46 protein-coding genes (1 of these 46 running past the window's edge) are annotated in these 57,671 nt (G+C 72.0%); 29 read left to right on the top strand and 17 right to left on the bottom strand.

The genetic code is table 11. From position 1 onward, the window contains the following. The 4 genes from ACFO0B_RS16835 to ACFO0B_RS16850 all read right to left on the bottom strand — a co-directional run. Positions 1–1,055, bottom strand: a 1,055-nt coding sequence (locus ACFO0B_RS16835; RefSeq protein WP_378613409.1) for an inositol-3-phosphate synthase, incomplete at its 3' end; no start/stop codon positions are given. Next, a complete protein-coding gene (locus ACFO0B_RS16840) occupies positions 1,048–1,605 on the bottom strand; it encodes a PadR family transcriptional regulator (protein ID WP_378613410.1) in 558 nt (185 codons plus the stop codon). The genes ACFO0B_RS16840 and ACFO0B_RS16835, both read right to left, overlap by 8 nt. Positions 1,606–1,719: 114 nt before the next feature. Then, a complete protein-coding gene (locus ACFO0B_RS16845; RefSeq protein WP_378613411.1) occupies positions 1,720–2,511 on the bottom strand; it encodes a DUF1707 SHOCT-like domain-containing protein in 792 nt (263 codons plus the stop codon). A gap of 14 nt (positions 2,512–2,525) precedes the next feature. Then, entirely contained in the window at positions 2,526–3,611 is a 1,086-nt protein-coding gene (locus ACFO0B_RS16850; RefSeq protein ID WP_378613832.1) for a DUF1707 SHOCT-like domain-containing protein, read from the bottom strand. A gap of 138 nt (positions 3,612–3,749) precedes the next feature. Here ACFO0B_RS16850 and ACFO0B_RS16855 point away from each other — a divergent pair, with 138 nt between their 5' ends. The 3 genes from ACFO0B_RS16855 (at position 3,750) to ACFO0B_RS16865 (ending at position 8,946) form a co-directional block, all read left to right on the top strand. Next, positions 3,750–4,193, top strand: a complete 444-nt coding sequence (locus ACFO0B_RS16855) for a DUF5318 domain-containing protein (protein ID WP_378613412.1) — start codon at positions 3,750–3,752, stop codon at positions 4,191–4,193. Positions 4,194–5,062: 869 nt separating this feature from the next. After that, positions 5,063–7,177, top strand: coding sequence for a transglycosylase domain-containing protein (locus tag ACFO0B_RS16860; protein ID WP_378613833.1), 2,115 nt, complete (start codon positions 5,063–5,065; stop codon positions 7,175–7,177). Between the two features lie 11 nt (positions 7,178–7,188). Then, on the top strand, positions 7,189–8,946 hold the full coding sequence (locus ACFO0B_RS16865) for a glycosyltransferase family 87 protein (protein WP_378613413.1): 1,758 nt from the start codon (positions 7,189–7,191) through the stop codon (positions 8,944–8,946). A 29-nt stretch (positions 8,947–8,975) separates the two neighbouring features. Here the strand turns inward: ACFO0B_RS16865 and ACFO0B_RS16870 are convergent, their stop codons facing one another. Both ACFO0B_RS16870 and ACFO0B_RS16875 read right to left on the bottom strand, forming a co-directional pair. Then, a complete protein-coding gene (locus ACFO0B_RS16870) occupies positions 8,976–10,538 on the bottom strand; it encodes a TerD family protein (protein WP_378613414.1) in 1,563 nt (520 codons plus the stop codon). 14 nt (positions 10,539–10,552) lie between these two features. Beyond that, the gene (locus tag ACFO0B_RS16875; protein WP_378613415.1) at positions 10,553–11,980 is read right to left on the bottom strand and encodes a TerD family protein; all 1,428 of its coding nucleotides are present in this window, start codon (positions 11,978–11,980) and stop codon (positions 10,553–10,555) included. Between the two features lie 219 nt (positions 11,981–12,199). Here ACFO0B_RS16875 and ACFO0B_RS16880 point away from each other — a divergent pair, with 219 nt between their 5' ends. The 4 genes from ACFO0B_RS16880 (at position 12,200) to ACFO0B_RS16895 (ending at position 15,461) form a co-directional block, all read left to right on the top strand. Further along, a complete protein-coding gene (locus ACFO0B_RS16880; protein WP_378613416.1) occupies positions 12,200–12,823 on the top strand; it encodes an AIM24 family protein in 624 nt (207 codons plus the stop codon). An 11-nt stretch (positions 12,824–12,834) separates the two neighbouring features. Continuing rightward, positions 12,835–13,548, top strand: a complete 714-nt coding sequence (locus ACFO0B_RS16885) for an AIM24 family protein (RefSeq protein WP_378613417.1) — start codon at positions 12,835–12,837, stop codon at positions 13,546–13,548. Positions 13,549–13,551: 3 nt separating this feature from the next. Next, positions 13,552–14,316, top strand: a complete 765-nt coding sequence (locus tag ACFO0B_RS16890; RefSeq protein WP_378613418.1) for an AIM24 family protein — start codon at positions 13,552–13,554, stop codon at positions 14,314–14,316. A 95-nt stretch (positions 14,317–14,411) separates the two neighbouring features. Then, entirely contained in the window at positions 14,412–15,461 is a 1,050-nt protein-coding gene (locus ACFO0B_RS16895; RefSeq protein WP_378613419.1) for an alpha/beta hydrolase, read from the top strand. A gap of 33 nt (positions 15,462–15,494) precedes the next feature. On the opposite strand, the gene ACFO0B_RS16900 is transcribed toward ACFO0B_RS16895, so the two are convergent. Genes ACFO0B_RS16900 through ACFO0B_RS16915 form a run of 4 tightly spaced genes read right to left on the bottom strand, consistent with a single transcriptional unit; the run spans position 15,495 to position 21,124 of the window. After that, positions 15,495–16,301, bottom strand: coding sequence for an HAD family hydrolase (locus ACFO0B_RS16900; RefSeq protein WP_449289796.1), 807 nt, complete (start codon positions 16,299–16,301; stop codon positions 15,495–15,497). Between the two features lie 44 nt (positions 16,302–16,345). After that, entirely contained in the window at positions 16,346–18,688 is a 2,343-nt protein-coding gene (locus ACFO0B_RS16905) for a phosphoribosyltransferase (protein WP_378613421.1), read from the bottom strand. Continuing rightward, positions 18,685–19,896: an HpcH/HpaI aldolase/citrate lyase family protein gene (locus ACFO0B_RS16910; RefSeq protein WP_378613422.1), complete on the bottom strand. Its 1,212-nt coding sequence runs from the start codon at positions 19,894–19,896 to the stop codon at positions 18,685–18,687. The genes ACFO0B_RS16905 and ACFO0B_RS16910 overlap by 4 nt, the downstream gene beginning before the upstream one ends. 13 nt (positions 19,897–19,909) lie before the next feature. Then, positions 19,910–21,124 carry a hypothetical protein gene (locus ACFO0B_RS16915; RefSeq protein ID WP_378613423.1) on the bottom strand — a complete coding sequence of 405 codons (1,215 nt, stop codon included), beginning with the start codon at positions 21,122–21,124 and terminating at the stop codon, positions 19,910–19,912. Between the two features lie 132 nt (positions 21,125–21,256). On the opposite strand from ACFO0B_RS16915, the gene ACFO0B_RS16920 reads away from it, so the two are divergent. From ACFO0B_RS16920 to ACFO0B_RS16930, 3 genes are all read left to right on the top strand, one after another. Next, positions 21,257–21,832 carry a TerD family protein gene (locus tag ACFO0B_RS16920; RefSeq protein WP_378613424.1) on the top strand — a complete coding sequence of 192 codons (576 nt, stop codon included), beginning with the start codon at positions 21,257–21,259 and terminating at the stop codon, positions 21,830–21,832. Between the two features lie 134 nt (positions 21,833–21,966). Further along, the gene (locus tag ACFO0B_RS16925) at positions 21,967–23,130 is read left to right on the top strand and encodes a DUF475 domain-containing protein (protein WP_378613425.1); all 1,164 of its coding nucleotides are present in this window, start codon (positions 21,967–21,969) and stop codon (positions 23,128–23,130) included. Positions 23,131–23,254: 124 nt separating this feature from the next. Beyond that, a complete protein-coding gene (locus ACFO0B_RS16930; RefSeq protein WP_378613426.1) occupies positions 23,255–23,884 on the top strand; it encodes a TerD family protein in 630 nt (209 codons plus the stop codon). On the opposite strand, the gene ACFO0B_RS16935 is transcribed toward ACFO0B_RS16930, so the two are convergent. After that, the gene (locus ACFO0B_RS16935; RefSeq protein WP_378613427.1) at positions 23,814–25,172 is read right to left on the bottom strand and encodes a glycosyltransferase 87 family protein; all 1,359 of its coding nucleotides are present in this window, start codon (positions 25,170–25,172) and stop codon (positions 23,814–23,816) included. The two genes, ACFO0B_RS16930 and ACFO0B_RS16935, sit on opposite strands and share 71 nt — an antisense overlap. 192 nt (positions 25,173–25,364) lie before the next feature. Then, positions 25,365–26,189, bottom strand: coding sequence for an LLM class flavin-dependent oxidoreductase (locus ACFO0B_RS16940; protein WP_378613428.1), 825 nt, complete (start codon positions 26,187–26,189; stop codon positions 25,365–25,367). Between the two features lie 35 nt (positions 26,190–26,224). Here ACFO0B_RS16940 and ACFO0B_RS16945 point away from each other — a divergent pair, with 35 nt between their 5' ends. The 13 genes from ACFO0B_RS16945 to ACFO0B_RS17005 all read left to right on the top strand — a co-directional run bounded on the left by ACFO0B_RS16945 (position 26,225) and on the right by ACFO0B_RS17005 (position 38,228). Then, entirely contained in the window at positions 26,225–27,208 is a 984-nt protein-coding gene (locus ACFO0B_RS16945) for an AraC family transcriptional regulator (protein WP_378613429.1), read from the top strand. Between the two features lie 81 nt (positions 27,209–27,289). Further along, complete coding sequence (gene rpsF, locus ACFO0B_RS16950) at positions 27,290–27,580, top strand: 30S ribosomal protein S6 (protein ID WP_233015281.1); 291 nt, start codon at positions 27,290–27,292, stop codon at positions 27,578–27,580. 99 nt (positions 27,581–27,679) lie between these two features. Beyond that, complete coding sequence (locus ACFO0B_RS16955) at positions 27,680–28,252, top strand: single-stranded DNA-binding protein (RefSeq protein WP_378613430.1); 573 nt, start codon at positions 27,680–27,682, stop codon at positions 28,250–28,252. Between the two features lie 55 nt (positions 28,253–28,307). Then, complete coding sequence (gene rpsR / locus ACFO0B_RS16960) at positions 28,308–28,559, top strand: 30S ribosomal protein S18 (protein ID WP_067648985.1); 252 nt, start codon at positions 28,308–28,310, stop codon at positions 28,557–28,559. A 16-nt stretch (positions 28,560–28,575) separates the two neighbouring features. Further along, entirely contained in the window at positions 28,576–29,031 is a 456-nt protein-coding gene (gene rplI / locus ACFO0B_RS16965; RefSeq protein ID WP_378613431.1) for a 50S ribosomal protein L9, read from the top strand. A gap of 710 nt (positions 29,032–29,741) precedes the next feature. After that, a complete protein-coding gene (dnaB, locus tag ACFO0B_RS16970) occupies positions 29,742–31,124 on the top strand; it encodes a replicative DNA helicase (RefSeq protein ID WP_378613432.1) in 1,383 nt (460 codons plus the stop codon). 113 nt (positions 31,125–31,237) lie between these two features. Next, the gene (locus ACFO0B_RS16975; RefSeq protein ID WP_378613433.1) at positions 31,238–31,645 is read left to right on the top strand and encodes a YciI family protein; all 408 of its coding nucleotides are present in this window, start codon (positions 31,238–31,240) and stop codon (positions 31,643–31,645) included. Beyond that, the gene (locus tag ACFO0B_RS16980; protein ID WP_378613434.1) at positions 31,645–32,781 is read left to right on the top strand and encodes an RNA polymerase sigma factor; all 1,137 of its coding nucleotides are present in this window, start codon (positions 31,645–31,647) and stop codon (positions 32,779–32,781) included. The genes ACFO0B_RS16975 and ACFO0B_RS16980 overlap by 1 nt, the downstream gene beginning before the upstream one ends. Before the next feature lie 91 nt (positions 32,782–32,872). Further along, complete coding sequence (locus ACFO0B_RS16985; protein ID WP_378613435.1) at positions 32,873–33,760, top strand: DUF1295 domain-containing protein; 888 nt, start codon at positions 32,873–32,875, stop codon at positions 33,758–33,760. A 2-nt stretch (positions 33,761–33,762) separates the two neighbouring features. Next, a complete protein-coding gene (locus ACFO0B_RS16990; RefSeq protein WP_378613436.1) occupies positions 33,763–34,896 on the top strand; it encodes an FAD-dependent oxidoreductase in 1,134 nt (377 codons plus the stop codon). Positions 34,897–34,911: 15 nt separating this feature from the next. Then, positions 34,912–35,544, top strand: a complete 633-nt coding sequence (locus ACFO0B_RS16995; protein ID WP_378613437.1) for a class I SAM-dependent DNA methyltransferase — start codon at positions 34,912–34,914, stop codon at positions 35,542–35,544. An 88-nt stretch (positions 35,545–35,632) separates the two neighbouring features. Beyond that, positions 35,633–36,979, top strand: a complete 1,347-nt coding sequence (locus ACFO0B_RS17000) for a WS/DGAT/MGAT family O-acyltransferase (RefSeq protein ID WP_378613438.1) — start codon at positions 35,633–35,635, stop codon at positions 36,977–36,979. A gap of 130 nt (positions 36,980–37,109) precedes the next feature. Continuing rightward, a complete protein-coding gene (locus ACFO0B_RS17005; RefSeq protein ID WP_378613439.1) occupies positions 37,110–38,228 on the top strand; it encodes a nitronate monooxygenase in 1,119 nt (372 codons plus the stop codon). A gap of 44 nt (positions 38,229–38,272) precedes the next feature. Here the strand turns inward: ACFO0B_RS17005 and ACFO0B_RS17010 are convergent, their stop codons facing one another. Beyond that, positions 38,273–39,046 (bottom strand): GntR family transcriptional regulator, encoded by a 774-nt coding sequence (locus ACFO0B_RS17010; RefSeq protein WP_378613440.1) that lies wholly within the window; start codon positions 39,044–39,046, stop codon positions 38,273–38,275. Positions 39,047–39,157: 111 nt separating this feature from the next. Here ACFO0B_RS17010 and ACFO0B_RS17015 point away from each other — a divergent pair, with 111 nt between their 5' ends. Together ACFO0B_RS17015 and ACFO0B_RS17020 are read left to right on the top strand one after the other, a co-directional pair. Beyond that, on the top strand, positions 39,158–40,717 hold the full coding sequence (locus ACFO0B_RS17015) for an ABC1 kinase family protein (protein WP_378613441.1): 1,560 nt from the start codon (positions 39,158–39,160) through the stop codon (positions 40,715–40,717). A 177-nt stretch (positions 40,718–40,894) separates the two neighbouring features. Continuing rightward, positions 40,895–43,267 (top strand): lysylphosphatidylglycerol synthase domain-containing protein, encoded by a 2,373-nt coding sequence (locus ACFO0B_RS17020; protein ID WP_378613442.1) that lies wholly within the window; start codon positions 40,895–40,897, stop codon positions 43,265–43,267. Here the strand turns inward: ACFO0B_RS17020 and ACFO0B_RS17025 are convergent. From ACFO0B_RS17025 to fadD5, 3 genes are all read right to left on the bottom strand, one after another. Next, the gene (locus ACFO0B_RS17025) at positions 43,264–44,865 is read right to left on the bottom strand and encodes a serine/threonine-protein kinase (RefSeq protein WP_378613443.1); all 1,602 of its coding nucleotides are present in this window, start codon (positions 44,863–44,865) and stop codon (positions 43,264–43,266) included. The genes ACFO0B_RS17020 and ACFO0B_RS17025 overlap by 4 nt on opposite strands. Next, on the bottom strand, positions 44,862–47,288 hold the full coding sequence (locus ACFO0B_RS17030) for a serine/threonine-protein kinase (protein ID WP_378613444.1): 2,427 nt from the start codon (positions 47,286–47,288) through the stop codon (positions 44,862–44,864). Before ACFO0B_RS17030 ends, ACFO0B_RS17025 begins: the two co-directional genes overlap by 4 nt. 116 nt (positions 47,289–47,404) lie before the next feature. Next, entirely contained in the window at positions 47,405–48,976 is a 1,572-nt protein-coding gene (fadD5, locus tag ACFO0B_RS17035) for a fatty-acid--CoA ligase FadD5 (RefSeq protein WP_378613445.1), read from the bottom strand. 334 nt (positions 48,977–49,310) lie between these two features. Between fadD5 and ACFO0B_RS17040 the strand changes: the two genes are divergently transcribed. Then, positions 49,311–50,285: an NAD(P)H-dependent flavin oxidoreductase gene (locus tag ACFO0B_RS17040; protein WP_378613446.1), complete on the top strand. Its 975-nt coding sequence runs from the start codon at positions 49,311–49,313 to the stop codon at positions 50,283–50,285. Between the two features lie 128 nt (positions 50,286–50,413). Here the strand turns inward: ACFO0B_RS17040 and ACFO0B_RS17045 are convergent, their stop codons facing one another. Next, complete coding sequence (locus ACFO0B_RS17045; RefSeq protein WP_378613447.1) at positions 50,414–51,373, bottom strand: MBL fold metallo-hydrolase; 960 nt, start codon at positions 51,371–51,373, stop codon at positions 50,414–50,416. Positions 51,374–51,652: 279 nt separating this feature from the next. Between ACFO0B_RS17045 and ACFO0B_RS17050 the strand changes: the two genes are divergently transcribed. The 3 genes in view from ACFO0B_RS17050 to ACFO0B_RS17060 are tightly spaced (each overlapping or abutting the next) and all read left to right on the top strand, a layout consistent with a single transcriptional unit that may run on beyond the window. Beyond that, positions 51,653–51,913 carry an acyl carrier protein gene (locus ACFO0B_RS17050; protein WP_378613448.1) on the top strand — a complete coding sequence of 87 codons (261 nt, stop codon included), beginning with the start codon at positions 51,653–51,655 and terminating at the stop codon, positions 51,911–51,913. Next, positions 51,910–57,132, top strand: coding sequence for a type I polyketide synthase (locus ACFO0B_RS17055; RefSeq protein ID WP_378613449.1), 5,223 nt, complete (start codon positions 51,910–51,912; stop codon positions 57,130–57,132). The genes ACFO0B_RS17050 and ACFO0B_RS17055 overlap by 4 nt, the downstream gene beginning before the upstream one ends. Further along, on the top strand, positions 57,129–57,671 hold the beginning of the coding sequence (locus tag ACFO0B_RS17060) for a fatty acyl-AMP ligase (protein WP_378613450.1). 1,047 nt of this gene lie beyond the right edge of the window; the window shows 543 of its 1,590 coding nt (coding positions 1–543); its start codon is at positions 57,129–57,131; its stop codon lies off the right edge, out of view. The genes ACFO0B_RS17055 and ACFO0B_RS17060 overlap by 4 nt, the downstream gene beginning before the upstream one ends.

Raw genomic sequence — 57,671 nt, forward strand, 5'->3', positions numbered from 1 at the left:
TCGTCCGCGAGCTGCTTCGGGGGCGACTTCATGAGGTAGGCGCTGGCCGGGATGACCGGGCCGCCGATGCCGCGGTCCTTCGCGATCTTGGCGGCGCGGACGGCGTCGATGATGATGCCCGCCGAGTTCGGGGAGTCCCAGACCTCGAGCTTGTACTCGAGGTTCAGCGGGACGTCGCCGAAGGCGCGACCCTCCAGGCGGACGTAGGCCCACTTGCGGTCGTCGAGCCAGCCGACGTGGTCGGACGGGCCGATGTGCACGTCGTTGGCGCCGAGCTCCTTCTTCAGGTTGCTGGTGACGGCCTGGGTCTTGGAGATCTTCTTCGACTCCAGCCGCTCCCGCTCCAGCATGTTCTTGAAGTCCATGTTGCCGCCGACGTTCAGCTGCATGGTGCGGTCGAGCTGCACGCCGCGATCCTCGAAGAGCTTCGCCATGACCCGGTGCGTGATGGTGGCGCCGACCTGGCTCTTGATGTCGTCACCGACGATCGGGACGCCGGCGTCGACGAACTTCTGCGCCCACACCGGGTCGGAGGCGATGAACACCGGCAGCGCGTTGACGAAGGCGACGCCCGCGTCGATCGCGCACTGCGCGTAGAACTTGTCCGCCTCCTCCGAACCCACCGGCAGGTAGGAGACGAGCACGTCGGCCTTCGAGTCCTTCAGCACCTTGACGACGTCCACCGGCTCGCTCTCGGAGAGCTCGATGGTCTCGGCGTAGTACTTGCCGATGCCGTCCAGGGTCGGGCCGCGCTGCACCGTGATGTCGGTGGGCGGCACGTCGGAGATCTTGATGGTGTTGTTCTCGCTGGCGAAGATCGCCTCGGCCAGGTCGAACCCGACCTTCTTCGCATCCACGTCGAACGCGGCGACGAACTTGACGTCGCGCACGTGGTAGGGACCGAACCTGACGTGCATCAGCCCGGGCACGGTCGAGTTCTCGTCCGCGTCCTGGTAGTACCGCACGCCCTGGACCAGCGACGAGGCGCAGTTGCCCACCCCTACGATGGCGACGCGTACTTCGGTGGCGTTGTCAGCCTTGTCGATGTCACTCATGGCCGATATTTCCCTCTTTCTGTGGTGCCGCCTTCGTCGATTGCTCTGCGGCAATCAACTCGTTGAGCCAGCGCACTTCGCGCTCGCTCGATTCCAGTCCGAGCTGATGGAGCTGCCGGGTGTAGCGATCGAGCGAGCCACTCGCCTTCTTGATGGCCTCCCGGAGTCCTTCTCGGCGCTCCTCGACCTGGCGTCGCCTGCCCTCCAGAATCCGCATCCGCGCCGCGGCGGGGGTGCGGCTGAAGAAGGCGAGGTGCACGCCGAAGCCGTCATCGGTGTAGTTCTGCGGCCCCGTGTCGGCGAGCAGTTCGGTGAACCGTTCCCGCCCGTCCGGAGTCAGGTGGTAGACGCGCCGCGCCCGCCGCATCGTCGCGCCGGTGACGCTCTCCTCCGCGATCAACCCGTCCGTCTGCATACGGCGCAGGGTCGGGTACAGCGACCCGTAGGAGAACGCGCGGAACGGCCCGAGCAGGCCGGTCAGCCGCTTGCGCAGCTCGTAGCCGTGCATGGGTGCGTCCAGGAGCAGCCCGAGGATTGCCAGCTCGAGCATCGGACCTCACCCCCTGACTTGTCGACAGATCTAACCGATGGATGCGACTTCCCACTATATCGGGCCGATATAACATCGCATGCATGAGCCTGGCGATAACGGTGTCTCCGCAGTTCAGGAGGGTTTATTGATCGTCAGCGGTTCGCCGCCGAGCGTGGTCTCCAGGTAGCCGACGCGGTTGTCCGCGGCGCGCACGTAGATGCGGGCGATCGGGGCGGCCTCGCTGCGCGCCCCGGCCTCGCGCTCCACGATGATGTGGCTGATCGTGCCGTCGGGCAGGCCGACCGTTCGCGGCGCACCCAGGAGCAGCCCGGCGAGCCGCGGCACGTCCAGCTCCGCGAGGTCGAGGGTCGGCTCGTCCGGTTTGCGGCCGTTGCCGGCGGTGTACCGGTCGAAGCCGCCGTCGTAGTGGTAGTCGGCGGTGCTCTGCGGGTTGCCCGGCAGCGCCCGGTCCACCAGCACGTACTCCGGGTAGAAGGTGACCTCGTCGGCGACGGTCTCGCCGAACTCGGCGCGGTACTCGGCGAGGAAGTAGCCGATGCCCGGCCCGCTGGTGAGGAGCGGCACCTGCTCCGCCGGGCCGCCCGGCCCGCCGCAGCTGCTCAGCAACCCCGCCAGCAGACCGAGCGCGGCCGCACCGGCGAGCACCGCGACCGGCGCCTGCCAGCGGCGCGGGGTGCGCCGGTCGACCCGGACGATCGGGGCGTCCACCAGGTTCGCTGGGATCTGCAGATCGGCGACCAGCGCGTCCAGCTGGTCGAAGGATTTCGCGCGCATGGCCGTCGCGGTCCGTGCGGCGTGCTCGGCGGCGCTGAGCTGGCCGTCGGCCAGCGCGGCGTCCAGCACCGAGCAGGCATCCACCCGGTCGCGGTCCCGCGCCCGTACGCCCTCGGTTCGCTGCGCCATCCGCTCGCTCCTGTTCAATTCTTGAAGGGCCAGACGTTGGCGACCCGCCCCGCCGGATCGAGCAGCAACCGGCCGGACTCGGAGAACTCGTTGCTCACCGAGAGATCGACCGCGGCCACGCCGTGCGGCAGGCCGTACCTGGCGTAGGAGTCGGTGTTGACCGGCCCGACGCTCAGGTGCGAGACCGCGCCGTCGCGCACGTTGGCGGCGCCGGGGGCGGCGGCCAGCGCGGCGCCGATGCCCTTCAGGTCCAGGTCGCCGAGATCGACAACGGGGGTCTCCACCTTGCGCGTGGTGACATCCCGGTCCTGCTCGAAGCCGCCGCGATAGGTGTAGTGCACCAGGCGATTCGGCTGCCCGGGGAGGGCGCGCGCGATGCTCGCGTGCTCGGGGAACAGGTCGATCTCGTCGGCCCGCAGGTCACCGAACTTCTCCCGGTACCGGCGCAGGAACTCGGTCAGCCCCTCCTCGGTGACGAGCGAAGGCGTCGCGATCACGACGGGCTCGACCGCGCCGAGTTCGGCGACCCCGGGGTGCGAGACCGGCGGCGGCGCGGCCTCGTCGCGGTGCGTCACCAGGAACCCGCCGGTGGCGGCGGCCAGCGCGAGCACGGTCACCAGCGCGATCCGCAACCTGCCCCGGTAGCTCGGCGGCTGCCGGGGCGCCGGGCCGGTGCCGGTGACCCGCTGCAGGTCGGCGACGAGTTCGGCGAGGTCGTCCAGCGAGCGGGCCGCGGCGAGCAGCTCGATCCGCTCGGCGTGCTCGGCATCGGCGAGCTGGCCCTCGCCGTGCGCGGTGTCGAGCACGGCGCGGGTGCGCTCGCGGTCGTCGTTGCGCGCGCGGGTGTGGCCGGGGTAATAGCCGGCGCCGCCCTGCAGCGGGCGCCACCCGGTGCTCGCCCGCACCCCATCGGTGGCCGCCCTGACCCTGGCCGCGGGCAGCTGCAGATCGTCGACCAGCGCGCGCAGCTCACCGATGGTTTTCGCGGCGGCGACCTGCGCGGTGCGATCGTGGTACTCGTCGCCGCCGAGCTGCCCCTCCGCGTAGGCGGCATCCAGGAGCCCGGATGCGTTCACGCGATCGAGGTCACGCGCTCGCATGCGGCCGGATGCGGCGGTTGACACAGCAGAATCCTAGAATGCCGCCGCCGGAAACGCGCCTGTTGGCGGTGGATTGCCGCCAGGGGCACCCCGCCCGCGCCGGGGCGGGGGCTTCCCCGCCCCGCTACTCTGGGTGGCGTGCGAATCCAGCGGCAGGTGGTCGACTACGCCCTCCGGCGTAAGTCGCTGCTCGCCGACGTCTACGCGGGGCGGGTCGCCGTCGCCGAGGTCTGCGACGCCAATCCTTACCTGCTGCGGGCCGCGAAGTTCCACGGCCGGGGGAGCGAGGTCACCTGCCCCATCTGCCGGAAAGAGCAGCTGACGCTCGTATCCTGGGTCTACGGTGACGGGCTCGGGCAGACCGCGGGGTCGGCCAGAACGCCGGAGGAGCTGGCCAGGCTGGCCGACACCAAGGAGGAGTTCTCGGTGCACGTGGTCGAGGTCTGCCGCTCGTGCCACTGGAACCACCTGGTGCAGTCGTACGTCCTCGGCACCGACCCGGCGCCGCGGCGCGGCCGCTCCGGCACGGGCGGGAACCGTGCGAACCGGCCCGGCTCCGGCCGGCGCAGCGCGGCCGAATGAGCCGCGCACCGGCTCTGCCGCGCAGGCAGCGGAGGAGCCGTGACACCGCCGAGCGGTGAACCCGACGCCATGAGCGTGCACAGAGACGAGCAACGGAGATTTTGTCAGTGAATTCGCCCTACGAGCGTTCCCCCTACGGCGAAGAACCGCACGGCGGCCGTACGCAGCGCGGTGCACAGCAAGATTTCCAGTCCAGGCCGCAGCCGCAGCGCCCCGGCGGCCCGCCGCCCGGCACCGGTCGCCCGATGCCGCAGGACGGCAGGCCGATGCCGCCGCGCCAGGGCGCGCCCGGCCAGCGCCCGCCGCAGCGGCAGGGTCCGCCGCCCGGCCGCCCGGCCGGGCCGTACCAGGGCGGCCCACCGCCGAACGGACGCCCCGTCCCCGGCGGCCCACCGCCGAACGGACGCCCCGTCCCCGGCGGCCCACCGCCGAACGGACGGCCCGCCCCCGGTGGCCCGAGACCTCCCGCACAGAACCAGGGGCGCCCGCCGCGCCGCGACGGCATACCGTCCGGGCCGATCCCCGGCCCGGGCGAGCCGGCCAACCGCACCCAGCGCATCGCGCGCCCCGGTGAGCCCGCGCAGCGCGCGGGCAGCGCCGAGCGCACCCGCCCCGGCGCGAGCGACGCCGTCCGGCGGCCGGTGACCGGCGAGGCCGCGCGGCGCGCGGCCCCCGCGGGCACCGGCGGCCGCGCCGCGGTCCGCCGCGACGGCACCGCCACCGGCGAGCGCAGCAGGCAGGGCGGCCCGCCCGGCCCGCCGAACCGGCGCGACGGCGGCGGCAGGGGCGGCGGCCGCGGTGACGGGCAGCGGAAGCGGAAGTTCCCGTGGAAGATCCTGCGCCGCACCCTCTACGTGCTGATCGCGCTGATGATCGTGGTGCCGAGCGCGGTGTTCCTGGTCGCCTACAGCACGGTCTCGGTGCCGAAGCCGGGTGACCTGGAGACCAACCAGGTGGCCACCATCTTCGGCTCGGACGGCACCACCGTGCTCAGCAAGGTGATCCCGCCGGAGGGCAACCGCACCGAGGTCGGCATCGACCAGATCCCGCCGCACGTGCGCAACGCGGTGATCGCGGCCGAGGACCGGGACTACTACTCCAACCCGGGCTTCTCGCTCTCCGGCTTCGCCCGCGCCGCCAGGGACAACCTGCTCGGCAAGGAGAGCGCGGGCGGTGGCTCGACCATCACCCAGCAGTACGTGAAGAACGCCATGGTCGGTGACGAGCGGTCGCTCACCCGCAAGATGCGCGAGCTGGTGATCTCGGCCAAGATGGCGCGCCAGTGGAGCAAGGAGCAGATCCTCGCCGCCTACCTGAACACCATCTACTTCGGCCGCGGCGCCTACGGCATCGACGCCGCCGCCAAGGCGTACTTCGGCAAGCCGGTGCAGGAGCTGACGGTCTCCGAGGGCGCGGTGCTCGCCGCCACCATCCAGCTGCCGTCCGCGCTCGACCCGGAGAAGAATCCCGAGGGCGCCAAGACCCGCTGGGGCTACGTGCTCGACGGCATGGCCGCGGGCGGCAACCTGCCGGCGGCCGAGCGTCAGTCCATGCAGTACCCGCCGGTGATTCCGCTGGCCTCGCTGCAGGACAACGACCTGGACCAGGGCCCGGAGGGGCTGATCAAGACCCAGGTGCTGCGCGAGCTCTCCGCCGCTGGCATCAGCGAGCAGCAGCTCAACACCGACGGCCTGCAGATCACCACCACCATCGACCCGCAGATGCAGGAGGCGGCGGTGAACGCCGCGCGCACCAAGATGGAGGGTGAGCCGGAGCAGCTGCGCACGGCGGTCGTCTCGATCGACCCGCGCTCCGGCGCGGTCCGCGCCTACTACGGCGGCGAGGACGGCCAGGGCTACGACTTCGCCAACGCCGGGCTGCAGGTCGGCTCGTCGTTCAAGCCGATCGGCCTCGCCGCGAACCTGGAGCAGGGCATTCCGCTCTCGCAGATGTACGACAGCTCGCCGGTGACGGTGAACGGCATCAAGATCACGAACGTCGAGGGCGAGCAGTGCGGCACCTGCACCATCGCCGAGGCGCTCAAGCGCTCGCTGAACACCAGCTTCTACCGGATGCAGCTGGACATGCAGAACGGCCCGCAGAAGATCGCCGACATGGGGCACAAGCTCGGCATCCCGGAGTCGCTGCCCGGCGTCGGCAAGACGCTGACCGAGCCGGACGGCACCGGCCCGAACAACGGCATCGTGCTCGGCCAGTACCAGGCACGGGTGCTTGACATGGCGTCGGTGTACGCGACCTTCGCCGCCTCCGGGATGTACCATGCGCCGCACTTCGTCTCCCGGGTGGTCGCCGCCGACGGCACCACGCTGCTCGACCGCGGCGACGTCCCCGGTGAGCAGCGGGTCTCGGCGGCGGTGGCGGACAATGTCACCGCGGCGATGAAGCCGATCGCCGGCTACTCACGCAACCACGGCCTGGCCGGCGGCAGGGAGTCCGCGGCCAAGACCGGTACCGCCCAGCTCGGCGACACCGGCGAGAACAAGGACACCTGGATGGTCGGGTACACCCCGTCGCTCGCCACCGCGGTCTGGGTGGGCAGCACCGACAACTCGGCGCTGCGCAACTACGGCGGCGCCATGATCTACGGCTCCAGCCTGCCGTCGGACATCTGGAAGCTGACCATGGACGGCGCGCTCAAGGGCACGTCGAACGAGACCTTCCCGAAGCCGGCGCCGATCAAGGGCCAGGCGGGCGTGCCCGAGTGGACCGCCCCCTACACCCCGCCGTCCAGCACCGAGGCGGAGCCGCTGCCGCCGGTGGTGATCACCCCGTCGCAGGTGGAGATCCTGCCCGGCATCACCATCCCGGTGCCCGGCATCGCGCCGCAGACCCAGCAGCAGCGGCCGCAGCAGCAGACCCAGCCGGACGCCGGGCCGCTGCCCGGCCAGCCGACGGCGACCGGCGCCCCCGGTGCCGGCGGCAACGAGGACTCGGAGGGCGGCAGGCCGAACGGCTCCCGGTAGCCTCGGATTTCGTGACCGAGCAGCAGGTGGCCGACGATCGAGCGGCCGGCGGTAGTGTGCCGGCCGCCGATTCGCCCGGCACCGGCCCGGACGCGGTGTACCACTCGGGGGCCGGCTACATCTCCCCCGCGCCGCTCGCGCCGGATCTGCGGTCGGCGGACGGGCGGGACAAGCCGAGCCGGAACGATTCGCTCGCCGCGCAGCTCAGCACCGCGGTCGGCGGCCCGGTCGGCGATCACGCGCTGATCGGCCGGGCCAGGTACTGGACGCCGCTGCGCGTGCTGCTCGCCTTCGCGGTGCTCTTCCTCGCGCTCGGCTGGTCCACGAAGGCGGCCTGCATCCAGCAGACCTCGGACGGCAACGGCCAGCTCTCGCTGGACTGGAACAACGGCCGCCAGTACGTGGCCATGTGCTACTCCGACACCGTGCCGCTGTACGGCGCGGAGCGGCTGAACGAGGGCGCCTTCCCGTACAAGAAGTACTGGATCGAGCAGACCTCCGAGGGCGGCACCGAGGTCAGGTACATGGAGTATCCGGTGCTCTCCGGGCTCTACCAGTACCTGGCCATGCGGATCGCGAAGACCTACGACATGCTGCCGCTGCCGGGGGCGGGGGCGCTGCAGGTCGTCATCTACTTCAACGTGGTGGCGATCGGGCTGGCGCTGGCCTGGCTGGTCACCGTGTGGGCGACCACCCGCTCCGCCGGCCGGCGGCCGTGGGACGTCGCGCTGCTGGTCTGCTCGCCGCTGGTGATCGTGCACGCCTTCACCAATTTCGACGCCATCGCCACCGCCTTCGCCGCCACCGGCCTGCTGGCCTGGGCCCGGCGCCGACCGGTGCTGGCCGGAGTGCTGCTCGGCCTCGGCGGCGCCGCCAAGCTGTATCCGCTGCTGCTGCTCGGCCCGCTGGTGGTCCTGTGCCTGCGCGCCGACCCGCTGCACCGCGCCCCCGGCGCCCGCACCGGCCCCCCGCTGAGCTCGATCCGCGACCTGGACACCTTCCTCGACTGGTGGGAAGGGCGGCGTCGGCGCCTCGAGGTGCTCAGCGCCCGCCCGCTCGGCGCCGCCGGCGCCACCGTGGCCGCGGCCCTGCTCACCTGGGGCCTGGTGAACCTGCCGATCGCCCTGCTCTACCCCCAGGGCTGGCGCGAGTTCTTCCGCCTGAACACCACCAGGCACGCCGACCCCGACTCGATCTACAACGTGATCACCTCGTTCACCGGCTGGACCGGCTTCGACGGAAGGCTGGTGCACGGCGAGGCCCCCGGCGTGCTGAACATGGTCTCCCTGGCCGCGTTCGCGCTCGCCTGCCTGGCGATCGCCTACCTCGCCCTCAAGGCCCCCCACCGCCCCCGCGTCGCCCAGCTCTGCTTCCTCCTGATCGCGGCGTTCCTGCTGACCAACAAGGTGTGGAGCCCCCAGTACTCACTCTGGCTGGTCCCCCTGGCCGTGCTGGCCCTCCCCCACCGCCGCATCCTCCTGGCCTGGATGACCATCGACGCCCTGGTCTGGGTCCCCCGCATGTACTACTACCTGGGAACCGACCGCAAAGGCCTCCCCGAACAGTGGTTCACCGCCACAGTCCTGCTCCGGGACCTGGCGGTTCTGGCCCTCTGCGCCCTCGTGATCCGCCAGATCTACCGCCCCGCCGAAGACCCCGTCCGCCGCGACTACGCCGACGACCCCCTCGGCGGCGTCCTGGACCGAGCCCCCGACCCCCTACTCCCCTGGCTCCCAGAACCCCTCCGGCCGAAACAAAGCTCCCGCTGACCCCACTCCCTCCGACCCACCCCCTACCCCTACACGCTCCGCAAATACCGAGCCTGCCGCCCCGGCTCCTGCGGCAGCAGATCCAGCGCCAACTCCCAAGCCGACCCCGTCCACGGATCGAACAACGGCGTCCCGGCGATGGTCGGCAGATGCCGACAGGACTGCGACAACGCGGCCAACGCACTCTCCGTCGAGTTCGACTCGTTCGCCCCGACGAACACCACGGACAACCCGATCAGCCCCCCACGCAGCACCAGCGTCGACAACCGCTGCACATCGATCCCTTGGTACCCGTGCGGGAAATCGGCAGCCACCAGAATCCGATGCTCCCCCGGCGGCACCCCCGCACCACCACTCAGCGCCAGCTCGGCCAACTCGACAGCCTCGACCAACTCCTGCAACCGCCCGGAAATGTCGGTGTGGTCACTGATCGGCGCCCCCTCCAACACCGGCGCGAGCAACGGCGTGAGACTCCGGAACCCCTGACTCAAGTCGATGAGATCGACGATCGTCCGCCGCTCCGGAGCCGCCGAGATCAACCGCGCGAGCAAGGCCCCCACCACCGGCGCGACAGCCGCACTGGACTCGGTATCGATCCAGAGCGGCCGATTCAACGGCACCGGGACGCAATACGGCACCCGCAGCGATCCGCGCTCGATCGCGTACAACTCCCCGAGCCGAATCCCGTCCGACGCCGCGGGCGGACGATCCCACGCAGGCGCCTCCCAGGAAGCGAGCGCGGGCGGCAACAACCGATCCGCCTCGGCGAGCTCCCGCAGCAACTGCTCACTGTCCCTGCGGTGATTCCCCTCGGCAATCCCGATCAACTCGTCGTAGCGCCGCTGCGCGAGCTGCCGCGCCTGCTCAGCGGCAGGGGTGTTCCGGGTAGCCGGATCGGAGACAGCGGCGGAGAGCTCGTGATCCAATCGCTTGTCGGCGTACTCGCGGGCAGCGATGAGCGCCGCCGCGGAACGCGCCGCATCCTCGAAGATCATCCAGATCCGCTCGAGACCGTGCGCCACCTCGAGCGGCGCACCGGCCGCACCGGGCCGATCGCCCGCGCCGGACAGGGCAGGCGCACCGGCGGAAACCGGCGCCCCACCGACCGGCGGCGCGGCGATCCCGTGCGCGGGCAGCAACGCACCCATCCCACCCGCGTACCCCTGCCCGACCGCGCGCAGCTTCCACCCGTTCCCGCGCCGGTACACCTCGAAGCAGATGAGCGCCGTCTCCCCCGCCGACGGGGTGACGGTGAACCGCGCGATCCCCACCCCGTCCGCCCCGGTGAGCACGGCGTCGACCGCGCCGAGCCCGCCCGGCGGCAGCGGCAGCGCCGGGTCGGCCGCCGCGACGAGCAGCACCGCTTGCGCGTCGGCCCGAACGGCAGGCGGGTCGACGACGACGGCGCTGCCGGTGAGCGCGACGCCCGGCGCGGCCGGACGCTCGGCGGACACGTGATCCTCCGGGCCGGTGACCCGCAGGTTGTCCGCCACCACCAGGGCCGCGAGCCGCAGCGCCGCACCGGCGGACACCTCGAATCGCACGCCCCCGCCGGTGAGCGGGATGTTCTGCCCGGCCTGCAACTGGATCACGACATCCGCTCCGCTCAGCTGTTCACCAGGAACCGGCCCAGCTGCGGGACCGCCTCCCCGGGGTGCTTGGCCTGGAATCCCTCACCGAGCGCGACGAACTTCCAGTCGCTGCCCGCGCGGTAGATCTTGGCCATCGCCATCGCGGTGAACGGCATGCCGCCGGCCAGGGTGAAACGGGCGAGCTCGGCGTTGTTGCTGCCGTCGACGAGACGGCAGAACGCGTTCTGCACCTGCTCGAAGGAGTGCCCCTTGTAGGAGGTGACGATGAACAGCAGCGTGTTGACGTGCGCGGGCACCCGGGTGAGATCCACCAGGATCACCTCGTCGTCGCCCTCGCCCTCGCCGGTCAGGTTGTCGCCCTGGTGCCTGACCGAGCCGTCCTTCGAGCTGAGCTGCCCGTAGTAGGCCACGTCGACCAGGTTGGTGTCGGCGAACATGGTGACCGAGGCATCGAGGTCGATGTCGACGGTGCGGCTGCCGAACATGCCTCGGGTGCGCACCGGATCCCAGCCGAGCCCCATCTTGACGAAGGTCAGCTGGACGCCGCCCTCCTTCCGCAGCGTGACCCGCTGGCCCTTCTCCAGGCTGACCGGCCGGTCCTTGCTCAGGCTCACCTCGGCGGGCGGCTGCTGCGGCGGCGCCGCGGGCGGGTAGCCGCCCTGGGGGTGGCCCTGCTGCTGCGGGTAGCCACCCTGCTGGGGCGGCGGCGGGTAGCCCTGCGGGCCGCCCTGCGGCGGGGGCGGATAGCCGCCCGGCCCGCCCTGCTGCGGCGGGGGCGGATAGCCGCCGGGCGCGGGCTGCTGCGGCGGCGGGTAGCCCTGGGTCGGCGCGAACTGCTGCTGCTGCGGCGGCGGATACCCACCCTGCGTCGGCTGCGCGACCTGGGTCGGCGCGGGAGGCGGCGGGGGCGGGGGGGCGCTCTGCGTCTGCGGGGCGGGCGAATCGTCGACGCTCACACCGTGATCGGTGACCAGCGCGGCGAACCCGCCGGCGTAGCCCTGCCCGACCGCGCGCACCTTCCAGGCGCCCTGGCGCCGGTACAGCTCCAGCGCGATCACGATGGACTCGCTGGCCAGGCCGTCGATCCGATACTCGAAGAGCTGATTCCCCGACGTGTCGGAGACGATCGCGGTCGGCGCGGGGAACTGGCCGAAGTTGCTGTTCGAATCCTCCAGCGTGATCACCGCGCGGATCTGCGCGATGTCCGGCGGCACCTGCCCGAGCGAGACGGCGAGCGCCGCCGGCCCCCCGGCCGCCGGCACCAGGTTCACGCCGGGACCGCTCGGCTGGTTGAAGAAGACGAAGTCGGCGTCGGTGCGGACCTTCCCCTGTTCGGTGACGAGCAGCGCGGAGAGATCCGCGGGAGCCGTGAGCTGGATGGAGACCACGACGTCGTTGACTGCCAGTGGGCCGTTCTGGCCTTTGGCGAGTGATGCGGACAAGTTCGACCCTTCGCTTGTCGGTGCGTTCGAAGCCACTCTACGAGAATCGCCCGCGGGCGCGGCGGCGTGAACACCCCGGGGACAATTGGGGACAAATCGGGACCTGTGCACAACCGGGCTTCGCGAAGACCGCAGGCCACAGCCGGATCGGTTACTGTGTCGCTCGCACGGAACACCGCGAACCCTCCGCCGTTCCCCCGAGACCACAGGCGACTTCCTATGGCACAGCTGTTCGAGCAGTCGAAGAAGGTGATCGAAGCCCACCTCGCCGGCACCAGTGTCCGCGCGATCTCCGGCTCGATGATCGCCTACGAAGGAAACGTGCAGTTCAAGTCCGCCGGGTTCGGCGGCGGCGACGGCGTGCTCGCCGGGCTCAAGCGCCGCGCCACCGGTGAGAAGCTCTCGCTCATGGAGTGCGGCGGCAACGGCCGCGTCTTCTTCGCGGTGAACGGGCAGAACGTCACCGTGGTGAACCTCAACAACGAGACGCTGCAGGTGGAGTCGCAGCAGCTGCTCGCCTTCGCGGGCAACCTGCGCACCGACATCCGCTTCGCCGGCGTCGGCGGAGCCTCCGCCGGGCAGGGGCTCTTCACCACGACCGTCACCGGCCAGGGCCAGGTCGCGCTGCTCTCCGCGGGCGGCCCGCTGATCCACCTGGAGGTCAGCCTGCAGTACCCGCTGATCGTCGACCCGGATGCCTTCGTCGCGGCGCGGGGCAATCTCAACCAGTCCTTCGTCACCGACGTCTCGTGGCGCACGGTCATGGGGTCGGACGCGGGCGAGGCGTTCTCGCTGCGCTGGGACGGGCAGGGCGTCGTACTGATCCAGCCCGCGGAACGGTAAGGGGCGCTTCCATGTTCGAGAAGGTCAACGGCAAGGTCGTCAAGGTGAACGTCGGCATGGCCGGCGGCGTGGTCGCGCGCAAGGGCGCCATGCTCTTCTACACCGGCGACGTCTCGTTCGCCCCGCACCAGATCGCCGGGATGGGCGGCGGCGGGATGGGCGGTATGGGCGGCGGCATGATGCGCATGGCCGGCCGGATGATGGCGGGCGAGCACGAGAGCACCATGCTGGCCCAGGGCAACGGCGAGGTGCACTACGGCCTGGCCGGGCTGGAGGTGCACGTGGTGCAGATGCAGCAGGGGGCCGTGCTCCGGGTGGAGGCCTCCCGGCTGCTGGCCAACTCCGCGCAGCTGCAGAGCTCGGTCGTCTCGGTGGCCAGCTCGAACAGTGGTGGCGGCGGTGGTGGCGGCGGCATCATGGGCGCGCTGCGCGGCGCCGCCTCCGGCGCGCTGACCGGGCAGGGGATGTTCACCACCCAGCTCAGCGGCCAGGGCTCGGCGGTGCTGCTCGCGCACGGCGGGTTCCTGGAGCTGCAGGTGGGCGGACCGAACCCGATCGTGGTCGATCCGCAGGCGTTCGTCGCCGCGTACGGCAACGTGCAGACCGAGCTGAAGACGGCGATGAGCTGGCGGGACGCGGTCGGCCGCGGCGCCGGTGAGGCGATGCAGCTGCACTGCGTCGGCCAGGGCATCGTCTACGTGCAGGCCTCCGAAGAGAAGTTGTGAGCCATGAGCCAGATCCTGAACCCCATGAATCTCGGTGAGAGCGACAACATCCCGGGAAACAGCTACGCGTACTCCATCGACCTGAACAAGCCCTGGTTCATGCGCAAGGGCGCGATGATCGCCTACTACGGGCAGATCAACTTCCAGGTGCTCACGCACGGCCTGCACGGTGGGTTGCTGCACATGGTGTCGCAGCAATTCTCCGCTCCGCTGTTCACCAGCGACTACGTGGTGGCCGATGGCCACGGGAAGCTGATCATCGGCGACCGCGGCTACGACATCAACTCCTACGACCTGGACGAGGGCAACCTCACCATCCGCGCGGCCAACCTGCTCGCCTTCGAGCCGGGGCTCTCGCTGAACCAGTCCATCGTGCCCGGCTTCCTCACCCTGATCGGCACCGGCAAGTTCCTCGCCTCATCGAACGGCCCGGTCATGTTCGCCGAGCCGCCGCTGCGGGTCGACCCGGAGTCCCTGGTCGGCTGGGCGGACTGCCCGTCCCCGAGCCACCACTACGACCAGCGCTGGATCACCGACTTCCTGGCGGCGGGCGCGGCGCGGTTCGGCGTCAGCTCCGGCGAGGAGCGGCAGTTCGACTTCACCGGCGCCGGAACCGTGCTCATCCAGTCGAGCGAGAAGGTGCTCAGCGATTCCCAGGTGGTCCGCACCATCGAGGGGCAGTTGCAGAGCGGGATGACGGTCGGCGGGCTGCAGCGGTTGCAGGGCGTGATCGCCCAGCAATTGGCCGGACAGCAGCAACAGTACTGAGAACGGCTGCGCGCCGGTATATTCGGGCGCGCTCCGCCGATCGATTCGGTGGGCCGCGATTTTTCTCGCGGTAGCAGGACGAACGAAGGACGAGGATGTCGATCCGCCGCGCCGGTAGGCGAACCATGGTCGCGGCGGTACTCGCCGCCTGCCTGATCGGCTCGGTGAGCCCGGCTCTCGCCGAACCGGCACCGGCCCCGAACGTCGTGACCGCGAAGGCGGTCGCCCCGGGCGGCTCCTACGTGGAGAAGGTGGAGGCGCTGGACGCGCGCAACGTCCGGCTGCACATCCACTCGGCCGCCATGAACAAGACCCTGCTCGTCGATGTGCTTCGGCCGGCCGACACCTCGGTGCCGCGGCCCTCGCTCTACCTGCTGAACGGCGCGGGCGGCGGCGTCGACTCGGCCTCCTGGCAGCGGATGACCGACGCGCTGCAGTTCCTCGGCGACAAGAACGTCAACGTGGTGCAGATCATCGGCGGCGCTTGGACCTTCTACACCGACTGGAAGTCGACCGACCCGGTCCTCGGCGTGAACAAGTGGAAGACCTACATCAGCGAGGAGTTGCCGCCACTCGTCGACGCGGTGCTCGGCACCAACAAGGTGAACGCTATCGCCGGCCTCTCGATGTCCGGGGTGTCGGTGCTGAACCTGGCCATCGCCAAGCCGGGGCTGTATCGCAGCGCGGCCGTCTACAGCGGGCTGGCGCAGACCAGTGACCCCATCGGCCAGAACATGGTCAAGGTCACCGTGGAGACCTGGGGCGGCGGCGACGCCGAGAACATGTGGGGCCCGGCGGACGATCCGCTGTGGAAGGCGAACGATCCCATCGTGAATGCCGAGCAGCTGCGCGGCACCGACCTGTTCGTCTCCACCGGCACCGGGATCCCCGGCGTCTACGACGAGCCGGGCGGGAAGTTCCGGCTGGAGAAGCCCTCCGACACCCCGCAGACCGTCGCCATCGGCGCGGTCATCGAGGCGGGCGTCAACTGGTCCACCCACAACCTGGACAACCGCCTGCGCGAGCTCGGCATCCCCGCCACCTTCGTCTACCGCGACAGCGGAACCCACTCCTGGGGTTACTGGCAGGACGACCTCAAGGCCTCCTGGCCCGTCCTCGAGAAGGGCCTGAACTCCCAGCCCTGACGGGTTGGACCAGGCGCGGGGTAGGCCGGCGGCCTACCCCGCGAGCCTTTTCGCCGCTGTGGCGGCGGACGCGCGGACGCCGGTGTGGAACCACTCCACCATCTCCGCCCCCGCGTCGGCTCCCCGCGACTCCGTGAGCACGAGATTCGGGCTGCTCCAGCCCAATTCCTCGAGTTCACCGTGCCGCGGCCGCACAGCGAAATCCGCCGACGCGAGCAACTCCGCGTCCAACGCCCCGTCCCCGGCGGCGAACAGCGGCGCCTCCGGACGAAGAACTCCGTCGTCCAGCAACCGCCGCCGAACCTCGGCAACGGCGACGCTCTTGCACACCGCCACCGGCATGGCATAGATCTTCCGCCCCTGCTGCGAGGCACTCCACCCGTGCGCCCGGCACCACCCGTCCCAGTCCGCGAGGAACCCCGCGGGCATGGCCGCCACATTCACCACCAGGTAGCAGAAGAGCTCGTCCGCCTCCCGGAACTTGAGCACCCACGAATCGTCGATCCGCCGCAGCAGCTCGGCCCGCACCTCGGCCAGCCCGGCCCCGCCCGCCGCCGCATCCCGCCCGGCCGCCGCCCGCCACGCACCATCGGGCTCCCCGTCGACGAGCAGATTCCCGCCGTTGCTGGTCACCGCGTACCGGAACGGCCCGCCGGGCAGCGCGATCCGCCGGTACTGCTCGATGGTCCTCGTGGTGGTCGGCAGCACGACCGCGACCCCGGCCAGCTCGCGGAGCCGGACGGCGGCCCGCTCGGTCATGAAGGAGAGCGGCTCCCCGTCCAGATGCTCCACGCAGGCCAGCGCTTCGGCGTCGCCGCTCGCCGCCCGCGAGTAGATCATGGTGCGGTCCAGATCGGTGGCCACCAGGGCCGGTAGAGCAGAGCTCACTGCACGTCCTTGATCAATCCCATACACGAATAGGCCAGCTCGGGCACGACCTCGACCGGGACATCCCGCGCCGCGGCCAGCATCCGGATGTGCGCGTGCTCCGGCGCGTCGGCCTCGCGCACCAGCACCCGCCACGGCACCCGGCGCAGCAGCACCCGGGTGGTCTCCCCGACCCCCGGCTTGACGAAGTTGACGGTGCCGATGCCGTACTCGGCGCGCACCCGCTCCACCGAAGCCCACCCGGTCCAGGTCGGGGTGCGGTCGCTCCCCCGGAGCGCAGCGACCTGCGCGGGCACCCGATCGCGCACGGTGTCGAAGGCGGCGGTCACGGTGTCGAGCAGCCGCCCGGAGACGTCGTCGGCGGCGAGTTCGCGGTAGAACTTGGCGCCGTGGAAGTCGCGGGGGCCGATCAGCTCGGCGTTCAGCACGGTCCGCGAGACCAGCCCGGAGACGGTGGAATTCAGGCAGGCCGAGGCGATGAGGAAGTCGTCGCGGGTGCCGAAGGTGCGCACGCAGTGGCCCGGGTCGGCGAGCACCGCGAGCTCGTCGTCGAAGCGAGCGCCGCCGGCGGCGTGGTACTCGTCCAGCGCGGCGGTGAGCTCCCTGGCGATGGCGCCCTTGCCGGTCCAGCCGTCCACGAAGACCACCGAGGCGGGGTCGTGGTGCGCCGCCAGGTAGTCCAGCGCCACCGCATCGATACCTCGATCGCGCACGATGGACACGGCGTAGTGCGGCACCTCCAGCGCCGGGCTGCGGCGCTGCAGCCAGCGCCGCATGAGAATGCCGATCGGCGTCCCCGCCCTGGCCAGCGAGGTCAGCACCACGCCGTCGCCGCGCTCGGCGACCACCAGCTCGGCCACCGTGCCGACGGCGAGCGCGAGCCGCTCCGCGCTGTCGGCGAGCACCTTCTCGAACAGCTCGCGGTAGGCGGCATCCGGCTGGAACTCGATCGGCAGCGACTCCGCGTAGTGCGCGACCCCGGCCTGGATCCGGCGCTCCCGCTCCGCCACATCGGCCTCCAGGTCGAGCGCGGAGAGATCCTTCAGCAGCCAGGCCACCTCGGCGGCGGCGTAGGAGCCGAAGCCGGGGCCGTACAGCGGCTCCGGCAGCGCGCGGGCGGCGCGCAGCGCGCGCGGACCGGCGCCGGGAACCACCGCGACCAGCACATCGGCGCCTGCGGCGGTGAGCACGTCGAGCAGTCCGCCCGCGGCGGCGAGGGCGGGGGTGTCGGCGGGTTCGTCGAGTACCAGCACCAGCAGCGGGTCGGTGCCGGGCCAGGCGGCGTTGTAGAGGTAGCGCGGCGCCTCGTCGCCTGACTCCGGCGCGGTGAACCGGAAACCCCGGCGCAGCGGGTAATCGGGCTCGTCCAGCACGTACGCCGGTGAGCGCGTCGTGGTCTGGAACCGCGCCGGAGTACCCGCCGCAGCCAGTGCCGCAGCCAAGCGGAGCGGCAGGTACATGAGCTCCTCGTGGCCGATCACGACGACCGGCCTCGCGGGATCGAGCCCGCTGCGCAGCTCCGCCGCGGCCGCGGCCAGCGCCTGCTCGAACTCGGGCAGATCGGCGCGCAGGAACCCGTGCCGCCCGCCCTCCGGAACGGCGGCCGGCCACGGCAGCCGCACCCGCGCGACCGAACCCCGCCGCGCGGCGACCGGGTTCAGCCGGTGCTCGGGCAGCGCCGCCACCGCGGCGGGCAGGTCGGCGGGCACCTCGGCGCGTCCCGCTGCCAGGCACACGGTGTCGATCCGGGCGCCGAGCTCAGCGGCCGCGGCCTCGACCTTCGCCCGATCCGCCCGCGTGCGCATGTCGACCAGGCTGGCCAGCACGTAGTGCGTGCGCGGCGCGAAGGCGTGCAGCGCGCGCAGGGCATCCAGCGCGGTTGCCCCGGTCGAGATCTCGTCGTCGACCAGGACCAGCGGCAGCCCGTCGGCGAAGACCTCCGGCGGTTCCGGCTGCAGCAGGTGCGAGGTGGCGTGCGAGTGCCCCTCCTCGAACCCGGCCAGCGTGTGCGCTCCGGGCACCGCGCGGCGGGTGGAGTGCAGGTAGCACCTGGCGCCGATCCGCGCGGCGACGCAGTGCCCGAGCCCGGTCGCGGTCTCGGCGAAGCCGAGCACGACGGCGTCGCTCGCGCCGAGCCGCTCGCGCACCAGATCACCCAGGCGATTCCCGGCGTCGAGGACCGCGCCGGGCTCGGTCGGGATGTGCTTGCCCAGCACCGTGGAGACCAGCAGGTGCGCGCGGCGCGCGTTGCCCTTGCGCAGCCCCGGCTCGATCAGCCCGGGATCGGTGCCGTCCGGGTAGCTGAGCGCGACCCCGAGCTCCCTGGTCGCCCAGCTCATTCCGTCACCAGCGCGGTGAGCAGGTCGACGAAGGAGACGCCCTTGTTCGCCACCCCGAAGACCCGCGCGCGCAGCACGGTCTGCCTGGCCCAGCTGCGGTGCGGGCGCATCTCGTTCATCTTGTTCCGGTAGCCGGAGGCCGCGACCCCGCCGACGTCGGCGCGCAGGATGTCCAGCGCGTCCGAGTACTCCTCGTGCGTCACCACCGAGAGCGCGTGCACGGCGGCCACGTGCGACGGGTGGATCACCGTCTTGCCCTGGATGCCGTTGGCCCGGTCCAGCGTGATCTCGCGGAGCAGCCCGTCCAGATCCCGGCTCACCAGGTACTGGCGGAACTTCACCGCGTCCGACTCCTCGAACGGGGCGGTGCGCAGCAGCGGCCGGAACATCCGCTCGTGGTCGGCGAAGTACTCCCAGACCGGGCCGGTGATCACGAAGCCGGAGCCGTCCGCGCGGCCGAGGTAGTTCACGATGTCGGCGATCACGTCGGCGACCACCCGGACGTCGTAGATGGTGAGGTCGCGGTCGCGGCGGATGCCGAAGGTGGCGCACATGTCGGTGGCGCCGACCCGCACCGCGAGCACCTGCTCCCGGTGCGCGGCCAGCAGCTCCGCGATCCGGCTCAGCTCCCGATCCCTGGTCTCCCGGTGCACCAGCGCCGCCGACTCCAGCACCGGCATGGCGTACACGGTGCGGCCGAGCCGCTGCGTCGCCACCGCGAGCGCCGCGAAATAGGACGGGCCGGTGAGGCTGTCGAACTTGGGGAAGACGAAGCCGGTGAGCACCCCGGCGCCGGGGCCGAGCGCCTCCGCGATCTCGGTGATGGTGGCGGCGTCGCGCACCCGGACGAAGAGCATCGGGTTCGGATCCGGGTCGGCGGCGAGCTCGTCGAGCACCGCGACGGCCTGCGCCTTCGCCCACTCGACCTCGTGGTCGGCGACCGCGTCCTCCAGGTCGATCACCATGGAACAGACGCCGCGCGCCGCCCGGCGCCGGATGGTGGCCGCCAGATCGTCCCTGGTCGCCGGGGCATACAGCGTCGCACCGAGCGCGATCGCGAGCAACTCCCGCTCGTCGCTGTCGCCGAACGACCGCGGCCGCCGGTGGAACAGCTCCGGCGCTCTTCCCGCCGGCAGCTGCCGGAAATGGCACAGCAGCTTCCGTTTGCGCAGGGAGACCTCCTGCGCGACGGCAACGCTCGCGGTCATCGCGGCCCCGTCCTCATCCTCGTCGTTGTCCTGGTTCTTTTCGCATTCGATCCACCACGCCGGCGATGAATTCCGCGATGGTGTCGAGCTCTGTGACGTATGCCCAGTAGTTCGGGTGCCTACCGGTCAGGGCGGCGGCGGCGCGGTCGATCCGGTCGATCTGGGCATCGAGTACCGAACCCCATTCGGCGACGAGCCCCCGGCTCACCGCGAGCATCTGCGCGTCCCGCAGCCGGAATCGTACGGCCTCTGCCTTGGAATTCGGGTTCGCGGCGACCTCGCGCAGCAGGGTGAGTCGCCGGGTGACGGCATCGACCTGCTGCTCGGCCGCCGCGAGGCTGGCGCGCGCGGAAGTGGTCAGTTCAAGCGCGGTCTCCGGATCGTGCTCGGCCGCCGCGGCCCGCGCACCCGCTAGTGCGGTGTCCGCGGCGGCGACGGCCTGCTGGCTCTCCCGCTCATTGTTGGTCAGATCGGCCGAACTCGCAGCGTTGAACTCGCGCAGCAGCGCCGAGTAGGCGGAGCCGAGCCCTTCGGCTCTGGTCCGGACGGCGGCGATGCGCGTGGTCACCGAGGCGATCGCGTTGGCGGCCGCGCCGCGCCGAGAAGGGGCCTGCGTCAATGCTTCCGACAGCAACGCGGTCAGCTCGCGCAGCGCGGTGGCGGCGGCGCGCACCCGGCCCGGCCCCGCCGTGGTGGCCGCGGCCAGTGTGAGCAGCGCCTCATCCACCGCGGCGACCCCGGAGCGAATCGAGCGGTACCCGGCGTACTCCGAGCTCGCGGCGGCACCGAGCACCCGCTCCGCCTCGGCGGTCACCTCCTCGGCGAACCGGGGCACCGCGCCGAGCACCGCGACCGCGTCCTCCAGCCGGGCCCGGTTCGCGTTCCAGAACTCGTCCACCGCGCGCGCCGCCTCGGCGAGCTGCCCGATGACCTGCTCGGCGCGCGGCGCGCCGCCCGGCACCGGGGTGCCGTCCCGCTCCGCCGCCTCCAGGTCGTCGTTCAGGGCCAGATACACCCCGGCCGCCGCGTAGCAGCGGTTGCGGACCGGTTCCCAGCGCCGCGCGAGCGCCGGATCCGGCCGCACCTCGGCGACCGCCCGCACCGCCGAATCGGCAGCGCTCTGCCGTCGGTCCATGTCGAGGAAGGCCGCGACCACACCGGCCCGAGCCTGCTCGATCCACTCGTCGCGCCCCGACGAGCCGAACCATCCACGCCTGCGCCCTGCCACGCCCCGATCGTAGGAGATGGCCCTGAGCGCCGGTTCCTACGCAAGTTCGCCGAAACCTACTAGTGTCGTATGGCGTACCCGGCGATTCGGACATGTCGGGATCACACACCGACCATCGAAAGGGATTCCCGCATGGGTGTCAGTCTGTCCAAGGGCGGCAACGTTTCGCTGAGCAAGGCAGCCCCCAACCTGACGGCCGTCGCGGTCGGCCTCGGCTGGGACGTTCGGACCACAACGGGCACCGACTTCGACCTGGATGCCAGCGCCATCGCCGCCGGCGCGGACAAGAAGGTCGTGTCCGACCAGCACTTCGTGTTCTTCAACAACCTGAAGTCCCCGGACGGCGCCATCGAGCACGCAGGCGACAACCGCACCGGTGAGGGCGAGGGCGACGACGAGGTCATCAACGTCGACCTGGCCAACACCCCGGCGAACATCGAGAGCATCGTCTTCCCGGTCTCGATCTACGACGCGGAGACCCGCCAGCAGTCCTTCGGCCAGGTGCGCAACGCCTACATCCGGGTCTCGGATCGCAGCAACGGCGAGGAGCTGGCCCGCTACGACCTCTCCGAGGACGCCTCCACCGAGACCGCCATGGTCTTCGGCGAGCTGTACCGCAACGGCGCCGAGTGGAAGTTCCGCGCCATCGGCCAGGGCTACGCCTCCGGCCTGTCCGGCATCGCGCGCGACTACGGCGTGAACGTCTGACGCACGAGCACGTGTGAGGGGGCCCGGTGACGGGCCCCCTTCTCGTGCGGCATCGCCCCCGGTGGACAATGCGCAGCGACGCATTCACGCTGGACGGCGGTCAAGTTCGGCCTCGACAACGAAAGGTCCCCCCGGTGGTCCTGCGCATATTCGGCCTCTCCGGCCTCGTCACAGTGATCTCACTGGTCGCGGCCTTCCTGTACGGCGGCCCGACCGCACTGTTCCTCTGCCTCATCCTCGGCATCCTCGAGGTGTCGCTCTCCTTCGACAACGCCGTCATCAACGCCACGGTCCTGCGGCGGATGAGTGAGTTCTGGCAGAAGATCTTCCTCACCATCGGCATCCTCATCGCCGTCTTCGGCATGCGGCTGCTGTTCCCGCTGGCGATCATCTGGGTCACCGCGGGGCTCAACCCGATCGAGGCGTTCGACCTCGCGCTCAACCCCCCGCCCGGCGACGCCGCCTACTTCCCGGCCGACGATCCGAACCGCCCCGGCCAGGCGAGCTACGAAACCCTGATCACCGACGCGCATCCGCAGATCGCGGCCTTCGGCGGCCTGTTCCTCGCGCTGCTCTTCCTGAACTTCATCTTCACCGAGCGCGAGATCACCTGGCTGTCCTGGATCGAGCGCCCGCTGGCCAGGGCGGGCAAGCTCGACATGCTCTCGGTCGTGGTCGCCGGCATCGCCCTCGTGCTCGCCGCGGAGTTCCTCGCCGACGACGAAAACCGCGCCACCGTACTGCTGGCGGGGCTGCTCGGCATGATCACCTACATCGCCGTCGACGGCCTCGGCTCGATGTTCCACACCGAGGAGTTCGAGGAAAACCTCGACGAGGCGGGCAGGGAAATCGAAGGCAAGCCGGTCAACACCGGCCCCTCCGATCTGGCCAAGGCCACCGGCAAGGCGGGCTTCTTCCTCTTCCTCTACCTGGAAGTCCTGGACGCCTCGTTCTCCTTCGACGGCGTCATCGGCGCCTTCGCCATCACCGCCGACCCGATCATCATCGCGCTCGGCCTCGGCCTGATCGGCGCCATGTTCGTCCGCTCGATCACCGTCTACCTGGTCCGCCAGGGCACGCTCTCCGACTACGTGTACCTGGAGCACGGCGCGCACTGGGCGATCGGCGCGCTCGCCACCATCCTGCTGGTCTCGATCGGCGTGCACGTCAACGAGATCATCACCGGCCTGGTCGGCGTCGCCTTCATCGGCGCCGCCTTCTGGTCGAGCATCCGGCGCAACCGCAGGGCGGCCGCCGCGGAGACCGGCGACGAGCGGGCGACCACCCCGGTCGCCTGACCGCCACCCAGCACCCCGCCCCGGAGCGGCAGCGATTTTTCGCTGCCGCTCCGGGCATTTCCGGGGTCGCGCGCGTTAGGCTCGGAGCCATCTGACCACCGTGTCGAGTTGGAGGGGGATCGCGATGGCGGCCGACAACCGGGCCGGGACCGGCGGCGTCGACCTGAACAAGGTGACGCTCTCGAAGGCGGCGCCGAGCGTCGACCTCGCCGAACCGGGGGAATCGCAGGGGGTTCTGCGCGTCAACCTCCGCTGGGCCAGCGGCAAGCCCCGGCTCTTCCGCCGCGGCGGCTCGATCGACCTCGACCTCGGCTGCCTCTACGAGCTCGCCGACGGCAGCAAGGGCGTGGTGCAGGCGCTCGGCAACAATTACGGCTCGCTCGGCGCGCCGCCCTTCATCGAGCTGGACGGCGACGACCGCAGCGGCGGGTCGGTCGGCGGCGAGACCATGCGGATCGATCTCGGCCGCCAGGAACAGTTCCGCCGGGTGCTGATCTTCGCCTTCATCTACGAGGGTGTGCCGAACTGGGCGGCCGCCGACGGGGTCGTCACGCTCTTCCCGACCACCGGCCCGCAGATCGAGGTGCGGCTGGACTCCCCGGTGAACGACGCCCGCTCCTGCGCCATCGCGCTGCTCAGCAATACCGGCGGCCGAATCTCGGTGCGCCGCGAGGTGAACTACATCAACGGGGCGCAGCAGGCGCTGGACGAGGCGTACGGCTGGGGGATGCAGTGGCGCGAGGCCCGGAAGTGATCCGGTCCTCGCGCTGCTCGGCCCGCAGGAACAGCACGAAGAACACCGCGAGCAGCACCGCCCGCCCCCAGACCCCGAACTGCACCACGTTCTCCATGGGCTCTACGCCCTCGCCGGTGCCGAGCGCGTAGAAGTAGCGGAAGACGCCGACCCCGATCGCCACATCCGCGACCAGGTACGCGCCGACCAGCCACCACGGCACCACGAGCAGTACCAGGAACGGCACCAGCCACAGCGTGTACTGCGGGCTGTGCACCTTGTGGAAGAGCAGGAAACCGCAGAGCATCGCGCCGCTCACGCCGACCCACGGGTACACCCCGCTGCCCTGCCAGCGCCGCCACCCCAGCCACAGCGCCAGCGCGAACGAAGCCAGGATCAGCACCGGCGAGGCGAACGAGACGGTGTGCTGGAAGTTCTCCTCGCCCGCTGAACTCGCCGGGTAGAGCGGGCGCAGCCCCCAGTACCAGAGCGAGTTGGTGGTGATGTCGGCCTGGCGCAGCCGCTGGAAGGCGAACGACGCCAGCCAGCCATCGAACCCGGCCAGCGCGAACGGCAGGTTCACCAGCAGTACCGTGCCCGCCGCCGCGGCGCCGGTGAGCAGCGCGCCGCGCACGTCCCGCCGCCCGCCCGGCCCGCCGGTGAGCACGTATGCCAGCAGCGGAAGTACGAAGATGCCCGGATAGAGCTTGAGACAGAAGCCGAGCCCGAGCAGCACCGCCGCCACCACCCCGCGGGTCCGCAGCGACCAGCGCGGCACCGTCACCACGTACACCGCCGCCACCGCGGTGCAGACCACCGGCAGCTCCCAGTTGTGGAAGGCGTAGAGCACCAGCGGGGTTCCGATCGCCCACAGCAGCGCGGCTCCGCCTGCCATCCGGGCCAGCATCCAGGCCGTGAGCAGCGCGAACGGGGCGAGCAGCAGCGCCGACCAGCGCAGGAAGTCGGCGTCGGTGTGCGCCGGGATCGCGCCGAGCCACATCAGCACCCCGCTCAGCACCGGGTACTCCACCACGCCGCCGACCAGCGCGCCGTCCGGGGTGATCGAGCCGTCGAGGTACGGGAAGACGTGGTTGTCGATGTCCCGGCCGAGCCAGAGGAACTGGATGTCGGAGTAGCAGACGTCGGCGTCCTTGGCGGAGTCGAAGACCGCGCTGCGCCCGTCCGGGTGGAACGGGGCGCCCGCGCACCTGGCCTTGTTCAGGTAGCCGAGCACGAGGGTCAGCCCGCAGAGCAGCAGCACCGCCGTCGCGAGCGCCGCACGGCGGGTGACCCGGCGTCCGTTCGGCATGGAGCCCACCCTAGAGGAGGGGTTGTCGTGGGGACGGGGTCGTCCCCACACCCCCCCGTACCGGGCGCGTGCCGCGACGCGACGCGGCCCCGGGCGGCTCGGTCCAGCCGGGCACCCGGCAAAGTCGGTCGAGCGCGGAGCAGGCGACATTCTCGGCCCGTGAGCCCGCCATCGGGGCAGGCACGCGGGATGTCAGCGGGCCCGCAGGCGGGTCCGGACTTCGGCTGCGTGGGCGTAATCGGCCTCGGTGTCCGGGCCGGTCGGGCTCAGGATGAGGCGGCGCACCCCGGCGGCGGCGAAGGCGGCGGCCTGCTCGGTGGTCACGTCGGGGCCGTCCGGGCTGAGCGGCGCCACCAGCGCGACCGCAGGCACCGCGAGCCCGAGTTCGGCGGCGAGCGTGCGCAGCTCTGCGATCCCCTGCTCCAGCGCCCCGAGCTCGGGCCGCAGACTCAGCCACTCCGCCCCGAACCGCACCGCCCGTCGCCGCGCGGCCCGCACTTCACCGGCCACCACCAGCGGCGGCATCGGTGCGCCCGGCGCCAGGGTGATCGGGGCGCCGTACGCGTCGACCGGCTTCCCCGCGATCAGGTCGGGCAGCAGCTCGAGCGCCGCGTCGGTGCGCGCCGCCCGCTCGCCGACGGGCACCCCGGCCGCGCGCCAGGAGCCGTCACCGTGCGCGGGGTTGCCGGTGCCGACGCCGAGGACCAGCCGATTCCCCGACACGTGCTGCAACGCCGCGACCTGCTTCGCCACCAACGGCGCCGGCCGCAGCGCCAGGATCAGCACGCCCCAGCCGAGCCGCACCCGCTCGGTCACCGCCGCGGCCGCCGCGAGCACGACGGCGCCCTCCAGGATCGGCGCCGAGGCCACCAGCTGGTCGGTGGCCCACACCGAATCCAGCCCGAGCCGCTCCGCGGTGCGCGCCGCGGCGACCACGTCGCCGATGATCGGCCGCTCCGGATCCGGCGTCGACGTGGGCAGGAAAACCCCGATCTCGGGAACGCTCAGAGTGCTCATGGCCTCGACGGTAGGCCGGATGCGAGAGTGTTCCCATGCCGCCGACGCTCGATTTCCTGTCCGGAACGCTCACCTTCACCGAGCACGCCGGCCTCGACCCGGTCTCCGGGCTGATCGCCGCGGCCCGCACCGGCCGCCCGGCCGCAGGGCTCTTCGTCCGGCACGCGCCGTGGGGCCGGCGTTACCCGGTCGTCCCCGGCGCCGGTTTCCACGTGGTCGTCGAGGGTTCCTGCGTACTCGGGGCCGCGGACGCCGAGCCGGTCACCCTGCACTCCGGCGACGTGCTCTTCATGCCACGCGGCGCCGACCACGACCTCGCCGACACCACCGGCTCCGCCATCACCGAGACCGCGCACCCCGGCGAGCCGCGTATCGTCGCCGGCCCCGGCGAGCGCTGCGTCCTGCTGTGCGGCGCCTACGAGCTCGACAGCGACCGCGCCCACCCGCTGATCGCCACGCTGCCCGAATTCGTGCACCTGCCCGGCCGCCCGGAGCGGCACCGCGCGCTGAACGCGGCGGTCGACCTGCTGCTCGCCGAGATCACCGAGCGCCGCCCCGGGGCCGACGCCGCGATCCCCGCACTGCTCGACACCATGCTGCTGTACGTCCTGCGCGCCTGGCTCGCCGAGCAGGCCGCGGCCGAGCACCCGGCGGGCTGGGCCGCCGCGCTCACCGACCCCGCCGTCTCCACCGCGCTGCACGCCATCCACGCCGACCCGGCCCAGCCGTGGACCGTCACCACGCTCGGCGCCCGCGCCGGTGTCTCGCGCGCGACCATGGCCAGGCGCTTCACCGCCACCGTCGGCGAGCCCCCGCTGGCCTACGTCGCCCGCTGGCGAATGCTCACCGCGGCCCGGATGCTGCGGGAATCGGACGCGACGCTCACCGCGGTCGCCCGCGCGGTCGGCTACGCCTCCGAGTTCGCCTTCGCCAAGGCGTTCAAGCGCGCGTACGGCACCGCGCCGGGGCGCTATCGCAGGCGAGGCATCGATTTCGCCGGTCAGGGCCCCGTCGGGTAGCCTTGCCGGGTTGCTGACGCAACGACCCTCCTGCCACGGAACGTCCGTGGCCGATTCGAGTCCACAGGAGGTGAATGGTCCGTGCGTCAATATGAAGTGATGGTCATCCTCGATCCGAGTTTGGATGAGCGCACCGTCGGCCCGTCGCTGGAAAATCTGCTCAGCGTCGTCCGCACCGAAGGCGGCAAGATCGACAAGGTCGATATCTGGGGCCGCCGCCGGCTCGCCTACGAGATCAGCAAGCAGGCCGAGGGCATCTACGCCATCGTCGACCTCACCGCCGAGCCGGCGACCGTGAGCGAGCTCGACCGCCAGCTCGGCCTGAACGAGACGGTGCTGCGCACCAAGGTGCTGCGCCACGGCAAGAAGTAATCGCGCTGCTGCCCCTTCGGAAAACGTCGGTGCCTGTCTCTAGGCTCTAGCGCAACCGAGCGAGCAATCGCTGATCCCCCCTTCCCAGGAGGAACCACAATGGCAGGCGACACGGTCATCACCGTCATCGGAAACCTGACGGCCGACCCCGAACTCCGATTCACACCCGCGGGCCAGGCGGTGGCGAACTTCACCGTTGCCTCCACCCCCCGCGTGCTCGATCGCAATTCGAACGAGTGGAAGGACGGCGAGTCTCTCTTCCTGCGCTGCAATATCTGGCGGGAAGCGGCGGAGAATGTCGCCGAGAGTCTCACCAGGGGCTCGAGGGTGATCGTCAGCGGCCGGCTCAAGCAGCGCTCCTACGAAACCCGCGAGGGTGAGAAGCGCACCGTGGTCGAGCTGGAGGTCGATGAGGTCGGCCCGTCCCTGCGGTACGCGACGGCCAAGGTCAACAAGACCAGCCGCGGCGGCGGGGGCGGTGGTTTCGGCGGTGGCTCCGGCGGGGGCGGCGGATACAACAACGCGAACAGCGGGGGCGGCAGCGGCAACCGGGGCAGCGGCGGTGGCGGTGGCAACACCAACAGCGCCGACGACGATCCCTGGGGCAGCGCGCCCGCGGCAGGCTCCTCCTTCGGGGGCGGCGGCCGCAATGACGACGAACCGCCGTTCTGACGAACGGCTTCCCGGCCCGGGTAACCAGGGCCACATGAAAACGGAGTAGAAGACGATGCCGAAAGCGCCAGCGCGCGAAAAGGTGCTGAAGAAGAAGGCGTGCCAGTTCTGCAAGGAAAGCAAGACCGGCACCGTCCACATCGACTACAAGGACACGACGCTGCTGCGCAAGTACGTCAGTGATCGCGGCAAGATCCGCGCTCGCCGGGTGACCGGCAACTGCGTGCAGCACCAGCGTGACGTCGCGGTCGCCGTCAAGAACTCGCGTGAGGTGGCGCTGCTGCCCTACGTGTCCACCGCTCGCTGAGAAGGAGGCACGCCAGATGAAGTTGATTCTTACCGCTGACGTGGACAACCTCGGTGCCCCCGGCGACACCGTGGAGGTCAAGGACGGTTACGGCCGCAACTACCTGCTGCCCCGCGGCCTGGCGATCGTGGCAAGCCGCGGCGCGCAGAAGCAGGTCGAGGGCATTCGCCGGGCGCAGGACGCCCGCCGGGTGCGCGACCTCGACCACGCCAACGAGCTGAAGCAGGCGCTCGAGGGGCTGACCGGGGTCTCCCTCGCGGTCAAGACCGCGGGCACCGGCAAGCTCTTCGGCTCGGTCACCCAGTCCGACGTGGCCTCGGCCATCAAGACCGCAGGTGGTCCGGCTATCGACAGGCGCAGCATCGAGCTGCCGAAGTCGCACATCAAGAGCACCGGCAAGCACGACGTCGTGGTGCACCTGCACCCCGACGTGGCTGCCAAGCTCGGCGTCGACGTGGTCGCCGCGAGCTGATTCGCCCGCTCCGCCAGGCCGTTCCCCGAGGCACCATCGAGGAACGGCCTGGCGGTGTGCGCGCTCCGGTCATGCGACAGGGGGCGCCCGCGCGAATCCCGCCACACTTCCCGGTTGCGCCGAATTAGCCTCACCGCCGGTGCTACCGCGCGGAACCTTCCCGGTCGATTCACCTGCGCACACTCCGCAACGCGGGACAGCCCTGTGGATTACCGGATGAACCGACCAGCCATCCTGTGATTCAGGTCATGTTTCTTCCATGTCCCGTTCACCCAACACGCCCGGCTGTTCATCTCGGCCGACACGCCGCAGCCAATTCGATCCACACCCGCGCGAGCCCGTAAATAGCCGTTTATCTGGGCATTTTCTCGCTGTGACCTGCGTTTTCCCCAAGTTATCCACAGGGGCTGCACACCCAATGGTTAACAGTCCCCACGTTATCCACAGGTTTATCCCCACACCGGGTTGTCACGGGTCCGCGCGGTCCCCTAGGTTCGTCGCCGTGGCCGTTTCCGACGGCCCGGCGCGGCGGCGTCCCTGCGATGTCACGACGGTAACTGGCCATCCGGTTCCGGCGGTGCCGTTCCGGTCCTGCGCCCGGCGCGCCGAGCCGCGACCTGTCGTACCCACGCGGTAGAACCGAGACAGACGCGGACCGGTGCAGGTGATTCACGGGCCGCGCTCGTGCGGAGAGAGGACGGTCGAGTCAGGTGGCAGTCGTCGACGACCGCGGGCACTCCGAGTACCCGCCGGAGGCTCCGGGCGAGGATTTCGGCAGGCAGCCCCCGCACGACATGGCGGCCGAGCAGTCCGTGCTCGGTGGCATGCTGCTGAGCAAGGACGCCATCGCCGACGTGGTGGAGGTGATCCGCCCCGGTGATTTCTACCGCCCCGCGCACCAGGCCATCTTCGACGCCGTGCTCGACCTGTACGGCCGCGGCGAACCCGCCGACCCGGTCACCGTCTCCGCCGCCCTCGACCGGCGCGGCGAGCTCAAGCGCATCGGCGGCCCGCCCTACCTGGTCACCCTCACCCAGACCGTGCCGACCGCCGCCAACGCCGGCTACTACGCCGAGATCGTCGCCGAGAAGGCCATCCTGCGCCGCCTCGTCGAGGCGGGCACCAGGATCGTCCAGTACGGCTACGCAGGCGCCGACGGCCAGGACGTCGCCGAGGTCGTCGACCGCGCCCAGGCCGAGGTCTACGAGGTCACCGAGCGCCGCACCACCGAGGACTTCCTCCCGCTCGAGGAGCTGCTCCAGCCCACGATGGACGAGATCGACTCCATCGCCAGCCGCGGCGGCATCTCCCTCGGCGTCCCCACCGGCTTCTCCGAGCTCGACGAGGTGACCAACGGGCTGCACCCGGGCCAGATGATCATCGTCGCGGCCCGTCCGGGCGTGGGCAAAAGCACCCTCGGGATGGACTTCATGCGCAGCTGCTCGATCAAGAACGGGCTGGCGAGCGTGATCTTCTCGCTGGAGATGAGCCGCACCGAGATCGTCATGCGGCTGCTCTCCGCCGAGGCGAAGATCAAGCTCGGCGACATGCGCTCCGGGCGGATGAGCGACGACGACTGGACCAAGCTGGCCAGGCGGATGAGCGAGATCAGCGAGGCGCCGCTGTTCGTGGACGATTCGCCGAACCTGACCATGATGGAGATCAGGGCCAAGGCGCGGCGGCTCAAGCAGCGGCACGATCTCAAGCTCGTCGTCATCGACTACCTGCAGCTGATGTCCTCGGGCAAGAAGGTCGAGTCGCGGCAGCAGGAGGTCTCCGACTTCTCCCGCAATCTCAAGCTCCTCGCCAAGGAGCTGGAGGTTCCGGTGGTCGCGATCAGCCAGCTGAACCGTGGTCCGGAACAGCGCACCGACAAGCGCCCCATGGTGTCTGACCTGCGCGAATCCGGCTCGCTCGAGCAGGATGCGGATATGGTCATCCTGCTGCACCGCCCCGACGCCTTCGAACGCGACGACCCGCGCGGCGGCGAGGCCGACCTGATCCTCGGCAAGCACCGCAACGGCCCGACCGCCACCATCACGGTGGCGCACCAGCTGCACCTGAGCCGGTTCGTCGACATGGCCAGGGGCTAGAGCTCCTCGGCCGCGCGCCGGATCGCCATCCGGAAAAAAGAATCCGCGGGGATGTCGAGAACGCGCGGGCCGCTCCGTCCCAGGGGTACACGACCCGAACGAAGGAGCACGACATGGCGAAGTACCTGCTGCTGAAGCACTACCGCGGCGCCCCGGCCTCGGTGAACGACGTGCCGATGGACCGGTGGACGCCGGAGGAGATCACCGCGCACGTGCGGTACATGGAGGAGTTCGCGACCCGGTTGGAGCGCAACGGCGAGTACGTGGACTCGCAGTCGCTGACCGCGGAGGGCACCTGGGTGCGCTCGGACGGGCCGGGCAGACCGCCGGTCACCGACGGGCCGTTCGCCGAGACCAAGGACCTGATCGCGGGCTGGATGATCATCGACGTCGACACCTACGACCGTGCGCTGGAGCTGGCCGGTGAGCTCTCCGCGGCGCCGGGCAAGGACGGCATCCCGGTGCAGGAGTGGCTGGAGATCCGGCCGCTGATGACCGCGCACGGGCCAACCGCGGAGTGATGACCGAGCTGCGCGAGCTGATCCCCGGTGTGCTGGCCGCGCTGGTGCACCGGGGGGCGGATTTCGCGACGGCGGAGGACGCGGTGCAGGAGGCGCTGATCCGCGCGGTCGAGGCCTGGCCCGCCGAGCCGCCCGCCGACCCGAAGGGCTGGCTGATCACCACGGCCTGGCGCTGCTTCCTCGACCTCGCCCGCTCGGACGCCGCACGGCGCAACCGCGAGGTCAGGGTCTTCGACGAGCCGGAGCGCGGCCCCGCGGTGAGCACCGACGAGACGCTGCGGCTCTACTTCCTCTGCGCGCACCCGAGGCTGACCCCGGCGTCGGCGGTGGCGCTCACGCTGCGGGCGGTCGGCGGCCTCACCACCGGACAGATCGCGCGGGCCTACCTGGTGCCGGAGGCGACCATGGCGCAGCGGATCAGCCGCGCCAAGCGCATGGTGAGCGGGGTCCGGCTGGACAGCCCCGGCGATCTCGGCACCGTACTGCGGGTGCTCTACCTGGTGTTCAACGAGGGGTACAGCGGCGACGTCGATCTCGCCGCCGAGGCGATCCGGCTGGCGAGGCAGCTCGCCGCGGCCGGCGACGACCCGGAGGCGGACGGGCTGCTCGCGCTGTTCCTGCTGCACCACGCCCGCCGCCCGGCCCGCACCGGCCCGGACGGCAGGCTGGTGCCGCTGGCCGAGCAGGACCGCACCCGCTGGCGGCGCGACCTCATCGCGGAGGGCGTCGAGATCCTGCAGGCCGCGCTGGCGCGGGACGCGCTCGGCGAGTTCCAGGCGCAGGCCGCCATCGCGGCGCTGCACGCCGACGCGCAGACCGCCGCGGAGACGGACTGGGTGCAGATCGTCGAGTGGTACGACGAGCTGCTCCGATTCACCGACAGCCCGGTGGTGCGGCTCAATCGCGCCGTCGCGGTCGGCGCGGCGGACGGCCCGCGCGCCGGGCTCGCCGCCATCGCCGAGCTCGACCCCGGCCTCCCCCGCTACACCGCCTCCGCCGCCTACCTGCACGAACAGGCGGGCGAGCTGGAGCAGGCGGTGCGGCTCTACGTCGAGGCCGCCGGCACGGCGCAGATCGTCGCCGAGCGCGACCACCTCACCCGGCGGGCCGCCGAGTTGCGACAGAGACTCGCCTGACCCGAACCACCGGACCCGCTAACTGAAACGTGTTACATTTCCGCTCCAGCCGGTTCACCGCCGAACCGGCGCGGCGCTGCGGGAGGCCGGCATGGAGTCCATACGAACGAGCAGGGCTCGATCGCTTGCCGTGGTGACGGGGGCCTACCTGCTCGCCGTCGCGGTGGCGGCGGCCTGGCTGGTCGCCGGGCCGGACACCGGGCAGCTCTGGCTGGACACCCTGATCGCGGATGTCCTGGCGACGCTGGTGATCTTCGCCTGCAGCCGCGGCTTCGGGAATTCCAGCTTCTACGACCCGTACTGGTCGATCATCCCGCCGCTACTGCTGCTCTACTGGTGGCTGGCGACGCCGGGCGCCGACACCGTGCGGTGCGCGCTGATCGCGCTGGTCGTCGTCGCATGGGCGGTGCGGCTGACGGCGAACTGGCTGCTGTCGTTCCCTGATCTGCGGCACGAGGACTGGCGCTACCCGCAGCTGCGGGAGCGGGCGGGGCGGGGTGAGTTCTTCGCGGATCTGTTTCCCATCCACCTGATTCCGACGGTGATCGTCTTCGCCGGGATGCTGCCGGTGTACGTCGCGGTCACCGCGACCGGCGACGATCTGGCCTGGCTCACCGGGGTCGCGGTGCTGGTCGGGCTGGCGGCGGTGTGGCTGGAGCTGGCGGCGGACGGGCAGCTGCGGCGGTTCGCGCGGGATCGGCGGCCGGGCGAGGTCATGGATCGCGGGCTGTGGGGGTGGTCGCGGCATCCGAACTACTTCGGGGAGTTCGGGTTCTGGGTGGCGATGGCGCTCTTCGGGATCGCGGCGGCGCCGGGCGCGTCCTGGTGGCTGTGGATCGGCGCGGCGGCCATGCTCGCCATGTTCCTCGGCGCGAGCATTCCGATGATGGAACAGCGCAGCCTGGAGCGCAGGCCGGAGTACGGCGCGGTGCTCGAGCGGGTGCCGCGGTTCGTGCCGCGGCCGCCGCGGCGGGTGTAGCGGTGGGCGGAACCCGCGGCGGCGCGACCGGGCGCCGGGTGGTGATCGCGGGACTCGGGGACAGCGGTGTGCTCACCGCGATCCGGTTGGCTCGGCACTTCGACGTGGTCGGCATCTCGGCCGCGCCCGGATTGGTGAGCGGGCAGGAGCTGGGCCTGCGGCTGACCCGTCCGCGGGAGTGGGCGCGCGACTACTGGATTCCGTTCGACCGGTTCCGCGGGCTGGACCGGGTACGCACGGTGCACGGGGTGCTGGTCGGCGCGGATCTCGACCGGAACTCCGTCACGGTGCGGGATGCCGCGGGCGCGGAGCACCCGGAACCGTTCGACATCCTGGTGATCAGCACCGGTGTGCGCAACGGCTTCTGGCGCGTCCCCGAGCTGCGCTCGGCCACCGAGGTGGCGCGGGAACTCAGGGAGACCAACGGGCGGATCGGCGCCGCGCGGCACATCGCGGTGATCGGCGGCGGCGCGGCCGCGGTCGGCAGCGCCGCCAACCTGGCCCGCAGCTGGCCGGAGAAGCGGATCGCGCTCTACTTCCCGCGCGACCGGGCGCTCACCGCGCACCACCCGCGCATCTGGGACCGGCTGCGCCACACGCTCACCGAGCTCGGGGTGGAGCTGCACCCCGGCCACCGCGCGGTCGCACCCGCCGACGCCATCACCACCGAACCCGTGCGCTGGCAGACCGGGCAACCCGATACCACCGCCGAAGCGGTGCTCTGGACCGTCGGCCGCACCACCCCCAACACCGGCTGGCTCCCCGCCGAGCTCCTCGACGAGCACGGCTTCGTCCGCACCACACCGGAGCTGCGCGTCCCCGGCCACCCGGGCATCTTCGCGATCGGCGACGTCGCCGCGACCGACCCGCTGCGCGGCTCCGCGCGGAACCGGGCCGACGGGCTGCTCGCCCGCAATATCCGGGCCGAGGTCGCCGGAAGGCGACTGCGCCGCTACCGGCCGCCGCGGCGGCGCTGGGGTTCGGTGCTCGGCCCGCAGCCGGACGGCCTCGACGTCTTCGCCCCGAACGGGCGGCCGTTCCACTTCCCCGGCTGGTCGATCGACCGGGTGCTGCGGCCGTGGATCACCCGGTGGGGTATCTATCGCGGGGTCCGCGCCAACGCGCCACTGGATTGATCCGGAGGAGAACCCGTGCCCGACCATGCCGTCGCCGCCGCCTACGACGCGGTGGCCGAGCTCTACACCGACGTCACCCGCGACCAGGTCGCCACCGACCTCTACGGCCGCGCCCTCCTCACCGCCTTCGCCGAGCAGGTGCGCGGCCCGGTGCTGGACGCGGGCTGCGGCCCCGGCCGGATCACCGCCCACCTGCGCGACCTCGGCCTCGACATCGCCGGGCTCGACCTGTCCGAGCGATTGATCGAAGCCGCCCGGACCGAGTACCAGGGAATCCGCTTCGACCTGGGCGATCTGAGTGCGCTGCCGCACCCGGACGGCACGCTCGGCGGACTCGTCTCCTGGTACTCGTTCATCCACGTGCCGCCGGAGCGGCTGCCCGCGGTGTTCGCCGAGTTCGCCCGGGTGCTCGCGCCGGGCGGAAGACTGCTGCTCGGCTTCTTCGCCGAAGCGCCGGGCGCGCAACCGGCCCCGTTCGATCACCGGGTGATCCGGGCCTACCGCTGGGCCCCGGACCGGCTGGCCGGGCTGCTCGGGACGGCGGGGTTGACCGCGACGGCCTGGCTGGTCCGGGAGCCGTACCCGAACGAGCGCTTCCGGCAGGCGATATTGCTGGCCGAGCGCCGTCGGCCCGACGTGTCCCGGTGACCCGCGCGGGTATCCCGACCGAGCACGTGATATCCACCACAGTGGGCGCACGTCTCGTGCACACCACCACTGTTCGAAGGGCCGACGCATGGAACTGATCGCACCGATCGACGCCGTTTTCCTGCTGGCCGAATCCCGGGAGCAACCCATGCACGTCGGGTCGGTGCAGATCTTCGAGCCACCGGAGGGCGCCGGGCGCGAGTTCGCGCAGACCATCCACGCGCACCTGCTCGACTGCGCCGACGTGCAGCCGCGCTTCCGCAAACGTCCGGCCACCATCTTCGGCGCCCCGCGCGCGGCCTGGACCTACGACGACGACGCCGACCTGAGCTACCACGTCCGGCGGGTCGGGCTACCGACACCGGGTGGCCGGGAGGAGCTGCTCGACCTGGTCTCCGGGCTGCACGGCGCGCTGCTCGACCGGCATCACCCGCTCTGGGAGTTCCACCTGATCGAGGGGCTCGCCGACGGCCGCTTCGCCATGTACTCGAAGATGCACCACGCCCTGATCGACGGGGTGACGGCGCAGCGGCTGCTGCGGCGCACCCTCGCGGAGGACCCGGCCGAACCCGGGCACGTGCCGTGGAACGTCCCCCGCCGGGAGAAGGGCGACGAGCCGAAGGGCGGCGGCGTGCTGGGAGCGGCGCGCGAGCTGGCCGCCATGGCGGCCGGGCCGACGCTGGCGCGGCTGGTCGGAAAGACGGTGCTGAAGCAGCAGGTGGCGATGCCGTTCGACGCCCCGCGCACGATGTTCAACGTGCCGATCGGCGGCGCGCGGCGGATCGCGGCGCGCTCCTGGCCGCTGGAGCGGCTGCAGCAGGTGCGCAAGGCGACCGGCGCCACCATGAACGACGTGGTGCTCGCGATGTCGGCGGGCGCGGTGCGCTCCTACCTGCTCGACCACGACGCGCTGCCGGACAAGCCGCTGATCGCCATGGTGCCGATGTCGCTGCGCTCGCCGGGCGAGGCCGACACCGATGGCGTGAAGGTCGGCGCCATGCTCTGCAATCTCGGCACCGACCAGACCGATCCGGTGCAGCGGCTGCAGGTGATCTCGGAGTCCATGCGCGCCAGCAAGGCGGCCTACGACTCGCTCTCCGCGATCCAGGCCATGGCGGTCTCGGCGCTCATGCTCAGCCCGCTGGCGGTGACGCTGGTGCCCGGGCTGATCCCGTGGACAAGCCCGCCGTTCAACCTGGTGATCTCCAATGTGCCGGGCACCGGGAAGCCGCTGTACTGGAACGGCGCCCGGCTGGACGCGGCCTACCCGCTCTCCATCCCGTTCGACGGCCAGGCCATGAACATCACGCTGGCGGGCACCGGCGACAACCTGGACTTCGGGCTGGTCGCCTGCCGCCGCACGGTGCCCGACCTGGAGCGCATGCTCGACCACCTGGAGACCGCGCTCGCGGAGCTGGAGCACGCCACCGCCTGAGCATCCCTGTACGGCAAAACTAGAACGTGTTACATTCGAGTCGGCAGCCCCGAACGCGCCTGTGCGCGCGGCGGGGCCGCCGATATTCTTGCAACCCGTTTCACGAGTGCTACAGGGAGACGAGCAGGCCATGCGCACCGAGATCTGTGATCGGCTGGGAATCGAGTTCCCGATCTTCGCCTTCACGCACTGCCGCGATGTCGCCGCCGCCGTGAGCAATGCCGGAGGCATCGGTGTGCTCGGCGCGGTCGGCTTCACCGCCGAGCAGCTGGAGGTCGAGCTGGCCTGGCTGGACGAGCACGTCAACGGCGTCTACGGCGTCGACCTGGTGATCCCGTCCAAGTACGAGGGCAAGGGCATCGAGGGGCTGAGCCCCGAGGAGCTGGAAGCCCAGCTGGCGCAGATGGTTCCGCAGGGCCACCGCGATTTCGCGGAGAAGCTGCTCGCCGACCACGGCGTCCCGGCGCTGCCCGAGGGCGAGCAGCACGCGCAGCTGCTCGGCTGGACCGCGACCACCGCGGGCCCGCAGGTCGAGGTGATCCTGAAGCACCCCAAGGCCAAGCTGGTCGCGAACGCGCTGGGCACGCCGCCCGCCGACGTGATCGAGCAGGTGCAGAGCTCGGGCCGGCTGATCGGCGCGCTCTGCGGCTCGGTCAAGCACGCGCTGAACCACAAGAACGCCGGGCTGGACTTCGTGGTCTGCCAGGGCACCGAGGGCGGCGGGCACTGCGGCGAGGTCTCCTCGCTGGTGCTCTGGCCGCAGGTGATCGACGCCGTCGGCGACCTGCCGGTACTGGCCGCCGGTGGCATCGGCAACGGCCGCCAGGTGGCCGCGGCCATGGCGATGGGCGCCGCCGGAGCCTGGACCGGCTCGATCTGGCTGACCGTCGAGGAGGCCAATGTGCCGCCCGCGCAGATGCAGAGCTACCTCGAGGCCACCAGCCACGACACCGTGCGCTCGCGGGCCTGGACCGGCAAGCCGGCCCGGATGCTCAAGAACGACTGGACCGAGGCCTGGGAGAGCGCCGACACCCCGGACCCGCTGCCCATGCCGCTGCAGATGATGGTGGCGCTGGACGGCGTGAAGCGGGGGCACCGCTACCCGGAGGCGGCGAAGGACGTGAACTTCAACCCGGTGGGCCAGGTGGTGGGCCAGCTCAACAAGATCGAGCGCTCCGCCGACGCGGTGAACCGGCTGATCCAGGAGTACGTCGAGGCGTGCGACCGGCTCACCAAGCTGAACAGTTGAAAGGAGCGCGCGCTGGGTAGCCGACGGCGCGTGGCGCCCCGGGATCAGGCGGTCGCCGCCCGGGGCGCGTTCTGCTCGGCGGGGCCGAGCAGCAGCTCCTCGAAGCGGGTGACCACCTTGTCGTGGTACATCCCGAAGAGATCCTCGAAGAGCGCCAGCTGGGCCTCGGAGGGCTCCGAGCCGGAATCCCAGACCGCGAGCAGCGCGCGCCAGACCAGCACGTGCAGGTCGGCGGCGCCGGCGAAGTAGGCCTGCACCGCGAGCGGCACCTCGAGCACCATCTCGCCGACCGAGTTCAGCACCGCGCGCTGCATGCTGGAGCCGAGCACGGAGAGCAGCCTGCGCACCAGCCCGACCTCCAGCGCGAGGATCCGGTGGTGGTCCGGCTCGTCCTGCCTGGCAAGCGATTCCAGCTCGTCGACGGTGGCCTTGAGCTCGGCCGGGTCCAGCCGGTCGCGGCAGCCGGTGTAGGCGAGCAGCGCGTCCATCACGATGCCGCGCTCGACCTCGACGATGTCGTGGAACATCTCCACCGCGACCTCGGGCATCGGCACGGAGAAGCGGAAGAGGTGCCGGTAGACGTCGATCCCGCCGGCCTCGCGCACGTCGCGGATGGTGAAGCCCTTGCCGCGGCGGGCCTCGACGAAGCCGTAGGACTCCAGCCGGCCCAGGGTGAGCTGGGCGGTAGCCCGGTTCATCGAGAACTCCTCGGCCACCTGCCGCACCGAGGGCATGAGTTCGCCAGGGCGGTATTCCCCCGCTGCCACCCGCCGCGCCAGTTCGTCGGCGACATCGGCGACAACCGTTTGGGAACCCATTTCTTCGTCAACCTCTCCTCTGTGGCGCGTGTCACGTCCCAGACAGTCTAAGGCCTGCGAGGTTCGTTCGCACGTGTGCGAAACTGAGCATCGCACAATGTGAGGTGACTCATGACCGAACGCGGGGGCACGAGCACTCCCGGCGCCGACGCCGGTGGTGAGCGGGTTCGCCGATTCCGCCGAACAGCGGGCACGACGGCCGGTTTCGGCCGTGCTCAGAGCCGGGGTGCGGAGCGGTTGCCGGTGCGCTCGGCGGTGCGCGGGGCGCGGATCGCCGCGCTGCCGGTCGCCTACGCGGGCAGGCAGGCGGCCGGGTTGGGGCGCAAGGCGATCGGGCGCCCGGCCGACGAGGTCGACCGGAATATCCGGCTGCGCACCGCGCAGCACATCTTCGAGGTGCTCGGCGAGCTCAAGGGCTGCGCCGCGAAACTCGGTCAGCTGCTCGCCATCTACGAGCTGGCGCTGCCGCCGGAGATCGCCGAGCCGTACCGGATCGCGCTCGCCAGGCTGCAGGACTCCGGCCCGGTCATGCTGCCGACGGTGGTGCGCGCCGCCATGGCCGATAGCCTCGGCCCCGAGTGGCGCTCGCTCTTCCTGGAATTCGACGACCGGCGGGCCTGCGCGGCCTCGATCGGGCAGGTGCACCGCGGGGTCTGGCAGGACGGGACGCCGGTCGCGGTGAAGCTCATGTACCCGGGCGGGCGGGCCGCGGTCGCCGCCGACCTCAGGCAGCTGCGCAGGCTCAGCACGGTCGCCAAGGTCTTCCTGCCCAGCGCCGACGTGCTCGGGGTGACCGAGGCGATCTGCGACTGCGTCGAGCGGGAACTGGATTTCGCGGCCGAGGCCGAGAGCCAGCGCACCTTCGCCGCCGCCTACGCCGACGACCCCGACTTCCGCGTCCCGCGGGTGATCGCCCAGCGCGGCGACGTGCTGGTGACCGAATGGCTGGAGGGCACACCGGTTCCGGCCATCGTCGAGCGCGGCAGCAGGGAGCAGCGCGACCGGGTCGGCATGCTGCTGGTCCGCTTCATGGCATCGACCTGGCTGCGCAGCGGGCTGCTCTACACCGACCCGCACCCCGGCAACTTCCGGCTACTGCCGGACGGCAGGCTCGGCGTGCTCGACTTCGGCGCCTGCCTGCCCTGGCCGCCCGAAGGCTTCGACGCGCTGGCCGAGGACTACACCCGCGCGCTCTTCCGCGGCGGCCCCGACGATCTCGGCAGCACCGCGCGCAGACACGGTTTCGCGGAGCCGGATCGGGCGATCGACGACGGCGCGCTCTACAAAGTGGTCTCGCCGTGTATGGAGCCGCTGCGCCACGACACCTACCGCCTCACCAACCCGTGGCTGCGCAAACACGTGCTGCGGGTGACGAATCCGCGGCTCTCGAACATCATGCGGCAGCTGACCATGCCGGTCTACATGACGCCGTTCGCGCGCGCTGTGCTCACCGCGGTCGGCGCGCTCTGCCAGCTGGAGGCGGAGACCTCCTACCGGGACGAGATCGCGCGCTGGTTCCCGCACCTGGACGCCATCGCCTACGGGACCGCGGAGCCGGGTGAGCCGGAGGACGCGCCGGGCAGGCTGCAGGGCCCGGTCGACCTGGCGCTCGTGCGAGAACGCAGGCAACAGGGCAGCCAGCCGCGCTCTTCGATCGAGCGAACCGGATGATCGAGCGCGTCGTCTGAGACACGATGTCTCGAGAAGGGGCAGGCACCGACACGCAGACCGACCGGCCACACCGGACCGCCGCGTACCCGGCACTCCCCCCGTGTGCTGGTATGTATCGTGCGCCTGGGAGCACGCGGCCCCGCGTCCCGAGAGACGATCCGAAAGTACCGATACGCCATGCGAGTCGACGGGCGGGAAATTCCGGTCACCGGCAGCCTGCTGCCGCCGCTGACCAGGCGGACCAGCGATATCATTCGCGTGGTGCTCGCGGCGCTCGGCGTCGGGGTGGTCGTGGTCGGCTCGGTGATCACCCGGCCGGAGTGGCTGGCGCTGGAGCGCTCGGTCTCCAACATCATCGGCTTCCTGAATCCGGCCCAGTCCAATCTGGTCTACCTCTGCTACGGCGTCGCCATCCTGATCCTGCCCTTCGTCATCCTGATCGAGCTGGTCTGGCGGCGGCAGTGGAAGCTGATGGCCGGGTACGCGGCGGCCGGGCTGGTGGCCGGGCTGCTGCTCTCCATCACCGGCACCGGGCTCTCCGCGCCGCAGTGGCACCTGCAGGTGCCGGACCGCCTCGACACCTTCCTGTCCCAGTTCCTGGACGACCCGCGCTGGATCGCGGGCGCGGCGGCGGTGCTCACCGTCTCCAGCCCGTGGCTGCCGACCCGGGTCCGCCGCTTCATGTGGTTCCTGCTGCTCGCCTTCGCCCCGATCCACCTGGTGGTGAGCACCGTCGTGCCTGCCCGCGCCATGTTCGGGCTCGCGGTGGGGTGGCTGGTCGGCGCGGTGATCGTGCTCGCGGTCGGCACGCCCGCACTGGAGGTTCCGCTGGACGCCGCGGTGCGGCTGCTCGCCGGGCGCGGGCGAACGGTCACCGCGTTCACCGTGCTCCGCCCGGCCGGGCCGGGTCCGCTGGTGCTGGCCGCCGCGGTGGACGGCGCCGAGCGCGAGCTGATCGTCGACCTCTACGGCAAGAACCAGCGCAGCCACAGCGCGCTGCGCCAGCTCTGGCGCCGGCTCACCTTCCGCAGCAGCGAGACGCCCTCGCCGTACGGCTCCATGCACCGCGCGGTCGAGCACCGCGGGCTGCTCGCGCTGGCGGTGCGCGACGCCGGGGTGGCCGCGCACGAACCGATCGCGGTGAGCGGGCTGGCCCGCGGCTGGTCGCTGTACGCGCACTCGGTGCCGCACGGCAGGCCGCTCGCCGAGTCCGGCGCCGAGATCCTGCCCGCCGTCTGGGCGGCGCTCGGCACCCTGCGCGAGCACCAGATCGCGCACGGCGACCTGCGGCCGAGCGAGATCCGGGTGCGCGACGGCGCGGTGCTGTTCGGCGGTTTCGCCAGCGCCGAGTACGGCGCCAGCGACACGCAGCTGCAGTCCGACATCGCGCAGCTGCTGGTGACCACCACCTCGCTCTTCGGCAGGGAGCCAGCGGTGCGCACGGCCATCGAGGCGCTCGGCGAGCAGGCGGTGCTCGACGCCTCCCGCAGGCTCACCAAGTTCGCGCTGCCCCCCGGGATGCGGCGCTCGGTGCCGGACTGGAGCGACCGGCTCGGCGAGGCGCGCTCCGAGGTGCGCAAGCAGACCGGGCAGGACCGGATCGAGGCGGAGCAGATCACCCGGTTCAGCCGCAACCAGATCATCCAGCTGGTGCTGCTGGTCGGGCTGGTCTACGTGGCCTACCCGTTCATCAGCGCGGTGCCGACCTTCTTCACCCAGCTGCGCACCGCCAACTGGTGGTGGGCGCTGCTCGGGCTCGGCATCTCCTCGCTCACCTACGTCGGCGCCGCGGTTGCGCTCTGGGCCTGCGCCTCGCGCGGGATCAGCCTGTGGGGGCTGATCGTCATGCAGATCGCGAACACCTTCGCAGCGACGACCACCCCGGCTCGGATCGGCGGGCTCGCGCTGAGCGTGCGGTACCTGCAGAAGGGCGGGCTCGGGGCGGTGCGCGCCACCGCGGCGGTCGCGCTGCAGCAGGCGGTGCAGGTGCTGACGCACATCACCCTGCTGCTGTTCTTCAGCGTGGCCGCTGGCACCTCCGCCGACCTCTCGCACTTCGTGCCGGACGCGACCGTGCTGTACCTGATCGCCGGGGTCGGCGTCGGGATCATCGGCACCTTCACCTTCGTCCCGAAGCTGCGCGGCTGGCTCAACGATTCGGTGCGGCCGCAGCTGCAGGAGGTGCTCGGCGAGCTGGTCGCGCTCGCCCGCGACCCGAAGCGCTCGGTGCTCATCGTGCTCGGCTGCGGGGCCATCACGCTCGGCCAGGCCGGGGCGCTGTGGGCCTCGGTGCAGGCCTTCGGCGGTGGCACGACCTTCATCACCGTCACCATCGTGACCATGATCGGCGGCACGCTCGCCTCGGCGGCGCCGACGCCGGGCGGGGTCGGCGCGGTGGAGGCGGCGCTGATCGGCGGGCTCGCGGCGTTCGGGTTGCCCGCCGAGGTCGCGGTGCCTGCGGTGCTGCTCTATCGGGTGCTGACCTGCTGGTTGCCGGTGTTCTGCGGGTGGCCGATCATGCGCGGGTTGAGCGCGCAGAACAAGATCTAGGCGGGTTTCAGGGTGCCCCTGAGCGTGGTGCCGAGCGGACCGGGGAAGCTGTAGCCGATGCTGCCGTCGGGGTTGGCGGTGAGCGTCGAGACGCTGCCGTCGTCGGTGCAGTCGGCCGGGCCGCCGGTGAGCCGGGCGCGCAGCGATACCTCGGTCTCGCTCGCGGCCAGCAGCGTTTCGGCGCGCTCGCAGGTCTGGCTGAAGATCACGCCGGTATTGCTCGCCTCGCCGACCTCCTCGCCGACCTGGCCCGAGCGCAGGGTCAGCTCGATGTCGAGGGCGGCGAGGCCGTCGGTGACGCGGCCCTTCCAGGTGCCTGCGAAGCGGTCGGGGAGGGCGGGGATCGAGCCGGTCGGCTCGGTGGTCTCCGTCGGGCCGTCCTCGGTGGGGAGGGTGGTCTCCTCGGTAGTCGTTTCGGTCGTCACGGTGACGTCGCCGACGGAGCCGCCGGTGCGGAGGGCGAGGGTGACACCGGCGGCGATCGCGAAGACCAGCAGTACCGCGGTGATGGCGATGAAGGCGTTGCGGCGGCCGGTTTTCCGGGGTGCGGGGACGCCGCGGGCGGTGCCGTGGTCGGGGACGGGTCGGTACGCGGCGGGCGGGGTGGGTGGTGTGCCCGCGGCGTAGTGCTGCCCGTTGCCCGCGGGCGGGGTGTGCGGTGCTCCCGCGGTGTCGGCGTAGCCCGGGGGCGGGAGGGTGGTGGCGATCCGGTGCTCGTTGCCGGTCGACCAGTTGACGGTGGCGGGGGCGACGGTCGCGGCGGTGCCGTGGTTCCAGGCGGCCGGATCGGTGAGCGCCCGACGCGCGGCGTCGACGAATTCGGTGGCGGTGCCGAAGCGGTCGGCGGGGTCCTTGGCGAGGGCGCGGGCCAGCACGTCGTCCAGGGCGGGCGGGACGCCGGGGCGCAGCTCGCCGAGGCGCGGCGGGGGTTTGTAGAGGTGGCCGAAGATCTGTTCGGCGACGCTCTCGCCGGCGAAGATCTTGCCGCCGAGAATGCACTCGGCCAGTACGCAGCCGAGTGCGTAGATGTCGGCGGGCGGGCCCGCGACGCCCTCGAACCGCTCCGGCGCCATGTACGCGATCGTGCCGAGCGAGGCGCCGGTGCTGGTCAGCCCGGTTTCGTCGTTCGGCTTGGCGATGCCGAAATCGATCAGGTAGGCGAAGCCGGTGCGGTCGATGAGGATATTGCCCGGCTTGATGTCGCGGTGCACCAGCCCGGCCGCGTGCGCGCCGTCCACCGCGGCGCCGATCTGGGCGAGCAGCTCCACCGCGCGCACCGGCGGCATTGGGCCGCGCTCGCGCAGCAGGGCGCTCACGTCGACGCCGTCGACCAGCGCCATATCGATGTAGAGCTGGTCGCCGACCCGGCCGAACGAGTGGATCGCCACCAGGTGCGGATTGTGCAGCCGGGCCGCCACCCGCGCCTCCCGCTCGAAGCGGCGGCGGAACTCCTCGTCGTCCGCGAGTTCGGCGGGCAGCACCTTGAGCGCGATGAACCGCTGGGTCGGCTGGTGGAAGGCGCGCCAGACCTGGCCCATGCCGCCGCGGCCGATCACGGAGTCCAGGCGGTAGTCGCCGAACCAGCGGGTTGCGTTCACCGGGTTTCCGCCCGGGCGGGCGTTTCGGGTGCGGTGGTGACGACTGGACCGGGGGCAGGGGCGCTGGGCTCCGCTACCGAACCGCCGGCGGGCTCGGCGGGGAGGCTCTGCTGGGCAGAAGCCGCGGTGCCTGCCTCGGCGACCGGGCCGGAGGCAGGCTCGATCGGAGCGGCCGCGGGCTGGGTCGGGAGGCTCGGCTGGGTCGGAGCGGGGCCGCTGGGCTCGGTGAACGGGCCGGGGGCGGGCTCGATGGGGGCAGCCGCGGGCTGGGTCGGGAGGCTGGGCTGGGTGGAGGTCGGGGTCGGCTCGGTCGCCGTTGTGGTGGCGGGGGCGGTGGTCGACGGCGTCGTCGGCGGCGGTTCGGTTGTCGGCTGCGGAGTGGTGGCCGGGACCGTTGTCGTCGGCTGCGGGACGGTGGTCGGCGGCGTCGGCTCCGGCTGGCTGGTGATGGGGGCGCCGACCGGAATCGACGGCAGGGGCGGGCGGAGGGCATCGACCGGCGGTGCCGGTGCGGGCACCTCGCCCGCGGGCGGCGGGGCGAGCACGGGTTCGGTGCGGGCGCCGGGCACCTCGACCGCGGCCGGTGCGCCCGAGGTGGGCGCCGTGTTCGGCGGCGGGGCGGCTACGCCGGGCGATTGCCGGCCGGGCGAGGTGATGGCAGGGCCGAGCACCGAGGTCGGTGCGGTGCCCGCCTCCTCGCTCGGGCCGTCCGGAGCGGCGAGCAGCAGGGTCGTGGTCAGCACACCGGCGCCGAGCACGCCGAGCACCGCCGCCGCCGCGCGGACCGGAAGCGGTTTCGGCAGTGCCGGTTTCGGCGCGATGAGGATCGGGTCGCGCAGGGTCACCCGGCCACGCCCCGCGGGCGGCGCCGAACCGGGCTCGGGCGGAACGGGGGTCGGCTCCTCCGCGATCCGCCGCTCCGACTCCGGCTCCACGCCCGCCGGCTCCACGACTGCGTCCTCCGACGGTTCCCCGGCCGAATCAGCGTCGCCGTCCACAACCGCGGGCCGCACCGCCTTCGCGGCAGCACCCGCCGGCGGCTCGGCGAAGGGATCGGCTTCGTCCACGCCAGCGGGCAGTACCACCTTCGCGGCAGCGGAACTCGAATCACCGTCCACAGCCGCAGTCGGCGGTCCCGGTTCAGCAGGCGAGTCCGGGGCAATGCCAACGGCACGGGCGGGCGGCGGGGCATCGTCCGCGAGCACGGGTGGATCCGGGGCGGGGTTCCAAGCGCCGTTTGCCGCCGCGGGCAGCTTCACCACAACTTGCGGCTCGTTCGGGAGCACCGGTGTCTCCGCGGCGACCGGCGCGGGCTCGGCAGCCTCACCGTCGACAGCGGGGAGCGCGGGTGTGACCGCTACGGGGGAATCCGCGGCGAGCGGGAGACCAGCGGGGAAGTCCGGATCGTCCGGGAGTGGGGGCGTTTTCGCGGCACCGACCTCGAGCTTCGCCCCGCGCGCGTGCGACTCCGTCTCATCGGCCGCCCCGAGCACCGGCGTCGCCACCCCGCGCACCACCAACCGCTCGGCCCCGGACTCCGCCGACACCGGCGACGGCGAAACCGACTGCACCACAGCGATCGGCTCGGAGAGCGGACCCGCGTCGGCTTCCAGCGCTGCCCAGGCGGCCAGCGCGAACTCCCCGGCACTGCCGAACCGCTCCTCCGGCTGCTTGGCCAGCGCCTTCGCGATCACCCGATCCAGCGCGGGCGGCACATCGGCGACGAGCGCGCTCGGCCGCGGCGGTGCGTGGTTGAGGTGGGCGTTGATCTGCTCGGCGTGGCTGTCGCCGGGAAACGCCCTGCGCCCGGTGAGGCATTCGACCAGCACGCAGCCGAGCGAGTAGATGTCGCTGCGCGCCGTCGCCTCGCCGTCGAAGCGCTCCGGCGCCATGTAGGCGATGGTGCCGATGGCGACGCTGCCGGTGGTGAGGACGGTGCCGTCCCGCGGCCTGGCGATGCCGAAGTCGATGAGGTAGGCGAAGTCGTTGCGGCTGACCAGCACATTGCCGGGTTTGATGTCGCGGTGCACCAGGCCGGCGGCGTGCGCGGCGTCGACCGCGGAGGCGACCTGGCCGAGCAGGTGCACCGCCCGCTCCGGCGCGATCCGCCCGCCGTCGATGAGCAGCGCGGCGAGATCGTCGCCGTCGATCAGCGCCATGTCGATGTAGAGCTGGTCGCCGACGCGGCCGAAGGAGTGGATGGCGACGACGTGCGGGTCACTGAGCCGGGCCGCGACCCGCGCCTCCCGCTCGAAGCGGCGGCGGTACTCCTCGTCGTCGGCGGCCGCGGCGGGGAGCAGTTTGAGCGCAACGAACCGCTCGGTCGGTGCGTGCCAGGCCTTCCAGACCCGGCCCATCCCGCCTCGACCGACTTCCCGGTCGAGCCGATACTCGCCGAACCAGCGCTCCCCCGCCTCTGTCATTCCTCTTCAACCTGCCGATCGCCGTCGGCCCCCCGCGCGTGCGACGGGCCGCCCCCGATTGTTCCACGATCGGCCTGCCCGGTGCCCGCCGGATTCCGCCGGGCACCGGAACAAGATCAGGACGAGAAGTCTTTCCGCAGCTGTACCTTCACGACCTTGCCGCTGGCATTGCGCGGCAGCTCCGCGACCACGACCAGGTCCTTCGGGTGCTTGTACCGCGCCAGGCTCTCGTTCAGGAACGGCTCCAGCTCCGCCAGCGTGAGCTCGGCGTCCGCGTCGTGCAGCGCGACCACGGCGACCGGCACCTCGCCCCACTTCTCGTGGGTGCGCCCGATGACCGCGGCCTCACGGATCTTCGGGTGCGCGAAGAGCACGTTCTCCACCTCGGCGCAGTAGATGTTCTCGCCGCCCGAGATGATCATGTCCTTCTTGCGGTCGACCACCCAGACGAAGCCATCCTCGTCCTGCTTGACCAGGTCACCGGAGTGGAACCAGCCGCCGGCGAAGGCGTCCGCGGTGGCCTCGGGCTTGTTCCAGTAGCCCTGCATGAGGGTCGGGCCGCGGTAGACGATCTCGCCGACCTCGCCGGGGGCCACGTCGTTCATCTCGTCGTCGACCACCCGGGTCTGGATGGTCGGGATGGGCTTGCCCACCGACCCGAGCTTGCGCAGCGCGTCTTTCCCCTCCAGCACGCAGGTGATCGGCGACATCTCGGTCTGCCCGAAGACCGCGACGTTGGAGGCGTTCGGGAAGCACTCCGCCATCGCCTCCAGCACGCTGTCCGAGGCGGGGGCCGCGCCCCAGCTCAGCACCTCGAGCGCGGTCCTGCGCTCCTTGACGCCCGGCACCGCGCAGATGGCCTGCCACTGCGCGGGGACGCAGAACGCGGTGGTCGCGCCCTCGGCCTCGACCGCGTCCAGGAACTCGACCGGGTCGAAGGCGCCGAGCGGGTGCAGCACCGTCTTCGAGCCGAGCAGGAAAGCGGGCGCGAGGCTGCCGAGGCCGGCGATGTGGAACAGCGGCGAGGTGCAGAAGCCGACGGTGTCCGGGGTCGAGGAGAGCGCGCGGATACAGGTCAGCGCCTGCGCGTTCATGTTCGCGTAGGAGAGCACGGCACCCTTTGGGCTTCCGGTGGTACCCGAGGTGTACATGATCAGCGAGGGGGTGTCCTCGGGGATGTCCCGCGCGACGTGCGCTTCGCCCTCCTCCGCGAGCGCGTCGTCGAAGCCGATCACGCCGTCGCCGGAGGCGCCGTTGATCACGAACACCGACTCCAGCCCCGGCGCCTGCGCGCGCACCGCGACGGCGAGCGGCTGCAGCACGCTGTCGGTGACGACGGCCTTGGCGCCGCTGTCGCTCACGATGTAGGCGACCTCGGGCGGGGTGAGCCGGAAGTTCACCGGCACCGCGATCGCGCCGAGCGCGTTGATGCCGAACACCGCCTCCAGGTACTCGGGGTAGTTCAGCGCCAGGATGAGCACCCGGTCGCCGAAGCCGACGCCGCGGCGGGCGAGCGCGTCCGCGAACTTGCCCGACCGCTCGTGCAGCTGCCGCCACGTGGTGTCGACGCCCTTGAACCGGAGCGCCACCGCGTCCGGCCGCATCTGCGCGTGCGTCGCGAGCTGGTTGTTCCAGTGGTTGCGACGCGAGCGGATCGGCTCGTCCAGCGCCTGTGCACCTGTGGTCATCCCACGAACTCCTCTCGAACCGCCACCCGCGGTGGGCCCTGAGTGACCCACACCACCGACGGCAGATTCGGGCCAGAATAACAACTAACTTTTGCCCTCGGCAACAGATCGGGATGGGAATCCTCGTTCAGGAGACGATTCCGGGTGTTTTCTCTCAGCAACGACGTGGAACTGCTGTTTTTCCGCCACCTCTGCGCGATCACTCCCGACGATCATGAAAGCTCTGTGCGAATCTCGGCTCACTTGTGGGTTGTAGACGGGCGGATCGGCGTGTCACGATCGTCGGGTCCGGGCGGATTCCGGCTCGCCCGCGCGAACACGAGGAGAGAGCGCAATGCTGCGGACCAGGTTCACCGAGACATTCGGCGTGGAACACCCGATCGTGCAGGGCGGCATGATGTGGGTCGGCCGGGCCGAGCTCGTCGCGGCCGTCGCGAACGCGGGCGGCCTCGGCTTCATCACCGCGCTGACCCAGCCCACCCCCGACGACCTGCGCACGGAGATCGAGCGGACGCGGGAGCTCACGGACAAGCCGTTCGGCGTCAACCTCACCATCCTGCCCTCGATCAACCCGCCGCCGTACGCGGAGTACGCGCGGGCGATCATCGAGAGCGGCGTCAAGATCGTCGAGACCGCGGGGAGCAACCCCGAGCCCTTCCTGCCCGCCTACCGCGAGGCCGGGGTGAAGGTGCTGCACAAGTGCACCAGCGTCCGGCATGCGCTGAAGGCGCAGAAGATCGGCGTCGACGGTGTCAGCATCGACGGCTTCGAGTGCGCCGGGCACCCCGGTGAGGACGACGTCCCCGGGCTGATCCTGATTCCGGCCGCGACACGGGTGCTCGACATCCCGGTGATCGCCTCCGGCGGCATCGCGGACGCCCGCGGGCTGGTCGCCGCGCTCGCGCTCGGCGCCGACGGGGTGAACATGGGCACCCGCTTCCTCTGCACCGCCGAGTCGTCGATCGCGCAGCAGGTCAAGGAGCAGATCGTCGCCAACTCCGAGCTGGACACCCAGCTCATCTTCCGCACCCTGCGCAACACCGCGCGGGTCGCGGACAACGCCATCAGCCGCAAGGTGGTCGAGATCGAGAAGGCGGGCGGCACCTTCGAGGACGTGCGCGAGCTGGTCTCGGGCGCGCGCGGCCGCAAGGTGTTCGAGGAGGGCGACCTGGACGCAGGCATCTGGTCCACCGGCCTGGCCCAGGGGCTGATCGAGGACATCCCGACCTGCGCGGTGCTCATCGAACGCATGGTGCGCGAGGCCGAGGGGCTGATCACCGGGCAGCTCGCCGGGCTCGTCGCCCGCTAGGACGTCGCCGCCGCGAACGGCGAAAAAGCGGTGGCGACCTGGGTACCGCGCAGGGGTGGCGAGCCACTGCCCCTGTGCGGTACCCGCATTTCCCCGGCCTCGAGCGGGTTCGAGGGGCGGGAAGCGCTTCAGCGCTGGGGGTTTCGCGCTGCTCGGGCTGTGACGGCGGCGTGGTCGTGGCTCGCGATGAGCTCGATGCCGTCGGGGAGCGCGTGCAGGCGGTGGATGGTGGCGAACGCGGCGTCCCGGTCGGCGTCGAAGAGCTGCCCCGGCATGGGGGCCTTCTCGCGCAGCGTATCGACCTGGAGTTTGCTCCAGACCGCGTCGCCGGCGAGCAGCACCCGGCTGCCGTCGTCCACCGCGAGCAGGACGCCGACGCTGCCGGGGGTGTGGCCGTGCAGGTCGACGAGCAGCACCGCGCCGTCGCCGAAGAGGTCGTGGCTGCGCGGGAAGCCGAAGACCGGCGGGCCGTCCAGCTCGAGGGGTTCGGTGCCGCGATTGCGCAGCGGGCCGCGGGCGACGCCGATCGGGGCGCGCGGCCCGGCGAGCGCCCAGTCCCGTTCGACGGCGGGCAACCGCACCGGGACCCGCTCGGGCAGCTCGAGCAGGCCGGAGACGTGGTCCCAGTGCAGATGGGTGGGGAGCACGAACTCGATCGAATCCACCGCGACGTCCCGCGCGGCCAGCGCATCGGCCAGGCCGAGCACCGGCTTCTCCGGGGCGACCAGCAGCGGCACCGGGAAGGGCAGTTCGGGCAGCACCCGCTCGTGCACGCCGGAGCAGAGCGCCGGGTCGATCAGGAACCGCGCCTTCGGGTGCTCGACCAGGAAGCTGCCCATGACCAGCGTCATCCGGCCGAGCTCGCGGGTGCCCTCGGCGACGATGGTGGTCGGCGCGTGCATGGTGGCCTGGGTGAGCACGGTCAGCGCGACGGTCGCCCGTGCGGGCGGCGGGTCGGCGAGTCGCAGCCCGGCCAGCAGCGCGGTGTCCGGTTTGCGGGGGCGTAGCAGCCGCCGCGGGGTCGCGGCGAGTGCGGCGCAGCAGCGCAGCAGGGTCGGCACCGTCGCGGTGCGGTCGTCTCCCGGCATGGGGTCACTGTAGCGACGCGGGGGGCGCGCGGATATCGTCCGGCCGCCCGCCCGTTGCCCGCGGCCGTGCACCCGGACCCGGCGGCGGCGCGGACGTACACCTCGTCCGCGCACGGCTTGCGCGGCACCGCGGATCGCGCACCGCCCGCGCGCTGACCCTCCGCCGCCCCGGTCTGCGGGCGTCGCTCTGAAAGACCCAGCTGCGCAGCGCATTCGCTACTTCCCTCGGGCATAATCGTCGGGGGATCCCGGCCGCGAGCCGGGCAGAGGGAGGTCGCGATGCGCGCCGGGGTACCCGAGGGAAGGGCCGCACGGCGGGCGGCCTTCACGGCCGCGGCGGTCGCGGCGATCACCGATCTGCTCCCGGCCGACGCGGGGCCGGTCTCGACCACCGCGCCCTTCACCGACCTCGGGCTGAACTCCACCCAGCTGGCCCGGCTCACCGGCGCGCTCGAGGACGCGCTCGGCGTGGCGATTCCGCTCGTCGCGCTGTACGACCATGCCAGCATCGAGCAACTGGTCGAGTACCTCGCCGCATGACCCCGATCTCCATCGTCGGCATCGGCTGCCGCATCCCGGGAGCGGACGGCCCCGCGGACTTCTGGCGACTGCTGTCCACCGGGCTGGACGCCACCGGCGCGCCGCCGCCGGACCGCCCGCTCACCAGGCGCGGCGGCTACCTGCGCGGCATCGACCGGTTCGACAATGCCCGCTTCGGCATCCCGGACCGCGAGGCCGCGGTGATGGACCCGCAGCAGCGGCTCGCGCTCGAGGTGACGACCGAGGCGCTGGACGACGCCGGGATCGGCCACCGGGCAGTGGGTTCCGGGGCCGCGGTGCTCTTCGGGGCCTGCACCTTCGACCACGGCATCACCGTGCTCGGCGCGGGCGGGCACGATGCCCCGTTCGCGGTCACCGGGTCGGCGCTCAGCATCGTCGCGAACCGGATCTCCTACGCACTCGACCTGCACGGGCCGAGCCTGGTGCTGGACAGCGCCTGCTCCTCGTCGCTGGCCGCGGTCGACCTGGCGGTGCGGCTCCTCGCCGACCCGGCGGTGCCGTTCGCGGTGGTCGGCGGGGTGAACCTGGTGCTGCTTCCGCACACGTCGGAGTACCTGGCCGACGGCGGTTTCCTGGCACCGGACGGCCGGTGCAAACCCTTCGACGCGGCCGCCGACGGCTATACCAGGAGCGACGGCTGCGCGGTGGTGGTGCTGCAGCGCACCGGCGACGCGGAGGCGTCGGGGGCGCGGATCTACGCCGAGATCGCGGGCAGCGCGGTCGGCTCGGACGGGCGCTCCAACGGGCTCTACGCGCCGAGCGGGAAGGCGCAGCAGGAGGTCGTGCGGGCGGCCTGGCTGCGGGCGGGGGTGGAGCCGCGCCGGGCCCGCTACCTGGAGTGTCACGGCACCGGGACGCCGCTCGGCGATGCGGTGGAGGTCGGGGCGCTTGCCGCGGTGCTCGGTGCGGCGCCCGAGCCCGTGTGGCTGGGGTCGGTGAAGTCGAATGTCGGGCACCTGGAGGCGGCGGCGGGGGTGACCGGGCTGATCAAGACGGCGCTCGCCGTCCGGCACGGGGTGATCCCGCCGACGCTGCACGTGCGCTCGCCGAACCCGCTGCTGCGGCTCGCCGAGCACGGGCTGCGGCCCACCGTGCGCGCGGTCGACTGGTCGGCGGTGCCGCCGGGTGAGCGCTGGGCCGGGGTGAGCTCGTTCGGGTTCGGGGGGACGAACGCGCACGTCGTGCTGCACGGGGTGGGCGAGGCCGAGCCGGTGCGTGCGGCCGGGCCGGTGCTGATTCCGCTGAGCGGGCGGGATGCGGAGGAGGTGCGGCAACGGGCGACCGCCGTCGCCGACGCACTCGCGGCCGGGCAGTCGCCCGACGCAGGCGCGGACTCGCCCGGCGCGGGGCCGACGGCACAGCCGGACGGGAGCGGTTCGGCGGCGCAGCCGGACGCAGGCGGCTCAGCAGCGCAGCCGGACGCAGCCGGCTCGATCACGCAGCCGGACGCAGCCGGCTCGATCACGCAGCGGGATACGAGCGGCTCGATCACGCGGCCGGATGCGCGCGGCCCGGCGGCACAGCCAAGCATGGCGCGGGTCGCGGCACTGGCCATCGCCGAGGCCCGCAGGCTGCCCGAACCCACCCGCGCGGCGGTGCTCGCCGCCGACGCGGAGACGGCGGTCGAGCGGCTGCGTGCGCTCGCGCAATCGCGGGAGGTGCGTGGCGTTCTCGGGCCGGGCGCCCCGATCCAAGGCGGGGTGCTGTTCGTCTTCTCCGGCCAGGGCGGCCAGTTCGCGGGCATGGGCGCTGCGCTCGCGGCCCGGTTCCCCGCCTTCGCCGCCGGCCTCGCCGAAGCGACCGATGCCGTTGTCACGGCCGGCGGCCCGGTGGTATGGACGCCGGATGGCGGCTTCGTGCCCGACGAGGCGACGGCCATCGTGCAACCGGCGCTCTTCGTCTACCAGATCGGCATGCTGCGGCTGCTGGCGCACTGGGGCATCCGGCCGGACGCGGTCACCGGGCACAGCCTCGGCGAGGTCGCGGCCGCCGTCGCCGCAGGCGCACTCGCGCTCGGCGACGCGGCCCTGGTCGCGGTGACCCGCGGCGCCCTGCTCGGCCGGCTCGACGGCCACGGCGCCATGGCCGTGCTGGAGGCCGAGCTGCCGGTGGCGGAGACGCTGGTGGAGCCGGTCGCGGCGGAGGTGGCGGTGGCCGCGGTCAATGGCCCCCGCTCGGTGGTGATCTCCGGATCGCGCCGCTACGTGGACATCCTGCTGCGCCGCGCGAAGCGGCGCGGGCTCTTCGCGCGCCCGGTCGCGGTGCGCTTCGCGGCGCACAGCCCGCAGGTGGCGCCGGTGCTGCCCGAGCTGCGCGCGGCGCTGGCCGGGATCGAGCCGCTCGTGCCCCGGCTCCCGCTCTACTCCACCGCACGGGCGGACAAGCTCATCGGCACCGCCGACACCGATGCCGGGTACTGGGCCGAGAACGCCTTCGGCACGGTACATCTCGGCGCGGCGCTGGAGCGGGCGGGGGCGGACGGCTTCGGCACCGCGCTGGAGATCGCCCCGCACCCGGTGCTGCTCCCCGCCATCCGCGACACCCCCGCCTTCGCGCACAGCGCGCACGCCACCGCGAGCCGCGACGACGAGGTCGCGGCGCTGCTGGAGTGCCTCGGCGCGCTGCACGTGGCGGGCCGCGCCCCCGACTGGTCCGCGCTCGGCCCGCTCACCGAGCCGCCGCCGCGCCGCCGCTGGCAGCGCCGCCGCTTCCCGCTGCTGGTACCCGCGCCTCCGGCGCTCACCGAGGCGGCCTTCCCGGCCGACGATCCCACCGATCACGTGGTGGCGGGGGTGCCCCTGATTCCGGCGGTCTACTGGTTGCTGCGGCTGCTGCACGCGGCGCGTGCCAAGTCCGGGGCATCGGCGGTGCGCGGCTTCGCGGTGCACGAGCTCACCCGCTCGGATGCCGTGCCCGCCGTCACCTACCGGGAGGAGGCGGGCGGGCCCGGTCTGCGGGCGGGGGTCACGGGTTCCTCGGCGCTGGCTTCGACTCGGTCCGCCGGTGACCCCACGCCCGGGGATATCGTCGCATGGATGCGGGTGGTCGATACGAATCGCGCCGCCCGGCCGCGCATGCGCGCCGTCCAGGTGCCGCGCTTCTACGCGGAGCTGCGCGAGCGCGGGTTGGAGTACGGCCCCGCCTTCCGGCCGCTGCGCGGGCTCGCGGTGGAGCGCGATCGGGCGGTCGGCGAGCTGGACGCCGCCGACCCGCACCGCTCCGCCACCCTGGACGGGTGCCTGCACGTGCTCGCCGCGGCCGCGGGCGGGCTGCCGGAGGGGCGGGTGCCGCTGCCCATCGGCATCGAGAACGCCTGGCTCACCACCGAACCCGGGCGCACGGTCGGCGAGGCGCACGCCCTGGTCCGGGAGCGGTCGGGGGCCGGGCTGGTCGGCGATGTGGTCGCCACCGACCAGCACGGGATCCCCATGCTCGCGCTGCTCGGAGTGCGGGTGCGCTTCACCGATCCGGAGCTGCCGGTGCACTCCGCCCCGCACCGCGCCGACGTGCTGCGCACCGAGCACTGGGTGCCGCTGCCGGAGGGTGCGGCCGGGACCGGTCAGGGCTCGCCCCCCGCGGACACCACCCCGGCGACCGCCGCTGCGGGCGAACCTCCGGCGACGACCGGAGCGGGCACGTCCGCGCCGGACATCAGGCGCGCGCTGGTGATCGGCGACTCCGAAGACGCCGTGCTGCTGGCCCGCGCGCTGGAGCGCACGCTGCCGACCGAGCGGATCGCCCGCGACCCCGACGCCGCGCTCCCGCTGGTCCAGTCGGTGCTCACCGGCCACACCTCGGCGACCCGGCTCGCCGTCGTCCTCGTCTGGCCGACGAACCCGCGCCCGGAGAGCGCCACCGTCGCCGCCCTGACCAGGACCCTCGCAGTGCTACAGCACGTGACGGCGGCGCCGGCGACAGCCACGCTGACCGTGCTGCTCCCGATCGATGCGGTGCCATCGGCGACCGGGTTGTATCCAGCGGCCGCGCTGGCGGGGCTGATCCGCAGCCTGCAACTGGAGTCCGCGCTGCGGGTCCGCCTGGTGTGGCGGGCAGCGGGCACCGAGAAGGCCCTGGTCCGCGCGGTCACCGACCCCGCCCTGCCGCTGGAGCTCCGGGTGGCGGGCGCCCTGTCGGTACGCCGCTTCGTGCGCGCCGACCCGGTGGCGGCCGCACCGGTGTCGATCGACGCCACCGGCACCTACGTGGTCACCGGCGGGCTCGGCGCGCTCGGTTCGCTGGCGGTGCGCTGGCTGCTCGCGGACGGTGCACGCGACGTCGTGGTGCTGACCAGGGCGCCGCGCCCCATGCCCGCGGTGCTCGACGGCCTGGAGGACCGCATCGTCGTGGTCCGCTGCGACGTCACCGACCGCGTCGACCTGGCCGTGGCGCTGCACGACATCCGCGAGTGGGGATCCACGGTGCGTGGAATCATCCACGCCGCGGGCAGCCTGGAGGACGCCGCCTTCCCCGACGTGACGCCAGAGCAACTCACCGGCATGCTCGCCGCGAAGGCGATCGCCGCCGGCCACCTGCTGGAGCTGACCGCCACCGACCCGACCGACTTCGTCCTGCTCTTCTCCTCCGCGACCGGCGCCTTCGGCGCGCCGGGGCAGGCAGCCTACGCGGCCGCGAACTCCGCCATGGACGCGCTGGCGAGCGCACAGCGCGACCGCCGGGTGACCAGCGTGGGCTGGGGCGTCTGGTCGTCCGGGCTGACCGAGGCGGCGGGCGGCGCGAGCCACCTCCGCCGCGCCGGAATCCGCGCCTTCGATCCGGAGCGCGGCGCCGCGCTCTTCGCGGAGGTGCTCCGGCACGAGGTGCCGTACCTGCTCGCCCTCGACTGGTCCGGGCCCGGTGACCACTCCCCCGTCGGCAGGCGACTCAGCCAGACCCTCGGCGGCAGCGCGGAATCCGTGGCGCCGGGCGTGCCCGCGCGAGTCGATGTGCAGCCGCGCCCGCTGGCCCACATCGTGCGCGCCGCGCTGGCCGCCGCCCTCGACCGCCCCGCGGACGAGGTCGATCCGGCCGCCGACTTCAACGATCTCGGCCTGACCTCGCTGCTCGGCATCGAGCTGCGCCGGGTGCTGGAATCCCGCCTCGAGGTGCGGCTCTCAACCGCCGAGATCTTCGGCAACCCGACCGTCGCCGCCCTGGCGACCATGCTGGCGGAGCGGCTCGGCCGCGGTGATCCGGGATGACCGAGCACCTCATCGACCGGCTCGCCCGGTGGTCCCGCGAACGTCCGAACGCCCCCGCGTACACCTCGCTGCGCTATCCCGCCCCCGGGAGCCCGGACGGCGGCGACTACATCCCGCACACGCTCACCTACGCGGAGCTGACCGCCGCGGTGGCCTCGCTCGCCAGGGAGATCAGCGCCCGCACCGCATCCGGCGATCGAGTCGCGCTGCTCACCGGCCATGGGAACGGCTATGTCCTGGCCTTCCTCGCCTGCCTGGCGGCCGATCGCCTCGCCGTCCCGCTGTTCCCCGTCGGCAGGCACCCGGAGCGGCTGACCGGCGTATTCGCCGACGCCACACCGGCGCTCAGCCTGATCGATCCCGGCGACGACGTCTCGGCCGCGCTGGCCGGGAACGTGCTCGTGGTCGACCCGAGCCGAACGGTGGAGTGCGCCGAGCTACCGCCGGGCAACGCTCCCGCCTATCTCCAGTACACCTCCGGTTCCACCGGCGCCCCGACCGGAATCCGCGTCGAGTCCGAGAATCTCACCGCCGCAGTG

The organism is Nocardia jiangsuensis (assembly GCF_042650385.1).
GTDB lineage: Bacteria > Actinomycetota > Actinomycetes > Mycobacteriales > Mycobacteriaceae > Nocardia > Nocardia jiangsuensis.

Excerpts from the sequence above, each read along its gene's own strand:
- ACFO0B_RS16895 (WP_378613419.1), top strand. The coding sequence starts at position 14,412 with ATGTCGATCCGCCGCGCCGGTAGGCGAACCATGGTCGCGGCGGTACTC.
- ACFO0B_RS16930 (WP_378613426.1), top strand. The coding sequence starts at position 23,255 with ATGGCGGCCGACAACCGGGCCGGGACCGGCGGCGTCGACCTGAACAAG.
- rplI (WP_378613431.1), top strand. The coding sequence starts at position 28,576 with ATGAAGTTGATTCTTACCGCTGACGTGGACAACCTCGGTGCCCCCGGC.
- ACFO0B_RS16910 (WP_378613422.1), bottom strand. The coding sequence starts at position 19,896 with ATGACCGCGAGCGTTGCCGTCGCGCAGGAGGTCTCCCTGCGCAAACGG.
- ACFO0B_RS16935 (WP_378613427.1), bottom strand. The coding sequence starts at position 25,172 with ATGCCGAACGGACGCCGGGTCACCCGCCGTGCGGCGCTCGCGACGGCG.
- ACFO0B_RS17050 (WP_378613448.1), top strand. The coding sequence starts at position 51,653 with ATGCGCGCCGGGGTACCCGAGGGAAGGGCCGCACGGCGGGCGGCCTTC.
- ACFO0B_RS16850 (WP_378613832.1), bottom strand. The coding sequence starts at position 3,611 with ATGCGAGCGCGTGACCTCGATCGCGTGAACGCATCCGGGCTCCTGGAT.
- ACFO0B_RS16885 (WP_378613417.1), top strand. The coding sequence starts at position 12,835 with ATGTTCGAGAAGGTCAACGGCAAGGTCGTCAAGGTGAACGTCGGCATG.
- ACFO0B_RS17040 (WP_378613446.1), top strand. The coding sequence starts at position 49,311 with ATGCTGCGGACCAGGTTCACCGAGACATTCGGCGTGGAACACCCGATC.
- ACFO0B_RS16905 (WP_378613421.1), bottom strand. The coding sequence starts at position 18,688 with ATGAGCTGGGCGACCAGGGAGCTCGGGGTCGCGCTCAGCTACCCGGAC.
- ACFO0B_RS17005 (WP_378613439.1), top strand. The coding sequence starts at position 37,110 with ATGCGCACCGAGATCTGTGATCGGCTGGGAATCGAGTTCCCGATCTTC.
- ACFO0B_RS16955 (WP_378613430.1), top strand. The coding sequence starts at position 27,680 with ATGGCAGGCGACACGGTCATCACCGTCATCGGAAACCTGACGGCCGAC.
- rpsR (WP_067648985.1), top strand. The coding sequence starts at position 28,308 with ATGCCGAAAGCGCCAGCGCGCGAAAAGGTGCTGAAGAAGAAGGCGTGC.
- fadD5 (WP_378613445.1), bottom strand. The coding sequence starts at position 48,976 with ATGACCACAGGTGCACAGGCGCTGGACGAGCCGATCCGCTCGCGTCGC.
- ACFO0B_RS16945 (WP_378613429.1), top strand. The coding sequence starts at position 26,225 with ATGCCGCCGACGCTCGATTTCCTGTCCGGAACGCTCACCTTCACCGAG.
- ACFO0B_RS16860 (WP_378613833.1), top strand. The coding sequence starts at position 5,063 with ATGATCGTGGTGCCGAGCGCGGTGTTCCTGGTCGCCTACAGCACGGTC.
- ACFO0B_RS17000 (WP_378613438.1), top strand. The coding sequence starts at position 35,633 with ATGGAACTGATCGCACCGATCGACGCCGTTTTCCTGCTGGCCGAATCC.
- ACFO0B_RS17010 (WP_378613440.1), bottom strand. The coding sequence starts at position 39,046 with ATGGGTTCCCAAACGGTTGTCGCCGATGTCGCCGACGAACTGGCGCGG.
- ACFO0B_RS16845 (WP_378613411.1), bottom strand. The coding sequence starts at position 2,511 with ATGGCGCAGCGAACCGAGGGCGTACGGGCGCGGGACCGCGACCGGGTG.
- ACFO0B_RS16980 (WP_378613434.1), top strand. The coding sequence starts at position 31,645 with ATGACCGAGCTGCGCGAGCTGATCCCCGGTGTGCTGGCCGCGCTGGTG.
- ACFO0B_RS16840 (WP_378613410.1), bottom strand. The coding sequence starts at position 1,605 with ATGCTCGAGCTGGCAATCCTCGGGCTGCTCCTGGACGCACCCATGCAC.
- ACFO0B_RS17030 (WP_378613444.1), bottom strand. The coding sequence starts at position 47,288 with ATGACAGAGGCGGGGGAGCGCTGGTTCGGCGAGTATCGGCTCGACCGG.
- ACFO0B_RS16890 (WP_378613418.1), top strand. The coding sequence starts at position 13,552 with ATGAGCCAGATCCTGAACCCCATGAATCTCGGTGAGAGCGACAACATC.
- ACFO0B_RS16880 (WP_378613416.1), top strand. The coding sequence starts at position 12,200 with ATGGCACAGCTGTTCGAGCAGTCGAAGAAGGTGATCGAAGCCCACCTC.
- ACFO0B_RS16920 (WP_378613424.1), top strand. The coding sequence starts at position 21,257 with ATGGGTGTCAGTCTGTCCAAGGGCGGCAACGTTTCGCTGAGCAAGGCA.
- ACFO0B_RS16975 (WP_378613433.1), top strand. The coding sequence starts at position 31,238 with ATGGCGAAGTACCTGCTGCTGAAGCACTACCGCGGCGCCCCGGCCTCG.
- ACFO0B_RS16900 (WP_449289796.1), bottom strand. The coding sequence starts at position 16,301 with ATGATCTACTCGCGGGCGGCGAGCGGCGACGCCGAAGCGCTGGCCTGC.
- ACFO0B_RS17045 (WP_378613447.1), bottom strand. The coding sequence starts at position 51,373 with ATGCCGGGAGACGACCGCACCGCGACGGTGCCGACCCTGCTGCGCTGC.
- ACFO0B_RS17055 (WP_378613449.1), top strand. The coding sequence starts at position 51,910 with ATGACCCCGATCTCCATCGTCGGCATCGGCTGCCGCATCCCGGGAGCG.
- ACFO0B_RS17015 (WP_378613441.1), top strand. The coding sequence starts at position 39,158 with ATGACCGAACGCGGGGGCACGAGCACTCCCGGCGCCGACGCCGGTGGT.
- ACFO0B_RS17020 (WP_378613442.1), top strand. The coding sequence starts at position 40,895 with ATGCGAGTCGACGGGCGGGAAATTCCGGTCACCGGCAGCCTGCTGCCG.
- ACFO0B_RS16940 (WP_378613428.1), bottom strand. The coding sequence starts at position 26,189 with ATGAGCACTCTGAGCGTTCCCGAGATCGGGGTTTTCCTGCCCACGTCG.
- ACFO0B_RS16985 (WP_378613435.1), top strand. The coding sequence starts at position 32,873 with ATGGAGTCCATACGAACGAGCAGGGCTCGATCGCTTGCCGTGGTGACG.